At 70.2% G+C, this 54,074-nt stretch carries 58 protein-coding genes and 3 pseudogenes (1 of these 61 cut by a window edge); 34 read left to right on the top strand and 27 right to left on the bottom strand.

Annotation, left to right across the window (positions count from 1 at the left end):
* Positions 1–1,182: 1,182 nt before the first annotated feature.
* From AB0B45_RS38040 to AB0B45_RS38050, 3 genes and pseudogenes are all read left to right on the top strand, one after another.
* Positions 1,183–1,776: pseudogene (locus AB0B45_RS38040) on the top strand (tyrosine-type recombinase/integrase); the annotation flags it as partial.
* Positions 1,777–1,840: 64 nt separating this feature from the next.
* On the top strand, positions 1,841–2,143 hold the full coding sequence (locus AB0B45_RS38045) for an FCD domain-containing protein (RefSeq protein WP_358141080.1): 303 nt from the start codon (positions 1,841–1,843) through the stop codon (positions 2,141–2,143).
* Positions 2,136–2,759, top strand: coding sequence for a pentapeptide repeat-containing protein (locus AB0B45_RS38050; RefSeq protein WP_358141083.1), 624 nt, complete (start codon positions 2,136–2,138; stop codon positions 2,757–2,759). Before AB0B45_RS38045 ends, AB0B45_RS38050 begins: the two co-directional genes overlap by 8 nt.
* 134 nt (positions 2,760–2,893) lie before the next feature.
* Here AB0B45_RS38050 and AB0B45_RS38055 read toward each other — a convergent pair whose 3' ends face one another.
* Together AB0B45_RS38055 and AB0B45_RS38060 are read right to left on the bottom strand one after the other, a co-directional pair.
* Entirely contained in the window at positions 2,894–3,340 is a 447-nt protein-coding gene (locus tag AB0B45_RS38055) for a PaaI family thioesterase (protein ID WP_358141086.1), read from the bottom strand.
* A 189-nt stretch (positions 3,341–3,529) separates the two neighbouring features.
* The gene (locus AB0B45_RS38060) at positions 3,530–4,507 is read right to left on the bottom strand and encodes an AsnC family transcriptional regulator (RefSeq protein ID WP_358141089.1); all 978 of its coding nucleotides are present in this window, start codon (positions 4,505–4,507) and stop codon (positions 3,530–3,532) included.
* A 121-nt stretch (positions 4,508–4,628) separates the two neighbouring features.
* On the opposite strand from AB0B45_RS38060, the gene AB0B45_RS38065 reads away from it, so the two are divergent.
* Positions 4,629–6,122 carry an MFS transporter gene (locus AB0B45_RS38065; RefSeq protein ID WP_358141092.1) on the top strand — a complete coding sequence of 498 codons (1,494 nt, stop codon included), beginning with the start codon at positions 4,629–4,631 and terminating at the stop codon, positions 6,120–6,122.
* A 64-nt stretch (positions 6,123–6,186) separates the two neighbouring features.
* Positions 6,187–6,339 (top strand): hypothetical protein, encoded by a 153-nt coding sequence (locus AB0B45_RS38070; RefSeq protein WP_358141095.1) that lies wholly within the window; start codon positions 6,187–6,189, stop codon positions 6,337–6,339.
* 60 nt (positions 6,340–6,399) lie between these two features.
* On the opposite strand, the gene AB0B45_RS38075 is transcribed toward AB0B45_RS38070, so the two are convergent.
* On the bottom strand, positions 6,400–6,717 hold the full coding sequence (locus tag AB0B45_RS38075; protein WP_358141098.1) for a helix-turn-helix transcriptional regulator: 318 nt from the start codon (positions 6,715–6,717) through the stop codon (positions 6,400–6,402).
* A gap of 92 nt (positions 6,718–6,809) precedes the next feature.
* Between AB0B45_RS38075 and AB0B45_RS38080 the strand changes: the two genes are divergently transcribed.
* Positions 6,810–7,808: a zinc-dependent alcohol dehydrogenase family protein gene (locus AB0B45_RS38080; RefSeq protein ID WP_358141101.1), complete on the top strand. Its 999-nt coding sequence runs from the start codon at positions 6,810–6,812 to the stop codon at positions 7,806–7,808.
* A 250-nt stretch (positions 7,809–8,058) separates the two neighbouring features.
* On the opposite strand, the gene AB0B45_RS38085 is transcribed toward AB0B45_RS38080, so the two are convergent.
* Both AB0B45_RS38085 and AB0B45_RS38090 read right to left on the bottom strand, forming a co-directional pair.
* A complete protein-coding gene (locus AB0B45_RS38085; protein WP_358141104.1) occupies positions 8,059–9,111 on the bottom strand; it encodes an SWIM zinc finger family protein in 1,053 nt (350 codons plus the stop codon).
* Entirely contained in the window at positions 9,108–11,693 is a 2,586-nt protein-coding gene (locus tag AB0B45_RS38090; RefSeq protein ID WP_358141107.1) for a DEAD/DEAH box helicase, read from the bottom strand. The genes AB0B45_RS38085 and AB0B45_RS38090 overlap by 4 nt, the downstream gene beginning before the upstream one ends.
* Before the next feature lie 102 nt (positions 11,694–11,795).
* Here AB0B45_RS38090 and AB0B45_RS38095 point away from each other — a divergent pair, with 102 nt between their 5' ends.
* The 4 genes from AB0B45_RS38095 to AB0B45_RS38110 all read left to right on the top strand — a co-directional run bounded on the left by AB0B45_RS38095 (position 11,796) and on the right by AB0B45_RS38110 (position 15,254).
* Positions 11,796–12,431 (top strand): DedA family protein, encoded by a 636-nt coding sequence (locus AB0B45_RS38095; protein WP_358141110.1) that lies wholly within the window; start codon positions 11,796–11,798, stop codon positions 12,429–12,431.
* Positions 12,415–13,467, top strand: a complete 1,053-nt coding sequence (locus tag AB0B45_RS38100; RefSeq protein WP_358141112.1) for a histidine kinase — start codon at positions 12,415–12,417, stop codon at positions 13,465–13,467. Before AB0B45_RS38095 ends, AB0B45_RS38100 begins: the two co-directional genes overlap by 17 nt.
* Positions 13,458–14,099 (top strand): response regulator transcription factor, encoded by a 642-nt coding sequence (locus AB0B45_RS38105; RefSeq protein WP_358141115.1) that lies wholly within the window; start codon positions 13,458–13,460, stop codon positions 14,097–14,099. Before AB0B45_RS38100 ends, AB0B45_RS38105 begins: the two co-directional genes overlap by 10 nt.
* A 111-nt stretch (positions 14,100–14,210) precedes the next feature.
* Positions 14,211–15,254, top strand: a complete 1,044-nt coding sequence (locus tag AB0B45_RS38110) for a winged helix DNA-binding domain-containing protein (protein WP_358141118.1) — start codon at positions 14,211–14,213, stop codon at positions 15,252–15,254.
* Here the strand turns inward: AB0B45_RS38110 and AB0B45_RS38115 are convergent.
* Entirely contained in the window at positions 15,241–16,314 is a 1,074-nt protein-coding gene (locus tag AB0B45_RS38115; RefSeq protein ID WP_358141121.1) for an epoxide hydrolase family protein, read from the bottom strand. The genes AB0B45_RS38110 and AB0B45_RS38115 overlap by 14 nt on opposite strands.
* A gap of 52 nt (positions 16,315–16,366) precedes the next feature.
* Between AB0B45_RS38115 and AB0B45_RS38120 the strand changes: the two genes are divergently transcribed.
* Positions 16,367–17,329 carry a YafY family protein gene (locus AB0B45_RS38120; RefSeq protein ID WP_358141124.1) on the top strand — a complete coding sequence of 321 codons (963 nt, stop codon included), beginning with the start codon at positions 16,367–16,369 and terminating at the stop codon, positions 17,327–17,329.
* 5 nt (positions 17,330–17,334) lie between these two features.
* Positions 17,335–17,745, top strand: a complete 411-nt coding sequence (locus AB0B45_RS38125) for an SRPBCC family protein (protein ID WP_358141127.1) — start codon at positions 17,335–17,337, stop codon at positions 17,743–17,745.
* On the opposite strand, the gene AB0B45_RS38130 is transcribed toward AB0B45_RS38125, so the two are convergent.
* Positions 17,734–18,360, bottom strand: a complete 627-nt coding sequence (locus tag AB0B45_RS38130) for a DsbA family oxidoreductase (protein ID WP_358141130.1) — start codon at positions 18,358–18,360, stop codon at positions 17,734–17,736. The two genes, AB0B45_RS38125 and AB0B45_RS38130, sit on opposite strands and share 12 nt — an antisense overlap.
* A gap of 265 nt (positions 18,361–18,625) precedes the next feature.
* On the opposite strand from AB0B45_RS38130, the gene AB0B45_RS38135 reads away from it, so the two are divergent.
* From AB0B45_RS38135 to AB0B45_RS38145, 3 genes are all read left to right on the top strand, one after another.
* A complete protein-coding gene (locus AB0B45_RS38135) occupies positions 18,626–19,585 on the top strand; it encodes an alpha/beta hydrolase (protein WP_358141133.1) in 960 nt (319 codons plus the stop codon).
* Between the two features lie 206 nt (positions 19,586–19,791).
* Complete coding sequence (locus tag AB0B45_RS38140) at positions 19,792–22,260, top strand: hypothetical protein (RefSeq protein ID WP_358141137.1); 2,469 nt, start codon at positions 19,792–19,794, stop codon at positions 22,258–22,260.
* A gap of 22 nt (positions 22,261–22,282) precedes the next feature.
* Positions 22,283–24,238: a hypothetical protein gene (locus AB0B45_RS38145; RefSeq protein WP_358141140.1), complete on the top strand. Its 1,956-nt coding sequence runs from the start codon at positions 22,283–22,285 to the stop codon at positions 24,236–24,238.
* Positions 24,239–25,267: 1,029 nt separating this feature from the next.
* Here the strand turns inward: AB0B45_RS38145 and AB0B45_RS38150 are convergent.
* Complete coding sequence (locus AB0B45_RS38150) at positions 25,268–25,636, bottom strand: hypothetical protein (RefSeq protein ID WP_358141143.1); 369 nt, start codon at positions 25,634–25,636, stop codon at positions 25,268–25,270.
* Between the two features lie 342 nt (positions 25,637–25,978).
* Between AB0B45_RS38150 and AB0B45_RS38155 the strand changes: the two genes are divergently transcribed.
* The 4 genes from AB0B45_RS38155 to AB0B45_RS38170 all read left to right on the top strand — a co-directional run bounded on the left by AB0B45_RS38155 (position 25,979) and on the right by AB0B45_RS38170 (position 28,965).
* The gene (locus tag AB0B45_RS38155; protein WP_358141146.1) at positions 25,979–26,443 is read left to right on the top strand and encodes a hypothetical protein; all 465 of its coding nucleotides are present in this window, start codon (positions 25,979–25,981) and stop codon (positions 26,441–26,443) included.
* A gap of 514 nt (positions 26,444–26,957) precedes the next feature.
* A complete protein-coding gene (locus AB0B45_RS38160) occupies positions 26,958–27,527 on the top strand; it encodes a TetR family transcriptional regulator (protein WP_358141149.1) in 570 nt (189 codons plus the stop codon).
* 78 nt (positions 27,528–27,605) lie between these two features.
* The gene (locus tag AB0B45_RS38165; RefSeq protein WP_358141152.1) at positions 27,606–28,793 is read left to right on the top strand and encodes a ring-hydroxylating oxygenase subunit alpha; all 1,188 of its coding nucleotides are present in this window, start codon (positions 27,606–27,608) and stop codon (positions 28,791–28,793) included.
* 10 nt (positions 28,794–28,803) lie between these two features.
* Positions 28,804–28,965, top strand: a complete 162-nt coding sequence (locus AB0B45_RS38170) for a 3-keto-5-aminohexanoate cleavage protein (protein ID WP_358141155.1) — start codon at positions 28,804–28,806, stop codon at positions 28,963–28,965.
* A 217-nt stretch (positions 28,966–29,182) separates the two neighbouring features.
* On the opposite strand, the gene AB0B45_RS38175 is transcribed toward AB0B45_RS38170, so the two are convergent.
* Both AB0B45_RS38175 and AB0B45_RS38180 read right to left on the bottom strand, forming a co-directional pair.
* The gene (locus AB0B45_RS38175) at positions 29,183–30,448 is read right to left on the bottom strand and encodes an MFS transporter (protein ID WP_358141159.1); all 1,266 of its coding nucleotides are present in this window, start codon (positions 30,446–30,448) and stop codon (positions 29,183–29,185) included.
* Between the two features lie 167 nt (positions 30,449–30,615).
* The gene (locus tag AB0B45_RS38180) at positions 30,616–31,404 is read right to left on the bottom strand and encodes an MBL fold metallo-hydrolase (RefSeq protein ID WP_358141162.1); all 789 of its coding nucleotides are present in this window, start codon (positions 31,402–31,404) and stop codon (positions 30,616–30,618) included.
* An 85-nt stretch (positions 31,405–31,489) separates the two neighbouring features.
* Here AB0B45_RS38180 and AB0B45_RS38185 point away from each other — a divergent pair, with 85 nt between their 5' ends.
* From AB0B45_RS38185 to AB0B45_RS38195, 3 genes are all read left to right on the top strand, one after another.
* Positions 31,490–32,089: an ABATE domain-containing protein gene (locus tag AB0B45_RS38185; RefSeq protein ID WP_358141165.1), complete on the top strand. Its 600-nt coding sequence runs from the start codon at positions 31,490–31,492 to the stop codon at positions 32,087–32,089.
* 419 nt (positions 32,090–32,508) lie between these two features.
* Positions 32,509–32,976 (top strand): GNAT family N-acetyltransferase, encoded by a 468-nt coding sequence (locus AB0B45_RS38190; RefSeq protein WP_358141168.1) that lies wholly within the window; start codon positions 32,509–32,511, stop codon positions 32,974–32,976.
* A gap of 95 nt (positions 32,977–33,071) precedes the next feature.
* Entirely contained in the window at positions 33,072–33,938 is an 867-nt protein-coding gene (locus AB0B45_RS38195) for a LysR family transcriptional regulator (RefSeq protein WP_358141171.1), read from the top strand.
* Between the two features lie 25 nt (positions 33,939–33,963).
* Here AB0B45_RS38195 and AB0B45_RS38200 read toward each other — a convergent pair whose 3' ends face one another.
* Positions 33,964–34,440 (bottom strand): helix-turn-helix domain-containing protein, encoded by a 477-nt coding sequence (locus AB0B45_RS38200; RefSeq protein WP_358141174.1) that lies wholly within the window; start codon positions 34,438–34,440, stop codon positions 33,964–33,966.
* A gap of 48 nt (positions 34,441–34,488) precedes the next feature.
* Here AB0B45_RS38200 and pip point away from each other — a divergent pair, with 48 nt between their 5' ends.
* The gene (pip, locus tag AB0B45_RS38205; protein WP_358141177.1) at positions 34,489–35,436 is read left to right on the top strand and encodes a prolyl aminopeptidase; all 948 of its coding nucleotides are present in this window, start codon (positions 34,489–34,491) and stop codon (positions 35,434–35,436) included.
* Between the two features lie 197 nt (positions 35,437–35,633).
* Here pip and AB0B45_RS38210 read toward each other — a convergent pair whose 3' ends face one another.
* The 4 genes from AB0B45_RS38210 to AB0B45_RS38225 form a co-directional block, all read right to left on the bottom strand.
* Positions 35,634–35,807, bottom strand: a complete 174-nt coding sequence (locus tag AB0B45_RS38210) for a hypothetical protein (protein ID WP_358141180.1) — start codon at positions 35,805–35,807, stop codon at positions 35,634–35,636.
* Between the two features lie 104 nt (positions 35,808–35,911).
* Entirely contained in the window at positions 35,912–36,073 is a 162-nt protein-coding gene (locus tag AB0B45_RS38215) for a hypothetical protein (protein WP_358141183.1), read from the bottom strand.
* A 313-nt stretch (positions 36,074–36,386) separates the two neighbouring features.
* Positions 36,387–37,160: a TetR/AcrR family transcriptional regulator gene (locus AB0B45_RS38220; protein WP_358141186.1), complete on the bottom strand. Its 774-nt coding sequence runs from the start codon at positions 37,158–37,160 to the stop codon at positions 36,387–36,389.
* A 68-nt stretch (positions 37,161–37,228) separates the two neighbouring features.
* On the bottom strand, positions 37,229–37,549 hold the full coding sequence (locus AB0B45_RS38225) for a hypothetical protein (RefSeq protein ID WP_358141189.1): 321 nt from the start codon (positions 37,547–37,549) through the stop codon (positions 37,229–37,231).
* Positions 37,550–37,613: 64 nt separating this feature from the next.
* Here AB0B45_RS38225 and AB0B45_RS38230 point away from each other — a divergent pair, with 64 nt between their 5' ends.
* Both AB0B45_RS38230 and AB0B45_RS38235 read left to right on the top strand, forming a co-directional pair.
* Positions 37,614–38,489 carry an MBL fold metallo-hydrolase gene (locus tag AB0B45_RS38230; RefSeq protein ID WP_358141192.1) on the top strand — a complete coding sequence of 292 codons (876 nt, stop codon included), beginning with the start codon at positions 37,614–37,616 and terminating at the stop codon, positions 38,487–38,489.
* Entirely contained in the window at positions 38,486–38,920 is a 435-nt protein-coding gene (locus tag AB0B45_RS38235) for a helix-turn-helix domain-containing protein (RefSeq protein WP_358141195.1), read from the top strand. The genes AB0B45_RS38230 and AB0B45_RS38235 overlap by 4 nt, the downstream gene beginning before the upstream one ends.
* A gap of 205 nt (positions 38,921–39,125) precedes the next feature.
* On the opposite strand, the gene katG is transcribed toward AB0B45_RS38235, so the two are convergent.
* Together katG and AB0B45_RS38245 are read right to left on the bottom strand one after the other, a co-directional pair.
* Complete coding sequence (katG, locus tag AB0B45_RS38240; protein WP_358141198.1) at positions 39,126–41,402, bottom strand: catalase/peroxidase HPI; 2,277 nt, start codon at positions 41,400–41,402, stop codon at positions 39,126–39,128.
* A gap of 22 nt (positions 41,403–41,424) precedes the next feature.
* Complete coding sequence (locus AB0B45_RS38245; RefSeq protein WP_358141201.1) at positions 41,425–41,853, bottom strand: Fur family transcriptional regulator; 429 nt, start codon at positions 41,851–41,853, stop codon at positions 41,425–41,427.
* A 137-nt stretch (positions 41,854–41,990) separates the two neighbouring features.
* Here AB0B45_RS38245 and AB0B45_RS38250 point away from each other — a divergent pair, with 137 nt between their 5' ends.
* Positions 41,991–42,197, top strand: a complete 207-nt coding sequence (locus AB0B45_RS38250; RefSeq protein WP_358141204.1) for a hypothetical protein — start codon at positions 41,991–41,993, stop codon at positions 42,195–42,197.
* Here AB0B45_RS38250 and AB0B45_RS38255 read toward each other — a convergent pair whose 3' ends face one another.
* Together AB0B45_RS38255 and AB0B45_RS38260 are read right to left on the bottom strand one after the other, a co-directional pair.
* Positions 42,198–42,515 (bottom strand): hypothetical protein, encoded by a 318-nt coding sequence (locus AB0B45_RS38255; RefSeq protein ID WP_358141207.1) that lies wholly within the window; start codon positions 42,513–42,515, stop codon positions 42,198–42,200.
* A gap of 2 nt (positions 42,516–42,517) precedes the next feature.
* Positions 42,518–42,710 (bottom strand): annotated as a pseudogene (locus tag AB0B45_RS38260) (argininosuccinate synthase); the annotation flags it as partial.
* On the opposite strand from AB0B45_RS38260, the gene AB0B45_RS38265 reads away from it, so the two are divergent.
* The 3 genes and pseudogenes from AB0B45_RS38265 to AB0B45_RS38275 form a co-directional block, all read left to right on the top strand.
* Positions 42,676–42,867, top strand: a complete 192-nt coding sequence (locus AB0B45_RS38265; RefSeq protein WP_358141356.1) for a hypothetical protein — start codon at positions 42,676–42,678, stop codon at positions 42,865–42,867. The pseudogene AB0B45_RS38260 and the gene AB0B45_RS38265 sit on opposite strands and share 35 nt — an antisense overlap.
* A gap of 157 nt (positions 42,868–43,024) precedes the next feature.
* The gene (locus AB0B45_RS38270) at positions 43,025–43,615 is read left to right on the top strand and encodes an HAD family phosphatase (RefSeq protein WP_358141210.1); all 591 of its coding nucleotides are present in this window, start codon (positions 43,025–43,027) and stop codon (positions 43,613–43,615) included.
* 95 nt (positions 43,616–43,710) lie between these two features.
* Positions 43,711–44,901 (top strand): annotated as a pseudogene (locus tag AB0B45_RS38275) (FAD-dependent monooxygenase); the annotation flags it as partial.
* A gap of 115 nt (positions 44,902–45,016) precedes the next feature.
* Here the strand turns inward: AB0B45_RS38275 and AB0B45_RS38280 are convergent.
* Positions 45,017–45,169, bottom strand: a complete 153-nt coding sequence (locus tag AB0B45_RS38280) for a hypothetical protein (protein WP_358141213.1) — start codon at positions 45,167–45,169, stop codon at positions 45,017–45,019.
* A gap of 204 nt (positions 45,170–45,373) precedes the next feature.
* On the opposite strand from AB0B45_RS38280, the gene AB0B45_RS38285 reads away from it, so the two are divergent.
* A complete protein-coding gene (locus tag AB0B45_RS38285; protein WP_358141216.1) occupies positions 45,374–46,285 on the top strand; it encodes a hypothetical protein in 912 nt (303 codons plus the stop codon).
* Positions 46,286–46,290: 5 nt separating this feature from the next.
* Here AB0B45_RS38285 and AB0B45_RS38290 read toward each other — a convergent pair whose 3' ends face one another.
* A complete protein-coding gene (locus AB0B45_RS38290; RefSeq protein WP_358141219.1) occupies positions 46,291–46,542 on the bottom strand; it encodes a DUF6401 family natural product biosynthesis protein in 252 nt (83 codons plus the stop codon).
* Positions 46,543–46,696: 154 nt separating this feature from the next.
* On the opposite strand from AB0B45_RS38290, the gene AB0B45_RS38295 reads away from it, so the two are divergent.
* Genes AB0B45_RS38295 through AB0B45_RS38305 form a run of 3 tightly spaced genes read left to right on the top strand, consistent with a single transcriptional unit; the run spans position 46,697 to position 49,168 of the window.
* Positions 46,697–47,599 carry an ATP-binding cassette domain-containing protein gene (locus AB0B45_RS38295; protein ID WP_358141222.1) on the top strand — a complete coding sequence of 301 codons (903 nt, stop codon included), beginning with the start codon at positions 46,697–46,699 and terminating at the stop codon, positions 47,597–47,599.
* Positions 47,596–48,378 (top strand): ABC-2 family transporter protein, encoded by a 783-nt coding sequence (locus AB0B45_RS38300; RefSeq protein ID WP_358141224.1) that lies wholly within the window; start codon positions 47,596–47,598, stop codon positions 48,376–48,378. Before AB0B45_RS38295 ends, AB0B45_RS38300 begins: the two co-directional genes overlap by 4 nt.
* A complete protein-coding gene (locus AB0B45_RS38305) occupies positions 48,371–49,168 on the top strand; it encodes an ABC-2 family transporter protein (RefSeq protein ID WP_358141227.1) in 798 nt (265 codons plus the stop codon). Before AB0B45_RS38300 ends, AB0B45_RS38305 begins: the two co-directional genes overlap by 8 nt.
* On the opposite strand, the gene AB0B45_RS38310 is transcribed toward AB0B45_RS38305, so the two are convergent.
* Positions 49,165–50,118, bottom strand: a complete 954-nt coding sequence (locus tag AB0B45_RS38310; RefSeq protein ID WP_358141230.1) for an alpha/beta hydrolase — start codon at positions 50,116–50,118, stop codon at positions 49,165–49,167. The two genes, AB0B45_RS38305 and AB0B45_RS38310, sit on opposite strands and share 4 nt — an antisense overlap.
* A gap of 50 nt (positions 50,119–50,168) precedes the next feature.
* Between AB0B45_RS38310 and AB0B45_RS38315 the strand changes: the two genes are divergently transcribed.
* The gene (locus AB0B45_RS38315; protein ID WP_358141233.1) at positions 50,169–50,993 is read left to right on the top strand and encodes a PaaX family transcriptional regulator C-terminal domain-containing protein; all 825 of its coding nucleotides are present in this window, start codon (positions 50,169–50,171) and stop codon (positions 50,991–50,993) included.
* Between the two features lie 20 nt (positions 50,994–51,013).
* Here AB0B45_RS38315 and AB0B45_RS38320 read toward each other — a convergent pair whose 3' ends face one another.
* From AB0B45_RS38320 to modA, 5 genes are all read right to left on the bottom strand, one after another.
* Positions 51,014–51,874, bottom strand: a complete 861-nt coding sequence (locus AB0B45_RS38320; RefSeq protein WP_358141236.1) for a hypothetical protein — start codon at positions 51,872–51,874, stop codon at positions 51,014–51,016.
* Positions 51,875–51,939: 65 nt separating this feature from the next.
* Positions 51,940–52,164, bottom strand: coding sequence for a hypothetical protein (locus AB0B45_RS38325; protein ID WP_358141239.1), 225 nt, complete (start codon positions 52,162–52,164; stop codon positions 51,940–51,942).
* A complete protein-coding gene (locus AB0B45_RS38330) occupies positions 52,161–53,195 on the bottom strand; it encodes an ABC transporter ATP-binding protein (RefSeq protein ID WP_358141242.1) in 1,035 nt (344 codons plus the stop codon). Before AB0B45_RS38330 ends, AB0B45_RS38325 begins: the two co-directional genes overlap by 4 nt.
* Positions 53,192–54,022 carry an ABC transporter permease gene (locus AB0B45_RS38335; RefSeq protein WP_358141245.1) on the bottom strand — a complete coding sequence of 277 codons (831 nt, stop codon included), beginning with the start codon at positions 54,020–54,022 and terminating at the stop codon, positions 53,192–53,194. Before AB0B45_RS38335 ends, AB0B45_RS38330 begins: the two co-directional genes overlap by 4 nt.
* A gap of 5 nt (positions 54,023–54,027) precedes the next feature.
* A protein-coding gene (modA, locus tag AB0B45_RS38340) for a molybdate ABC transporter substrate-binding protein (RefSeq protein WP_358141248.1) crosses the window boundary here: on the bottom strand, positions 54,028–54,074 show its final stretch. 763 nt of this gene lie beyond the right edge of the window; 47 of the gene's 810 nt are visible here — the last part of the coding sequence; the start codon falls outside the window, past its right edge; its stop codon occupies positions 54,028–54,030.

A 54,074-nucleotide genomic window follows, 5' to 3' on the forward strand; every position in this document is an offset into this window, starting at 1 on the left:
CGGTCCCAGCAGACCCCCACCGCGTGCAGCAAGCGCCACGGCCCTCGGAGTGTGGAGGAACGGAAACGTACGCTAAGCCGATCCGCCCAGCTCACCGAGGTGTGTGGTCGTCTTCGCGCAGAGGGGGTTGACGTACGTTTTCGTTCCAGCGCATGTGGGGGTCCACTGGAATACGGGGGGAAGGGGCGCTGGAGCTTGGCGAGGGGCACCGCCCCGCTGATCGTAGGCAAATGGCTGGCGGTCTCTCGGCAGAACACCCTGGCCGCAGCGCTGAAGAGGGGCATGCTGCGGAGCCACCTCCTGGACTCCGTCGTCCAGCGGCCGGGGCGGCCCGCCCATTGCGGCCGGGTCCACTGCGACCCGCCGGAACGGCTCCGCCAAGCCCTTCACGGTGAAGTCCCACGTAGGCACCCGCACGTCGCCTCGGCTGCTGGGCATCGTGGCCTCGCCCCGCGCAACCGCGATCACGCGAAGCGGCCGACAACCCTTGGCCGGGCACTCCTCATCGACGAAGGACTTGGGCTTGCTGAGCCCGGCGTAGGCAGCTGTAGCCGCCAAAACCGGCACGCCCAGCGTGCTCCCATCGGCCCAGCGCAGCTCGGCCGGGGCAGGCGCCTGGGCCGGGAGTTCGGTTTCCAGCTTCCAGGCGCTGTTGATCGTGCTCCGTCCGACCCACCGGGGTATGCGCCTCCAATCGGGCTCTACGGTCAGGTTCCGCAGCGGGACGAACCCTCGATCCAGGGCTCGCGCTCCGCCGAGCTCTGCCAGCGTTCGGCGACCTCGCGGGCGCGGTCGGTGAACTCGTCAGCAGTGACCGGCGCTCGGGCGGAACCGCAGGCCGGCGCGAGCACGAGGAGCACCGCAGCTGGAACTATTCGCATATCCGGTAGACGTGCAGGCGGGTGGCGCGGTTCGCTCAGCCGCGCGTCAGCGGGTGATGGAGACCTCGGTACGGGTTGTAGTTGCGCACAACGGACGATCAGATCGCCGGCCGCCGCAGCCGCCAACGGGCCAGGCTCGTAGTCCGACCGCTTCGCCAGCCTGACTGGTGACCCTACTCGCCGCCCTCGAGCAATGTGACACAGAATTACCTGGCGGGCCGGACGAACGCCCAGCTCGCCGGCCGCCGAGGCGGACCCGACTCGGCAACGTTATGTGTCACATCGGCTAAGGGGGGCCCGAGTGTCGATCCTCGAGTTCCCCGCCCCGCCCGCCGAACCGGGACGCAGTGCCGTCGGCGGCGAGAGCGTCGCAGCCGCCGTCGACCGCTATCTCGACTCCATCCAGACCAAGACCACCCGTGACAGCTACGCCGAGACCCTCGCACGCCTCACGGCGCTCGCCGGGAACGAGCCCGCCGCCGTGCTGACGGCCGAGGACTACGCCGCGGTGATGGACCGGTGGGACGGTGCGGCGGCCGCGACCTGGAACCGGCACCTGTCGGCATTGACGTCGTTCACCGCCTGGGCAGGGCGACAGGAGATCCTCGCCACCAACCCCGCCCGCCGCCTGGAGCGCCGTAAGCCCGTCCGCCGCGGTGACCGCTCGATCCCGCGCGGCCGGCTGGACAAGCTGTTCACCGACGACCGGCACGGCCTGCGCGAGCGGGTGCTGTGGCGGATGCTGTATGAGACCGCCGCCCGCGCTGAGGAACTCCTGTCGCTCAACATCGAGGACCTGGACCTGGAGTTCCGGCGCGGCCGCGTCCGCTCCAAGGGCGGCGCGATCGAGTACGTCCACTGGGCCACCGGCACCGCCCGTCTCCTGCCCCGGCTGCTGCGAGGCCGCACCCGCTCTGGCGGCCAGGCGGGCGGCGGCCTCGGGAGACGACGCGGGCTTCGTGGACGCCGACATCGCGCTGCACGCCGCGGTGGTGGCGGCGGCGCGCAACCCCGTGCTCACCGACCTGTTCGGCGAGTTCGTGCCCGCGCTGCGCCAGGGCCTGGTGGACCTGGTCGACCTGCTCGGGCTCCGGTCACACGACCCCAACACAGGTGACGCCTCGCACGCCGGCCTCGTGGGAGCGATCGAGAAGGGGGACGGCGAGGCGGCCGGCCGCATCCTGCAGGAGGAACTGACCGCGACGCTGAGAGCGCTCAAGGAAATGTCGGCACCCCCGTCTAGGCTCTCCTCCCATGGCTGACCGCAAGCACGGCGTCCCCGCGCCGCCGACCGACTCCACCGTCAACTCGGCCGACTGGGACAGCGGAGACCTGTCGGGCGAGCAGCATCGGCGGGTGGCGTTCGTCGACGTCGACCTGACGGAGGCGGTCAGCAGGGGAGCGGAGTTCGTCGAGTGCACCTTCCGCGACTGCCGCTTCAACGCCTCCACCCACGAGGAGACCGGCTTCATCAACTGCACCTTCACCAGGACGTCGTTCTTCGACACGACCTTCACCAGGTGCAAGTTCGTGGGCAGCATGTTCGACGGTTCGACCTACGACCTGATGAAGGTCGTGGGCGGCGACTGGTCGTTCGTGGGGATGCCGGGGGCCGACCTGCGCAATGCCTCCTTCACCGACGTGCGGATGCGGGAGGCCGACCTGACCGGCGCCCGTTTCGCGGGATCCAAGGTGCGGGGCGTCGACCTGTCGGGCGCCTGGCTGAGCAAGGCCGATTTCACCCGCTGCGACCTGCGCGGTAGCGACCTGTCCTCGCTCGACCCCTTCGGCAGCGAGGTGGCGGGCGCGATCATCGACCCCGTCCAGGCCATCACCGTCGCCACCAACATCGGCATGAGCGTCAGCGACGCGGGCTGACCAACCAGGTCTACTGCGTCTCCGGCAGGCCGGTGCCGGCCCACGGCCGCGGGCAGGCTTGGTGCCCATTGCGGGGGCACGTTCGTCGGCCGGTGGTGGACACGAACATGCCCGGTCTTGGCGTGACGGTGACGTCAGGGCGCGTCTGCCGCCGCGTCGAGGGCGATGATCCGCGCCGTGGCAGTGGCGGTGGCGATGATCGCCTCGTTGGAGTCGATGAGCGAGGCTTCCAGGTAGGCCACATCTCCTCGGCGGTGAACCACGCGGCCCCTGCCGATGAGCCGGCCAGGGCGAGCCGGCCGGAGGAAGCTCGCCTTGAGCTCGAGGGTGGACTGGAACTGGTCGGGCTGGAGCGTGGCGAGGAGTGCGGGCCCCACGGTGTCGTAGAGCATCGCCGCGACGAAGGCTCCCAGGACGTTGCCCGTGGGATTGGTGAAGTCGTCGGTTGCCGTGAACGATAGCTCGATCGTGCCGTTCTCAACGTCCGCGCTGAGGAACTGCAGTCCCAAGGTGGCCGCCGCGCGAGGCAACGGCGCTCGGCCCTCCACCGCATCCCAGAACGGTCCGGATCGCCCGCTCATTTCGTCTCCCTGGTGCCAGCCATCCCGTCTTCTGTCTAACGCTGGTCATCCCACTTCCTCCCTCGCGCCAGTCATCTCGGCAGGACGATGCACGGCGAGCCCACCTATACACCGTGGTTTGCGGCTGGTGGTTCGAGCCTTACCCGCACCCCGAGATTCGCCGCCTTCGGATACGGGCCGAGCGTGGAGTCAGCCGCGGAACGGCTGATACGTCAGCTGCTTGACCCTCCGCACGAACGGCATGGTCTCCACGTGCTCGACCCCGTCGAGCATCCCGATCGTGCCGCTCAGATAGTTGTAAAGGTGAGCGGTGTCCTTGGTGACCACGACGGCCATCAGGTTGGAGGAGCCCGTCGTCGCGGCGGCGTAAGTGACCTCCGGATGACCGGCCAGGGCCTCGCCCACCGCGTGCAGGGACCGCGGCGCGGCGGTGACGTACAGAATCGCCGCGTTATGGAAGCCGAAATGCTCGGTATTGAACTCGACGTCGATGTATATCGCCCTGGAGCCAACGAGCTGGGCCAGCCTGCGCCTGATCGCGGATTCGGAGCGGCCCGTCGCGTTCTGGAGCTCCGCATAGGTGGCGCGTCCATCACGCTCGAGGGCGGTGACCAGCGGCTCGTCCTCCTCGGCGATCCGGGCTGGCCCTGGGTCCGGGTGCGGCTCCGGGGTGAGCGCGGCGATCTCGGCGGGGGTGAGCGTCCCGGCCTTGGAGAACCAGCCGGTCAGGCCTCCGAAGAAACGGTGCAGCAGCTGGTGGGCGCGGATCTCGACGATGTGCGGGGTGCGCGGCAGTTTGCCGAGCAGCAGGTCGTCGCTGTCGCGGCGGGTGCGGGTCCTGGCCGTGCAGGCCACTTCCGTGCCGCCCGACGTGAGGCTGATCCACGTCGTGTCGGGGCGCCTGGCCAGCGCGTCCGCGATCGTCGCTGCCCCCTCGGGCGTGCAGCGCAGCCGTAGCATCCAGTGCTCCAAGCCCTGCTGGACGGAGGCGCAGCGGACGGCGACGACCCGCAGCCCGGCCTCGGATCGCAGTCTGCGGAAGCGGCGCGCCACGGTCTGGTCGGAGACGCCGAGAACGGTGGCGATCCGGCTGAAGGAGGCGCGGGGATCGAGCTCCAGGGCGTGCAGCAGCTTCCAATCGATGTCGTCGGTTCCGTGGGATTCCACGCTTACAGCCACTCCCCATGTCGGATTCCGGCGCGCAGCCCGCTCTGGCTGGAGGCATCGACCTCGCCTGCCCGATCGTACGGGAAGCCCGCGCCGTGCGGGCCGTACGGGGAGGGAACACATGCGCAAGTGGGGGCCGCTCATCGCGGTCAGTCTGGGAACGTTCATGCTGCTGCTCGACGTCTCGATCGTGGTGGTGGCGCTGCCCGACATGGCGCGGGCGCTGCGGGCGTCGCTCTCGGATCTGCAATGGGTCATCGACGGCTACGCGCTGGCGCTCGCCGCGCTGCTGCTCGGCATAGGCGCCGCCGCCGACCTGCTGGGCAGGCGCCGGGTCCATGTGGCGGGTGTCGCGCTCTTCGCGGTGGCCTCGCTGGCCTGCGGACTGGCGTCGTCGCCCATGGCCTTGGTGGCCGCGCGCGGGGTCCAAGGGGTGGGCGCGGCCGCGATGTTCGCGACCACACTACCGCTGCTCGGTACGGTGTACCAGGGCAGGCAGCGCTCGGTCGCGCTCGGTCTGTGGGGCGCGGTCAGCGGTGCCGCGGCGGCGATCGGCCCGCTGGCCGGCGGACTGCTGACCGAAGGGCCGGGCTGGCGGTGGATCTTCTTCATCAATCTGCCCGTGAGCGTGGCGGCGATCTGGCTGACCCGGCGCACCGTGCCCGAGTCGCGTACCGCCCGGGGCCGGCGGATCGACTGGGCGGGCACGACGGCGTTCGCGTGCTTCGCAGGTGCGTCGACGTACGGGGTCGTGCGGGCGGACGATACCGGGTGGACGTCGGCGCACACGCTGACCATGTTCGGTCTCGCGGCGCTCGCGCTGGTCTGCTTCGTGCTCGTCGAGCGCAGGGTGGCCGATCCGCTGCTGGACCTGTCGCTGTTCAGGAACCCCGCGTTCACAGGTGTGATGGCGGGGGCGCTCGCCTACAACGCGGCGGCCTTCGCCGTCCTGCCGTACACCGCGATCTGGCTGCAGACGGTGCTGGGGCTGAGCCCGCTGCTCGGCGGTCTCGCCACGCTGCCGCTGGCCGCGACGGGGTTCGTGGTGGCGGCGATCGGCGGCCGGCTGCTGCACAGGGTGCGGCATCACGTGACTCTCGGCGCCGGCCTGGCACTGATCGGCGCAGGCACCCTCGCGCAGGCCGTACTCGACGCGGGCTCCTCGTGGGCCGTGCTGCTGCCGGGGCTGGTGCTGGCGGGTGTCGGCGTGGGACTGGTGTCTCCGGCGCTCGCGGGTGCCGCGCTCGCCACGGTGCCGCCCGAGCACGCGGGCATGGCGGGCGGTGCGGTCAACACGTTCCGGCAGCTCGGATACGCCTTCGGCGTCGCCGTCTTCGGCACGGTGCTGACTTCCCGCATGGCGGACACGCTCACCCGTGGCCAGGCCCATGCGCTCGCGGGCGGCGGCGCTTCCGGGCTGCGTATGGCGGGGGCACCCGAGCATGTGCTGCGGACGGCGTTCGCCTCGGGCCTGAACGCGGCGGCGCTCTTCGCGGGGGTCGTGGGGCTGCTCGCCGGGGTCGCGGTACTGGTGCTGGCGCGGGAGCCGCGCCGCGTCGAGTGGAAGGAGCCGGAGGCCGTTCAGGAACCGCCGGCCAGCGCGGCGGCCCATTGATCAGACCAGCGGACGTGGGGGCGTAGAGCCAGGCAGGGCCCGCGCCCAGGCGAAGATCGCCGAGGTGGACGCCAAGATCGCCGACCTGGGCAGCATCCGGGCGGCTCTCACCCAGGTGGTGGCCGCCCGCTACGACAGCCTCACCCACTGCACCTGCCCTGACTGCCCCCTGCCGTTCGCCGACCTGGCCGACTCGGCCGATGGCGACCCTCGATGACGCTGCACCGCACCGCGGTCCCGCTCCTGCCGCTGACTCCTGCTCCGGCGGAACCAGGAGTCAGCGGCCCGTCGCCTGGCGCGTGGTGAGGGCGTCGAGCAGGCCGGGGAACGCCTCGTCCATCTCGGCGCGGCGCAGGGCGTTCATCCGCGAGGTCCCGACGTAGTACTGCCGGATCAGGCCCGCCTCGCGCAGCACCTTGAAGTGGTGCGTGGCGGTGGACTTGCTGACCGCCATGTCGAAGCCGCCGCACTTGACGTCCTCGTCGGCGGCGTCGAGCTGCGTGACGATGCTCCGGCGTACCGGATCGACGAGGGCCTCCAGCACCTGCTGGAGGTCGAACTGCGACACCTCTGGGTGTGGCGGCGTACGTCCCATGGCTCCAATAGTACGACACTCATCAAAGTTTGACAGCGGTCGTACTTCTGCGCGACAGTGACTCGCGTTGACAGCGAGCTGAGGAGGGTGGCATGGCGAGGACTGTGCGGTTCCACGAGATCGGTGGGCCCGAGGTGATGCGGCTGGAGGACCTGGAGACAGGCGAGCCGGGACCGGGCGAGGTGCGGATCAGGGTGGACGCGATCGGGATCAACAGGGCCGAGGCGTTGTTCCGGAGTGCCCAGTACATCGAGCCGGTCAAGCGACTGCCCGCCAGGCTCGGCGCCGAGGCCGCCGGTGTGATCGAGGCGGTCGGCCCTGACGTGATCGGGTTCGAGGAGGGGCAGGCGGTCAGCAGCGTGCCGGCCTTCTCGCAGAACGACTACGGCGTCTACGCCGAGCGGGCGATCGTCCCCGCCGCCGCGCTCCTGCACCGGCCCGACGGTGTGGACGCGGTGTCCGGTGCCTCGGTGTGGATGCCCTACCTCACCGCATATGGCGCGTTGGTGGAAGTGGGCGGAATGCGAGCGGGTGATGTGGTGGCGCTGACCGCCGCCTCCAGCAGCGTCGGCCTGGCCGCGATCCACACGGCGAACCGGATGGGTGCCACGCCGATCGCCGTCACCCGCACCAGCGCCAAGAAGGAACGCCTGCTCAAAGAGGGTGCGGCCGATGTGATCGTCTCCGACGAGGAGGACGTGCCGGCCCGGCTGCTGGCCCTGACCGGCGGCAAGGGGGTCGAGTACGTCTTCGACGCCGTCGCCGGGCCGGGCGTGACCGACCTGGCGCGGGTGGTGGCCCCGGGCGGCACGCTCTTCCTGTACGGCGCGCTGAGCGGGCAGCCGACGCCGTACCCGGGGTTCGATCTGGGCATGCCCGCCCTCAACGTGCGCACCTACACGGTGCTGGAGACCACCAAGGACCCCCTGCGGCTACGCCGCGCCGAGGCGTTCGTCGCCTCGGGCCTGCGTACCGGAGCCTTCCGGCCGGTGGTGGATCGCCTGTTTCCGCTGGAGGAGATCGTGCAGGCCCACCGCCACATGGAGTCCGGCGACCAGTTCGGCAAGATCGTGGCCACCGTGGCCCACTGACCCCTCTCACGCACAGCAGCGGCTGGGGCTGACCGAGGTCGGCTACGGCCTCCTGCTCACCGTGTTCGGCGCCGGCGGGCTGGCAGGCAGCAGCAGCCGCCACGGCCGCCATCACCGCGCTCGCCTGGCGGCCGCTGCGCGCCGCCTGAGCCAGGGGACGGCCACCAGCGGATCTCAGCCGCTCTCCCACGTGCTCGGAGAGCGGCGACCGGCCCTCCTGCCCCCTTGTGGCGGGTCCCCCGTGGGGTCGTCAGTCGGCGGGTTGGGTGGCGGCGAGGGCGGTGGCGGGGTCGGGCTCCGGCGGGCCCGCGGGGAACCAGTCGCCGTCCGAGTCGACGAACGGGTACCAGCGGCCGTCCCTGCCGTAGCGGACCTGGACGTCGCCGAGAGTCCAGTGGTTGCGGCTGACCTCGAAGCCGGGCAGCTGCCATCCTGCGCGGGCGACGGCCTGCTTGGGCGGGTTCCACGAGGTGGTGAGCGTGTCGAGGGCGTCAGAGCCGCCGTACCGCCACGACTGGACGGCGGCGGGCAGGCCGATGTCGAGGTCGTGGGTGGCGGCCAGCCGTACCCTGTCGTGGAACTCGGTGAGTACGGCCGTGGCGCCCGACACCAGCAGCTCGCGGGCCCGCAGGGCCGCGTCGGCGGCCAGCACCCGCAGGGCGGCGGGGTCGATGCCCGGCGCGGGCTCCACCTCGAGTGGCTCGCAGAAGGGGGGATCGGTGAGAGCCAAGGACGGCAGCGGAGGGGTGCCGTGGGCGTAGGCCTCGGCGACGGGGGTGCCGGTGGGCGCGGTGGCGCGCTGGAGCGAGGCGATCAGGTCGTCCTTGTCCAGCCCGCGCATGAGCATCAGCAGGAACGGGTCGCGGTCGAGCAGCCACGAGGCCTGGTAGCACAGGGCGGCGGCGTGCTTGCACGGGTGACCCCAGTCGGGGCAGTCGCACTCGGGCTCCAGGTCGCCGACGCCTGGCAGGAGCTCCACCAGGTCGTACGGCAGATCGCCGTCCAGCAGCGCGGCCAGATGGCCCGCCTTGGCGGCGATCTGCTCGACGAAGGCCGGCGCCACGGGTGCGACGTGCACGGCGGCGGTGTACTCGCCCTCGGCCACCGCCGCGATGCGGCCCGCGCTGACCGTGATGGGGCCGAGCTGCCCCGTCTTGGCGTACGCGCGCCCCTTGGCGAGGAGGGTGTGGTCGAGCGAGGTGTCCTCCAGCGCCTTGAGCCACGCCCTGCCCCACCACGAGGTGGCGAAGCGGGCGCCGGCGCGCTGCGGGGCGAAGGCGGGAAATCCCTTGGCGGCGGTCATCGCAGCTCCACGAGGTTGAGCAGGTCCGCGTCGGTGAGTTCGGTGAAGTCGTTGGACAGGACGGCCTCGGCCAGCGATCGCTTGGTTTCGAGCATCGTCGCGATGCGGTCCTCGACCGTTCCCTCGGCGATGAGCCTGTGTACCTGGACGGGACGGGTCTGGCCGATGCGGTAGGCGCGGTCGGTGGCCTGGTCCTCGACGGCCGGGTTCCACCAGCGGTCGAAGTGGATGACGTGGTCGGCTCGGGTGAGGTTGAGCCCGGTGCCCGCGGCCTTGAGCGAGAGCAGGAAGACGGGGGCCGCGCCGTCCTGGAACCGCTTGACCATCTCCTCCCGCCTGGCCACGGGGGTGCCTCCGTGGAGGAACTGGGTGGCGACGCCCCTGCCGGCGAGGAAGCGCTCCAGCAGGCGGGCCATCGTGACGTACTGGGTGAAGATCAGCACCGCTCCGTCCTCGGCGAGGATGGTCTCCAGCAGCTCTTCGAGAAGCTCGAGCTTGCCCGAGCGGCCTTCCAGCACGGGATCCTTCTCGTGCAGGAACTGCGCGGGGTGGTTGCAGATCTGTTTGAGTCCTGTCAGCAGCTTGACGATCAGGCCACGCCTGGCCATGCCGTCGACCGCCGAGATGGACGACATCAGCTCGCGCACGGTCGCCTCGTAGAGCGCGGCCTGCTCCCTGGTGAGCGAGACGGGCCTGTCGGTCTCGGTCTTGGGCGGCAGTTCGGGCGCGATGCCGGGGTCGGACTTCCTGCGGCGCAGCAGGAAGGGCGCGATCAGGCGGCCGAGCCGTTCGGGTCGCGGCTCCCAGCGCGTACGGAAGCGGGTGAGCGAGCCGAGCAGTCCAGGCGTGGTCCAGTCGAGGATCGCCCACAGCTCCGACAGCGTGTTCTCCACCGGCGTGCCGGTCAGCGCGACGCGCGCGGCCGAGGGGATCTCGCGCAGCGCCTTGGCGGTGCCGGAGCGGTGGTTCTTGACGTGCTGGGCCTCGTCGGCCACCACGAGGTCCCACGTGTGCTCGGCGAGGACCTCCGCGTCGACGCGCATGGTGCCGTAGGTGGTGAGGACGAAGCCGGTGTCGGCCAGCGTGCGCTGGGCGCCGTGGTAGCGGCGCACCGGAACCCCTGGGGCGAATCTGGCGATCTCCCTCTCCCAGTTGCCCAGGAGCGAGGCGGGGCAGACGACCAGCGTCGGGCCGCTGTTCCTGTGCAGGTGGAGCGCGATCAGCGTGATCGTCTTGCCCAGGCCCATGTCGTCGGCCAGGCAGCCGCCGAGCCCCAGCGAGGTCATCTGGGCCAGCCACCGCAAACCCGCCAGCTGGTAGTCGCGCAGCGTCGCGGCCAACCCGCTGGGCGGCTCCACGGGCTCGGCGACCAGCCTGCCGCGCAGCTCATCCAGCGCGGGGCCGGGGGAGACCTCGATCTCCTCCTCTTCCACGAGCGCCGTGCCGGTGAGCGCTGCCCCGAGGGCCTCGATGCCGGTCAGCGGCTTCATCTCGCGGTTCCTGGCCTTACGGGCCAGCTCGGGGTCGATGAGCACCCACTGGTCGCGCAGCCGTACGACGGGGCGGTGGGCTTCGGCCAGGCGGTCCATCTCGGCGGCGGTCAGCTCGTCGTCGCCGAGCGTCAGATGCCAGTCGAAGCGGAACAGCCCGCTGGACTCGCCGCCGAGCACGGCCCTGGCGCCGACCCCGCGTACGAGCTCGCGCGGCCAGTGCACGTCGATGCCCTTGGCCGCGCCGGACAGCAGGTCGGACACCTCCTCGTCGGACAGGTCGAGCTCGTCGGGCACCTCGGCGTCGAGCAGCCGCTCGAGCGGCGGCCACCGCCGGGCCGCCCTGCGCAGCTCGACGACCGCGTCGACCTTCGCCCTCGGGCCGAGTCCCTGGTCGCGGCCCGCCCACAGCTCGGCGGCGTCCACGACGAGCGAGGGGTCGGCCATGCTGTGCAGCTGCACGACCGCGCGGAAGCTCGAGTGCTCGGCGCCGCCGGTCTCGATCCGCAGCGACAGCCGTACGCCGGGGTCGGCGGCCCACTCCCGCAGCTGTGGCGTCTTGACCGGCTTGGCGGCCGAGTAGGCGGGCACGCCTACGGCGCGCACGGCGCCGGGGGAGCGCGGCATGCCGTCGGCGACCGCGTCGAGGAAGGCGCGGACCAGGCCCTCCGCGTCCGGCAACAGGCCGGGCGCCGACGGCACGGGAACGGCCCGCGCCGTGGCGGGCATCGCGTCGGCCAGCTCCCTGACCTTGGCCATGTCGGCGGCGTCCAGCGGACCCGCGCGCCACGCGGCGTAGTCGCCGGCGCTCACACCTGGCCTGATGCGTCCCTTGGCGACGATCTGCAGCGCCAGCAGCGCCACCGCGCCCCAGAACCTGCTGGCCGGGTCGGCGCTCTGGTCGGCGCGGGCCCTGCTGAGGAGCGCGACCGCGTCGGTGACGGGGACGCGGGTGACGGAGGTCTCACGAGGGCCTTCGGGCTCCGCGATCGTGACCGTCTCGTCGCCTGCTGGGTCGAGGAAGGCCACGGTGCCTGCCCTGGGCGGGTCGCCCGGTTCGAAGATGGCCGCGTGCCGAAGGAGTTCCCGCATAGCCGTACAGCGTACCGTACGCTGTAGCTGAGGTTTACCACAGGATCAATTCGGAAGTTGGCCTCATTCTGGGCATATTCGATCACTCATAGGCTCTGGGGCATGACTTCTAACGACGGGATCGCCGGTTGGGCGACGGGGCTGATGGAAACCATGGGCGCGCCGGGCGCTGGGCTCGCCATCGCGCTGGAGAACCTCTTCCCGCCACTGCCGAGCGAGGTGATCCTCCCTCTGGCCGGATTCACCGCGGGCAGGGGCGGCATGGGATTGATCGAGGCGCTGGTGTGGACCACGGCGGGCTCGGTCGTCGGCGCGCTCGCCCTCTACCTGATCGGGGCGTTGCTGGGCAGGGACAGGGTGGTGGCGATCGCCGAGCGGCTGCCGCTGGTGAAGGTCTCCGACATCGAGAAGACCGAGCAGTGGTTCGCCAAGCACGGCGTGAAGACGGTGTTCTTCGGCCGGATGATCCCGATCTTCCGCAGCATGATCTCCATTCCCGCGGGGGTGGAGCGCATGCCGCTCGGGGTATTCCTGCTGTTCACCACCCTCGGCAGCGCGATCTGGAACACGATCTTCGTGATGGCGGGTTACTTCCTCGGCGACAACTGGGCGCTGGTGGAGGGCTACGTCGGCATCGGCACCAACCTCGTCATCGGCGCGGTGGTGCTGGCCGTCCTCGTCTTCGTCGGCGTACGGCTGGCCGAACGCCGAAAGGGCCGTCATGCGGATCGTCGCTAGGGTCACGCTGGGAGCGCTGACCGCCCTCGCCGAGCTGATCGCGCTCCCCGTGCTCACCCACCCGCGCATGGCCGCCGTCGCCACCCGCGTCGCGGACATGGAGGCGCGCAGGCTCCGAGTGCGGGTGGGCGGCTTCTCCCGCGGCCAGGCCCTGCGCTACCTGGCCCTGCGGGCGCCCGTCGGCATCCTGGGCGGCATCGTCGTCACCCTGCTGGTCATCGGCCTGGTCACCGGGGTGCGCGCGCTGTGGACGTGGGGCCACGGCGAGGCGATCGACGGAATGCTCATGACCCCGGGGCTGCTCGCCTACTTCCTGGTCGCGGGCGTCGTGCTGCTCTTCCTCGACCTGTCGGGCATCGTGGGCGTGCACGCCCTCGAACGGCGGCTCGCCCTCCACACGCTCGGCCCACACTCCACCGAGGCGCTCGAACGCAGGATCGCCGAGCTGGCCGAGACCAGGGCAGGCGTCCTGGCCGCCGTCGACGCCGAGCGCCGCCGCATCGAACGCGACCTGCACGATGGCCTGCAACAGCGGCTCGTCGCGCTCGCCATGGTGATCGGCAGAGCCAAGCGGGGCCGCGCCGAGCTGCTGGAGCAGGCGCACGAGGAGGCCCAGCTGGCGCTCGCGGAGCTGCGCGAGGTGGCATGGCGGGCCTACCCGAGCGGCCTCGACACCCTCGGCCTCGGCGACGCGCTGGCAGCGGTGGCCGAACGCTCGGCCGTATCGGTGAAGCTGGTGTGCGAACTGCCGCGGCGGCCTCCGCGCGAGGTGGAGACGGCCGCCTATTTCGTGGTGTGCGAGGCGGTGACCAACGCGGCCAAGCACGCGGAGGCGGCCCTGATCACCGTGAACGTCTCGGCCGATGCGAGGATCGTCACCGTGAACATCGAAGACGACGGCAAGGGCGGGGCCGACCTCTCGGGTGGCGGGCTGTCGGGCCTGGCGCGCAGGGTGGCCGCGCTCGACGGCTCCTTCTCCGTCTCCAGCCCGCTCGGCGGGCCGACCGTGGTGAGGGCGGAGCTGCCGTGCGGGTGACGCTCGCCGAGGACTCGACGCTGCTGCGGGAGGGACTGGCCAGGCTGCTGGCCGAAGAGGGCCATGACGTCGTGGCCGCCGTCGGCGACGGCGACGCGCTGATCGAGGCGGTCGCGGCCGACCGGCCCGACATCGTGGTGGTGGACGTGCGTATGCCGCCCACCCACACCGACGAGGGGCTGCGCGCCGCGCTGGAGATCAGGCGCCGCTGGCCCGCGGTCAAAGTGCTGGTGCTGTCGCAGTACGTCGAGAAGAAGTACGCCACCGAGCTGATGACGGGCGACGTGGCGGGCGTCGGCTACCTGCTGAAGGACAGGGTGGCCCAGGTGGCCGACTTCCTCGACGCGCTGGAGCGCGTCGGCGGGGGCGGCGCCGCCTTCGACCCCGAGGTCGTACGGCAACTGCTGGCCCGAACGGCGCAGGCCGACCCGCTGACCAGGCTCACCCCGCGCGAGCGCGAGGTGCTCGAGCACATGGCGCAGGGCTACACGAACGCCTCAATCGCCGAGGCGCTGTTCGTGTCGCAGAGCGCGGTCGAAAAGCACGTCAACGCCGTCTTCGACAAGCTCGGCCTGTCCCACACCACCGGATACAGCCGCCGCGTCCTGGCCGTGCTGCGCTTCCTGTCCTAGGGATCCCACTGTGAGGGTGAGGACCAGGCGGCGGTCGAAGCCGGCGGCGAGCGCGGCGGCCAGACCGTCCCGCGCCGCCGACTGTCGGTGGCGCGCCCTAGGGTGGGTGCCGTGATCAGCCAGCGGGCGCTCAACCGCGCCACTCTCGCCAGGCAATTGCTGCTTCGCCGGCACGCGATGAGCCCGACGCAGGTCATCGAGCACCTCGTCGGCCTGCAGGCCCAGGCGCCGTTCCCGCCCTACTTCGGGCTCTGGTCGCGCATGGCGGCCTTCCAGCCGAAGGAGTTGGCCGAGCTGCTGGTCGACCGCCAGGTCGTGCGCATCACGCTGATGCGCGGCACCGTCCACCTGGTCAGCGCTCGCGATTGCCTGGCGATCAGGCCGCTCATCCAGCCCATGCTCACGCGGGCTCTGACGACCAGGCGGGTCAAGGGCATCGACCACGACGCCGTGGTCGCCGCGGGCAGGGCGCTGCTGACCGAGCGGCCGCTGTCGGTGAAGGCCATGACCCCGCTGCTGGCGGAGAGCTTCCCCGACGCCGCCCCCGGCGACCTGCCGGTGATCCTTCGCTGGCTGCTGCCCATGGTCCAGGTGCCGCCACGGGCGGTGTGGGGCAAGGCGGGCGACGCCGTCCTCACGCCCGTGGAGGCGTGGCTGGGTCGCGACCTCGACCCGGAGCCCGCCATCGAGCACCTGCTGCGGCGCTACCTCGCCGCCTTCGGCCCCGCCACGGTCGCCGACATGCAGGCCTGGTCGGGGATGACCGGGCTGCGCGCGGCGGCGGCCGGACTCGACCTGGTCGACCTCGGCGGCGGCCTGCTCGACCTGCCGGACGCGCCGCGCCCCGACGAGGACACACCCGCGCCCGTGCGCCTGGTCGCGCCCTTCGACAACCTGCTGCTCAGCCACGCCAACCGCACCAGGGTCATCTCCGACGAGCACCGCAAGAGCGTCATCACGATCAACGGCCAGGTCCACGGCACCGTCCTGGTCGACGGTTACGTCCACGGCATCTGGAAGCGCGACAAGACCGAGGTGACCGTCTCGCCGTTCGGCCCGCTGACCGCGGCCCAGCGCGAGGAGATCGAGGCCGAGGCCGTCGGCCTCCTCGCCTTCGCGGAGCCCGGCAAGCGGCCGTCCGTCAGATTCGGCTGAAGAACGCCTTGATGTCGGCGGCCAGGAGGTCGGGCTCCTCCATCGCGGCGAAGTGGCCGCCCCTGTCGAACTCGCTCCAGTGCACGATGGCGTTGGTCATCTCGGCCAGCGCTCGCACCGGCTTGGCGTTCTCCCTGGGGAAGACGGCGACGCCGGTCGGCACCTCCAGGCGCTCGGGCATGCCCCATGACTGGGCGAACTCGTAGTAGAGCTGCGCCGACGAGCCTGCGGTGCCGGTCAGCCAGTAGATCATCACGTTGGTGAGCATCCGGTCGCGGTCCACCGCGTCCTCCGGCACGTCCTTGGAGTCGGTCCACTCCTTGAACTTCTCCACGATCCACGCCAGCTGACCGACCGGCGAGTCGTGCAGGCCGTACGCCAGGGTCTGCGGCCTGGTGGCCTGGATCTTCAGGTATCCCGACCGGTCCTCGAAGGAGTCGTACTCGGCGCTCAGCTCGGACAGGTCGCCGAAGGGGAAGGTGAGCAGGAAGTTGACGTGTACGCCGATCACCCGATCGGGCTCGGCGATGCCCAGCTCGCGCGAGATGCCCGAACCCCAGTCGCCGCCCTGCGCGCCGTAGCGCTCGTAGCCGAGCCGGTTCATCAGCTCCGCCCACGCCCGAGCCACCCGCTTGAGGTCCCAGCCCGCCTCGCCGGTCGGCCCCGAGAAGCCGTAGCCGGGGATGGAGGGGATCACCAGATGGAAGTCCTGGGACAGGGGCTCGATGACGTCGAGGAACTCCACGATCGACCCCGGCCAGCCGTGCGTGAGGATCAGCGGCGTGGCGTCCTCGCGCGGCGAGCGGACGTGGACGAAATGGACGTTCGTGCCGTCGATTTCGGTGGTGAACTGCGGCAGGGAGTTCAGCCGCGCCTCCTGCGCGCGCCAGTCGTAGCGCTCCGCCCAGTAGGTCACCAGCTCTCGGAGGTAGCCGGTGGGGACGCCGCGGCTCCAGCCCTGGCCCGGGATCTCCGAGGGCCACCGGGTACGGCCCAGGCGCTCGCGAAGGTCGTCGAGGTCGGCCTGCGGGACATCGATGCGGAACTCCTTGATTTCCATGCTTCGACAGTAGAACCAATAAAGGACAGTTCCCGCCCTTAATATGAAGACCGTGACACCAACCCGGCTGCTGCGCCTGCTGTCGCTCTTCCAGTCCCGCCGCGACTGGACCGGCGCCGAGCTGGCCGAACGCCTCGAGATCGACGTGCGCACGCTCCGGCGCGACATCGAGCGGCTGCGCGAGCTCGGCTACCCGGTCCACGCGGCCAGGGGAGTGGCGGGCGGCTACCGCCTCGGCGCGGGAGCGGCGCTGCCGCCGCTGCTGCTCGACGACGAGGAGGCGGTCGCGGTCGCCGTCGGCCTGCGCACCGCCGCAGGGGGCACGGTCGCCGGCATCGAGGAGAGTTCGGTGCGGGCGCTGGCCAAGTTGGAGCAGGTGCTGCCTTCTCGACTGCGCCACCGCGTCAGCGTGCTGCAGGACGCCACGGTCACGATGGAGGGCGGCCTCCCGCAGGTCGACCACACCACGCTCACCACGATCGCCGGCGCCTGCCGCGACCGGCAGCGTCTGCGCTTCGACTACCTCGACTTCCGGGGCCAGGCGGCCCGGCGGCAGGTCGAGCCGCTGCGCCTGGCCCACCTCGGGCGCCGCTGGTACCTGCTGGCGTGGGACGTCGACAGGTCCGACTGGCGTACCTTCCGCGTCGACCGCGTCGCCGCCCCCACGCTCGGCGCCCGCTTCCCCGCGCGGCGGCCGCCCGCCGACGACCTGGCCGACTACATCTCCCGCAGGGTCAGCAGCTCCGTCTACCGCTACCGTGCCCGTGTCACCGTGCACGCCCCCATCGAGCGGGTACGGCAGAGCGTCAGCCCCACCAAGGGCACGCTCACCCCCATCGACGAGAACTCGTGCCTGCTCGACCTCGGCGCCGACTCGCTGCAAGGCATCGCCTACCTCATCGGGATGCTCGGCGTGGAGTTCGAGGTGCACGAACCGCCCGAGTTGCCCACCGCGCTGGCCGAGCTGGCGGGGCGGCTGCTGCGCGGGGCGGGCATGGGGCCGGCCGTACAGTAGGGATCATGCCGACCCGCATGGCCGTCGCCGTCCCGGCAGAGGTGCCCGCCGAGCGGCTGTTCCAGGTTCTGACCGACTGGCCGAGGCACCCCGAGTGGATGTTCCTGACCACCGCCCACGTGGTCGCGGGCGACGGGCGAGGCGTGGGCAGCGAACTGGCCGCCTTCACCGGGCTCTGGCGGCTCGGCTTCGTCGACACGATGGTCATCACCAGGTGGGAGCCGCCCACGAGGGTCGCGGTCACGCACACGGGGCTGCTGGTGCGCGGCACGGGTGTGTTCAGGATCGCGGGCGGCCGCCTCATCTGGGCCGAGGAGCTGACGCTTCCGCTCGGCCCGCTGATCCGACCCGTGGCCAGGGCGTTCATGCGCTGGTCGCTGCGGCGGCTGGTCAGGCTGGCCGCGTCACACCCGTGATCGGCCGGCCTGCTCGAACAGGGCGCGCAGCGCGGCGGGAGGCTGTACGCCGGAGAAGGGCGGACCCCCGTCGATCACGACCGACGGGACGCCGCTGACGCCCAGCTCGGCGGCGCGGCGCTCGTCGGCCCTGACGTCGGCGGCGTAGGCGTCGCCGGCCAGCATGTCGCGCACCTCGGCGGCCTCCAGTCCCACCTCGACGCCCAGACGTTCCAGCACCCGGAGGTCGGCCACGTCGAGCCCTTCTGTGTGGTAGCCGCGGAACAGGCGCTCCATCATCTGGTCGGCCAGGCCGTGGTCGGCTGCCAGGTGGGACAGCCGGTGGGCGTCGAAGCTGCTGACGGGACGGGCGGCGTGCAGGTCGAGTTCCAGGCCGTCCGCGGCGCCGATGGCCTGGATCTTCGCTACTCTGGCGGGCGCCTGGTCACCCCACCAGGCGACCATCGCCTCTGCGGCCGTCTCGCCCGGCGTCCGGCTCGCGCCAGGGTCCAGCTCGAAGCTCCTCCAGACGAGCTCCGGCCGGTCGCGGCCCTGAAGGTCCGCCAGCGCCGCCCCGACGCGGCGCTTGCCGATGTAGCACCACGGGCACAGCACATCGGTGAAGATCTCGATCACGTGCGTGTTCCTTCGTCTCCATGGGTGGGGTTCGATCCTGCAACCTCAACCACGCTTGAGATCAAATCCGACCTGGTCGCGGCATCGGGGTGCTCGCCGCCCGTTCAGCTCACGGTGTCTACGCGAGGCCGGCGGCAGGGGTCATTCGTCGGTCGAGGCCGATAATGGAATCACTCCATGATGCGCTGACAAACGATCGCGACGGAGGGACATGAGTCAATCCCATCTGGTTCACCGGCGCGGTCCGCGCAGGGGATCCTTTGGGTTGGTCGGTCTCCTGCTCATCACGGCATGCGGCACGGCCACCACGAATTCCACGCCATCGGCAAGCACCGGTACGAAAGCCGCGGCGGCCTTCTCGCGGCTGGTCGACATCGGCGGTGGCCGCAAGATGTATATGGAATGTCGCGGAAGCGGGTCTCCCACAGTCATTCTCGTGCCGGGCCTCGTCGCCGCCGCCGATACCTGGAGTCATGTGACCGACTCCGCCGGTACCAGGAAACCCAGCCCCTCCGCCGTCTACCCCGGAGTCGGAGAGTTCACCAGAGTCTGTTCCTACGATCGCCCGGGAACGGCACGGGAGAACGGGGAGTTCACCACCTCGACGCCGGTGTCGCAGCCCACCACGCCGGAGGGTGACGTCGCCGACCTGCGTGCGCTGTTGAAGGCGGCACACGTGCGTGGCCCCTACGTGCTTGTCGGATGGTCGGCAGGCGGTCCGATCGTCAGGATCTATGCAGGCGAGTACCCGCACGAGGTGTCCGGTCTTGTGCTCGTCGACGCGGAGGCGGAGTTTCTGCAGTCGGAGCTCACGCCCGAGCAATTCGAAATCTTCCTTGCGCTGATCCGTAAGGACGACGAGAAGCGCGTCGCCCAGTGGAAGGATGTCGAAAGACAAGATCCTGCGACCGTCTTCGACCAGGTCCGCGCCGCGCCTCCGCCGCCGAAGATTCCCGTGGTCGTGCTGTCAGGAGACCGATTCGACGTCGACGCATTCCGTGCGCGCCTGCCGGCCGGTGCCCCAGCGGACTATCCTCACGTCTTCTGGCGGGCGCAAATGGCCGCGCAAAAAAGTCTCGCGCGGGAGTTTCCCGGCGCGAGGCACATCACGAAGACGAACAGCGACCACAATATCCAGAACAACCGGCCGCGGCTCGTCATCGATGCGATTCGCGATGTCGTCGAGCAGGCCCGACGGCAGAGCGGCAGGCCTTCACCGTCGTGACAAGGCGCCGGGTCTGAGCTTGGACGATGAGAGGCGGGCCAGGGCGGCGGCGCTACCGGCTCGACGGCATGCCGCACTGTCGTTGCGCGAATGTGCGCAAGATGGGTCTTGCTCGATCGTTTCCGCGCATGGTACGAATGGCGCAATATCGGTCCGGCCCGTAATGGGTCGGGCCTCGCTGTGCTCGTTCCAGAGAGGAACGCGTCATGCATCTGCGCTCCGGCTTAGCCCGTGTCCTCTGCCTCGTCGTCCTGCTCGCGACCGCCCTCGTCATCCCCTCCGCCGCCCGAGCGGCCGACGTCAGGATCGCCAACCACGGTTTCGAGGAAGGCTCCTCAGCCCTGACCGGCTGGACCCAGTCACACGGCACCACGGGCGTCTCGCCCAGCACCGAGCGGGCCTGGCGCGGAGCGCGCAGCGCCCGCCTCGCCGACACCTCCGCCGACGCCGCGGTCGGCCTGCAGAGCGGGCAGGTGCCCGTCACCGCAGGGAAGACCTACGTCGCCTTCGCCAAGGTCTACCTGGCCGGCGGGCGCGCCGACCTCTACCTGCGGTTCTGGAACGGTGCGACGCTCGTCGACTCCGAGTACACCCAGGTCGCCGCGCCCCTGAACGAGTGGAGCGACGTACGGGTCGTCGCCACCGCTCCTGCGGGAGCCACCCGCGCGAGCATCCTGCTCTACTCGGGAGTCGGCGGCACCGGCACCAGCTTCTGGGACGAGATCCTTTTCACCGCGCAGGTCACCAACCTCGGGGTCCAGGTGGAGAACTCCGCGCCCAACGGTACGACGTTCGGCATCGGCCCCAACCAGGACAAGATCTACGCCATCTACACCGGCACCCAGAACGACACCCCGCAGCTCGCCGTGATCGACGCCGACACCGAGACCGCCGTGCAGCGTGTGCCGATCCCCGGCGCGACCGGCGGCTGGGCCGCGACGACGGCCACCGACGGCACCGTCTACCTGGGCACCTACAGCAACGCGGGCGTCTACCGGCACACCCCGGGCTCCGGCTCGGTGAGCCTGGTCGGCGAGGCGGCGGGCACCGCCTCGTTCGTGTGGTGCCTGACGCCCGGACGCAACGGCAAGGTGTACGGCGGCACCTACGACACCGGCGCCTTCTTCAAGTACGAGCCGGCCGACAGCGCGCTGACCCCCATCGGCTCCACCCCCATCCAGGCGGGCAAGAAGTATGTGCGCAGCATCGCCTACGACACCGCCGCCAACGTGACCTACCTCGGCACCGGGACGAACGCGGCGCTCGTGCGCTTCGACAACACCTCGGGAGCCAAGGCCGACCTGCTGCAGTCGCTGCCCGCGCGGCTGCGCGCCGGCTCCATGGTCACCACACTCAAGCTCACCGGCGGCAAGCTGTTCGCCAGGATCGACACCACGCTGATCGTGCTGTCGATGTCCGGCGCCACCCCGACCCTCGAGGCGGAGATCACCGGCACCTCGGCCGACCTGTCCGACGAGCGCGACGGCAAGGTCTACTACGCCAAGGGCACCGCCCTGTACGCCTACGACATCGCCTCGAAGACCGAGCGCGCGGTCGGCGTCGACCTCGGCATGGACCCGACCTCCTTCGGTTGGGTCAGGCTCGCGGGCGATGCCGACCACACGCTGGTCGCGCTGGGCGCCGCCGCCAACAGGACCCGCCTGTTCAAGTACCACCCGGTCAGCGGCGTCACCCGCTCCGTCGAGGTCTCGGGCGCGCCCGTCCTGCCCGCCGCGATCAACGCGATCGCCGGGGGACCCGACGGGAAGATCTACAGCGGGGCCTTCTTCACCGGCGGCATGGGCGTCCACGACCCGATGCGCGGCGACGAGGACGACCTGCGCGCCGACCTCATGCGCCGGGCGGGCTTCTCGCAGACAGACTCGATGCTGAGCCACAAGGGGCGGCTCTACGTCGCCACCTATCCGGGCGCCAAGGTCTACGAGTACGACCCCGCCGGCCCATGGGACTTCGGTACGAACCCGAGGCTGCTGTTCGCGCTGGCCGGCGACCACCAGTCGCGGCCCTACGCGCTCGCGGGCGCGCCGGACGGCAAGCTGTTCGTCGGCACCGTGCCCGACTACGGACGCTACGACGGCGCGCTGTCGATCTACGATCCGGCGACCGGCGCCGTCACCGTGCGCAGGAACATCGTCCCCGACCAGTCCGTGGTCTCGCTCGCCTACCACGACGGGCTCGTCTACGGCGGCACCTCCACCCGCGGCGCGCTCGGCACCTCCGATCCCCTGGCCGAGGCCGCGGTGTTCTTCAGCTACGACCCGGCCACCGGCGACCTGGTCCCGAGGCGGCTGCCGGGCGCCGCGGCCGACGCCACCACCATCACCGACCTCACCGTGGTCGACGGCAGGATCTGGGGCTTCGCCGAGGGCTACCTGTTCGTCTTCGACCCCGCCGTCGGCGACTTCGTGTACCACGCGAAGAAGTTCTCCGACGTCGGCACCGAGAAGTGGCGCGACGCCGACCTGCGCACGGCGGCCAAGGACACCGCCCACGTGTACGGCACGGCGGGCGACCACCTGTTCAAGATCGCGAAGTCGACCTACGCGGTCACCGAGCTCATCCCCGAGACGCCAGGCCTCGACGGTCTGGCCACCGACGACCTCGGCAACCTCTATTACAAGATCGTCGGAAGGCTGTACCGCTATGCCTTCTGAGCACCACACGAGAGGCACATCGATGAGGAAGACACGGTTCGCCGCCGTGCTGGCGACGGCATTGGCCGTCGGCCTGACCTGCCTGCCCGCCCCGGCCACCGCCGCCCCGGCGATCGAGGACAGCGCCCCCGCCGCGCCGGTGGTCGAGGACCTCGGCCCCGCTTCGGAGGTGACCTCGATCAGCGCGGCCGAGTTCGTGGGCGACCGGCTCTACCTGGGCACCGGCGGCATCAAGCCGACGCGGCTCGGCGCCTACGACCCCGCACAGCGCAAGGTCACCTCGGTCACCGAGCTGCCCACGGGTGACGGCACGTGGGCGGCGGCCGCCGTCGGCACCGACCTGTACGTCGGCACCTACACCCCCGGCGACATCCACAAGGTCGACACCCGCACCGGCACGGCCACGAAGGTCGCCGACGTGAAGCCGGACAACTTCATCTGGTGCCTCGACGCCGCCCCCGACGGCAAGATCTACGCGGGCACCTACCCGCGCGGGCGCGTGGTCGAGTACGACCCTGCCACCGGCCAGACCCGCGACTTCGGCCAGGCCGTCGCCGGCGAGCAGTACGTGCGCAGCATCGCCGTGGACGACACCACCATCTACGCGGGCGTGGGTGCGAAGGCGCATCTGATCGCCATCGACAGGGTCACCGGCGCCAAGCGGGAGATCCTGCCGGCCGAACTGGCCGACCGCACCTTCGTCGGGACCCTGGCCCTGGAGGGCGGCCTGCTGGCGGCGGGGCTGTCGGCGACCGGTGACCTGATGCTGATGGAGACCGCCGATCCGTCGCGCCACGTGCTGGTGGACGCGCCCGGCGACTCCTACGTCACGGCCATCGGCATCGCCGCGCCCAACAACGACGTCTACTTCGGCACCAGGCCGTCGGGCACGCTCTACCGCTACGACCGCGACACCGCCAAACTCGACAAGCTGGCGGTGCCGTACGACGGGGCGTCGTTCACCCGCATCTTCATCGGCGGCGGGAAGGTGACGGGGGTGCTCACCAGCTCGATCGTGGAGTACGACCTGGCCACGGGCGAGCTGACCGGCGTCGACCTCACGCAGGCGGGCATGCCGCCCGCGCCCGAGCTGGCGATGGCCGTCACCGCGACGCGTGACCAGGTGCTGGTCAGTGGCAAGGCGGGCGTCCAGGTGCACGACGTGGCCACCGGGGCGAGCACGCGCACGTTCGTGCCGGGCGAGGCCAAGGCGATGACCGTCGTCGGAAAGCAGGTCTACCTGTCGATCTACACGCTCGCCTACGTGTTCGGGATGCGCCAGGACGGCAGCGACCTGAAGCGCCTCACCAGGGTCGGCGAGGAGCAGAACCGCCCGCTCGACGCCCACTACGACCGTCTGCTCGGGCGGCTGCTGATCGGCACCCAGCCGGAGTACGGCCTGCACGGCGGCGCCCTCGCCCTCTACGACCCGCGCCGCGACAAGATGGAGGCGTTCAGGAACGTCGTCCAGAACCAGTCGATCCGCTCGGTCACCAGCATGCTCGGCACCGCCTACGTCGCCAGCGAGATCGCCGGCGGCCTCGGCACCACGCCTGTCGAGAAGGAGGCCAAGCTCGCGGCCTTCGACCTGCTGACCAAGCGGGTTCGCTGGTCGGTCGTGCCCGTGCCCGGCGCGACGTCGATCTCCGACCTGGTCGCGCACCGGGGCAAGCTGTACGGCATCGCCGACACCGGCGTGCTGTTCGAGTTCGACCCGTGGCGCAAGCAGGTCACCCGTACGCTCCAGGTGCCGCTCAGCGCGGCGCGCAGCGGCACGCTCGTGGAGACGCACGGCCGCGTCTACGGCACCGACGGCAAGACGATCTACCGGCTCGACCCGTCCGCCATGACGATCTCCCCGGTGGTCGAAGGGCTCAACGCGGAGGCCTACGGCACCCAGCCGCTGCTGGCCGCCGCTCCCGACGGCCGCGCCCTCTACGCCCTGCGCGCCAGAAACCTGGTACGCGTCACCCTCTGAGGACGATGAGCGGCCTCGGCCATCGTGGAGGCCCCGACCCGGTGCTCCGCGGTGGCCAGGGCGCTCGAAGCGATCAGAGCGAGCCTCCCCCGTGAGCCGGGCGAGCAGGCCCTGCGGGACCTGGTGCACGAGTGCAAGACCAAGGGCCCGGCGTATCGAACCACGGTGCAGACCACGCTGCGCGCCTCCTACACCAACCACTACCGCCGGGGCCTGATCGCGCTGCTGGAGACCCTGGAGTTCAAGAGCACCAACACCGCCTACCAGCCCATGATCAAGGCGCAGGAACTCGTGCGCCGCTACGCCAAAGCGGGAGCGCCTGCCTCTCGGCGGAAGCACCGGCCTGGTCCAGACAGGCAATCAGGCGTAGATCACGACTTGGGCCGGGGCACCCGATGGGCGCGGACCCGGCAGGCGTGTGAGCACCGTCGTTGCGGCGATGAGTTCGGCCAGGCCCGGCGCTTCGAAGACCGATCCGTTGGTTGCCGTCCGGGTGACGCCGGGAGCAACCGCGTTCACCGTGATTCCTCGGCATGTCGGTTGGTCGTGTGGATGTCGATGTCTCAAGGCTCTATCGGGCCCTTCGCGGAGCACGCCTCGCATCTGGTCCAGCGACACTGTTTCCGGCGGGAGGTCCGCCAGCCACCAGGTGGCGCCCGCCTTGGCGGAGAGCGTCGGATCGGCGCCAAGCGAGAGGGCGACGCGATGTCATACGGGCTCGTCTTTTGCTGGCGGAGATCGGTGATGGCCGGTCGTCGGAGTTCCTTCGACAGCTCGAGGAGGGTGTCCAGGGAGCGGCCGAGCATCGATTCCGAACAAGATCAACAAACAGCGCTCTTACCGGCACCCCTTGCTGGGTCATGGGAGGGTCACGAGGTGACCACAACGCCGCTCATCGAGAATGTCTGGGTCTTTCACCGAACGGGTCAGTGGTGCCCCGGCCGCCGGATCGGAGAGGTTGTCGCCTACGACGCACGGCTCTTACCCGAGTATCAAGTGGCCGGACGGCCGACCATCGATCGCAGCTTCCTATTGCTCGACCAAGGCATCCAGTTGACCAGGCCCGTTGTGTTCGCGGGCCCGGTAGAGGGTTGGTGGTACATCGACCTGGTCGAGGTTGAACTGACCGAGACTGGACTTGTCGTCCATGACCTCTACGTTGACTTCCTGGTGCCACCCGGTGCTGATCGTTACCACGTCCTGGACCTCGACGAGCTTGCTGAAGCCCTCCACCAGGGCCAGATCACGGCCGCTCAGTGCGCCACGGTCCTTACCCGAACGCAACGCTTCATCGACCGACACCTGCGTGCAAACGAGGAAGGTTCCGTTGATCCTCCGCACCAGTTTCCGCCGGCCAGCATCGCAGTACTTGAGTCGCTTCCTTGCTTCTTCGAACAATCACCAAGGACCGACGTGCAGCCAGGGCCAGGGACATGACTCCGTCCCAGGTCCTCCGGGGATGCCACCTGGCTCCCTCGACGGCAACTCATCGGAGTCGAATAGCGCGGGTTACCAGTTGCGGCCGCGGAAACACGGTCGCCGTCGTTATCACGATGTCCGGCGCCCGACTCATTCTTGACTGTCCGGACCGAAACCTAGGAGCGGCGCGGGCAACCGTCACTGCCGGTCAGCTGCGGAAACGCTCTATTTTGCCCCACTGGTCTGGGTGTGGCCCGTTCCGATCCTGGATAGCTACTCTATGAGTATGTACGAATACACAAGGTATCCAGTGAGGGATCTATGGGACTTCCAAAAGGACGATTCTCCATCTACCGGGGCACGGAGCTACACACCCAGAGCCGGCTGGACTTCGCGTACGGCACACAGTCCACCGTCGGCCACCCTTCGCATCTGGTGGACACCAAGTGGCTGTGCTGGGGCGCCGTCGAGTCCGCCCAGGCGCGCTTCCGCGCGGTAGACGGCGAGGAAGAGGACGGCGGCTGGAGCTGCCGAATGAAAATCGACGACGGCCCCTACGCCGGCCACTGGCTGGACTCCAGCGACGGCTACGTCTGCGCCGTAGGCTCCTCAAGCCAGCGGTGGAGGTTCCTTGGCAGCGGCGACCACTACGAATGGTGGCAAGACGGACGGCCGGTAGTGATCAGCGACCACAAGCCCGCCTCCAACGTGGGCAGCGGCCAGCAACTTCGCGCCCAGCTCGGCGCCACCCCGCAGATGTACACCGTCAGCCGGATCGACGGCTAAGTCTTGTCGTTAACCTCTGATCTTCGCGAATGCCGCATCCGCCAGCTCGGGTGATGTATCACCGCATGGTGGATTGGGCGAGTTCCTGGACGAGGTGCTGCTCGGGCTCCTCGTCCCGGACTGGAAGTCGGCCTCGAAGGCCTAACTCTGATCTTCGCGTTCGGGACTTCGTGAACATGTCGGGCCGTGGCTAGCAGTAGCTGGTCAGGTGGCGCGGCGGGGTTTTGGTGCCTTTGCGGCGATGAGTCTAAGCGCCGGTCGCTAAACCCTGCCCATCGCGATCACAGGAACTTCTGCGATCGCGATGGGTACCCGGCCACACCGAACTCCCCTGGACGGCCGCGTCTGAGGGAGTTCGGCCCCGATCCGGCATAGGCCTCCGCCGTCTGGCCCACGCCAACGACCCCGAGAGGGGCCGTATCCGAGAGATCTCGGATACGGCCCTCGGGGAAGAATGGAACCCGAGTGGGGGCCTACTAAGGTTGTGGATGTGAGTCCGAGATCCGTGCGCGCGATGGACGCCGATGAGAAAGTCGACCGGCAGGCGCGGATCCTCGAGGCGGTGCTTCGGCTCTTGTCCCTGCAGGGCATATCCGGGGTCAGTATGCGTGCCGTCGCGCGTGAGGCTGGGGTCTCGTTGGGGCTGGTGAACTACTACTACGAGGACAAGACGAGCCTGATCCGTGCGGCCCTGCACCGCATCGAGGAACAGGACATCGCGCTGGTCGAGCCGGACCTCACCCTGGAACCGGAAGAGCGGCTGCGTGCCGCGCTGAAGCGAGTGGCGGACCCGGAGTTCCTGACGACGGAGTACCTCTCCCTGCGACTTCAGCTCTGGGCGCTGGCCCAGGCCCACGAGGACTTCGAGCGCATCAACACGGTGGCCCAGAAACGCTACCGCGCTGGGCTCGCCGCCCTTGTCCGTGCGGCCCGCCCCGAGTTGTCGCGCGGCGAGTGCGAAAGGCGGGCCGCCGACATCGACGTCATCCAGAACGGCTTGTGGCTCACGGCCCTGCTGGGGCTCGACCGCGACTCGATCAGCAGGAACGTCACTCGCTGCGAGGAAATCGCACTCGCCGACTGACCTGTTGCGCGACGGCAAATCTGAACGAACGTCCAGGAGTGCATTGAACGATCGTTCAAACACTCGTATGCTCCCACCATGGCACCAGTCACGCTGGACGACGTACGCCGCGTCGGCACCGGGTTCCACGAGGCCCCCGAACGATCGATGTCGCTGCGGTCGGAGGCGTACACGGACCCACGGTGGCTCGAGGCCGACGTCCGGGCGATCTTCGCCCGCACCTGGCAGTGGATCTGCCACGGGGAGAAGCTCAAGTCGCCGGGCAGCTACGTGTCGGCCACCGTGGCCGGCATGCCGATCGCGATCGTCCGTGATCGTGACGGAGCGCTGCGCGCGTTCTACAACGTCTGCAAGCACCGCGCCCATGAGCTGCTCGCGGGCTCCGGCACCACGCGCAACATCGTCTGCCCCTACCACGCATGGACCTACGGCCTCGACGGGCAGCTGAAGGCGGCTCGTCGCGCCGACAGGATGGAGACCTTCGACAAGAGCGAGATCTGCCTCGACCAGGTGTTGGTGGAGGAGTTCGGTGGATTCGTCTACGCGAACCTGGACCGGGGCGCCGCTCCCTTGGGCGAGCAGGCCGGGGATCTGGCGGCCGACATCGCCAGGTGGGCCCCCGACGTGGCCAGACTGACGCACGCGAAGCGGTTGACCTACGACGTCGCGTCCAACTGGAAGAACGTCATCGACAACTTCCTGGAGTGCTACCACTGTCACATCGCCCACAAGGAGTTCGTCGACCTCGTCGACATGGACACCTACGAGGTGAAGACCCACGGCATCTGGTCGAGCCACTTCGCCGAGGCCGGCAAGCACGAGAACGCAGCGTACGACGTCTCGGGTGCGTCAGTCACGCAGCACGCGGTGTGGTGGCTGTGGCCCAACACCTGTCTGCTGCGATACCCCGGTCGCGGCAACTTCATGGTCTTCCAGGTCGTTCCGGCCGGTCCCGGCCGGACCCTGGAGACCTGGGACTTCTACTTCGAGACGGCCGAGCTCGAGGACGCCGAGGTGCAGTCGGTGCGGTACATCGACGAGGTGCTGCAGCAGCAGGACATCGCGCTGGTCGAGAGCGTCCAGCGGGGCATGAGCACCCCGGCCTTCGACCAGGGCCGCATCGTTTACGACCCCTCCGGCTCAGGGCTGTCCGAGCACGGCGTGCATCACTTCCACGGCCTCGTCCTCGACGCCTACCGGTCGTGGGTGGAAGGGGCCGCCGCCGAGCGCGATCGCGGGGACGCCGTCCCCACTCTCACCGCCTAGAGGAACGGCCATGTCGAGGCCCGTCATCATCACCTACGCGCCCACCGGCGGCATTCACACGCCGACGACGTCACCGCACCTGCCGGTGACACCGGACGAGATGAGGTCGCCACCCCGGCGCAGGCCCGGGAGCGGCTCGGTCTCAAGGGAGCCGACCATGTCACCCTTCTGAGCTGTCACCTTCTGAGCGCGCCTCGTCGCCCATCGAGGTCGCCCGTGTCGCCTCGCCCGGCGGCGGAGTGATCGGCCAGAGCTGGACCGCCCTGTTCCTGGCCGCCGGAAAGTCGGTCACGCTGTTCGATCCCGACCCGGCCGCGGAGGGGCGGGTCCGCCGCGCGGTGGAGACAGCGTGGCCGCGGTTCTCAAAGGAAATGGCCAGGGGCCTGCGCTCAACGGCTGCGCGCTGCGACGACGACCGGCACGATGGCCAGCGCGAGGATACCGCCGCCGACGGCCAGGAGAGGATAGCCGGCGGCGGCGACGACCAGGCCCGAGGCCATGCCGCCCACGGCGCCCGCGATGGCGATGGAGACATCGACCAAGCCCTGGGTCCTGGCACGGGTGGCCAACGGGACAGCGTCGGTGACGATCGCGGTGCCGCTGACGAGACCGAGATTCCAGCCCACACCCAGCAACGTGAGAGCCACCGCGAACACGGCGACGGAACCGTCAGGGGCGTTGGCCGCGACGATCCCGGCGGCCAGCATGACCAGCGCGGAGACGGCGGCGACCGTGCGCCGGCCGTACCGGTCGACGAGCCAGCCGGACAGGGGCGCGGGCAGATACATCGCCCCGATGTGGATGGCGATGACGAGGCCGGAGGCGGCGGCGCCGTGGCCGTGGTCGTGCATGTGGACCGGCGTCATCGTCATGATCGCGACCATGACCAACTGGGTGATCGCCATGACCAGCGCACCCACCAGTACGCCGGAGCGGCGCCATCCGACCGGCGGCCGCACCCGGTCGCCGGCACCGCCTGGACGCGCGAACGCCGCGGCGGCACGTTCGGCCTCCATCGTGCGGGCCAGCAGCAGCGGGTCGGGACGCAGCCAGATGGCCAGGACCAGGGCGGCTGTTGCATAGGCGGCACCCGAGAGCAGGAACAGCCCGGCCAGACGGGGGATGCCGAGGGCATGAGCGAGGTCGCCGGCGGGCGCGGCGAGATTGGGGCCGACCACGCCGCCCAGGGTGGTGGCGACCAGCACCGTGGACACGGCGCGGGCTCGGTGCTCGGGAGCCGCCAGGTCGCTGCCGGCGTACCGGGCCAGCAGGTTGGTGGCCGTGCCGGCGCCGTAGACGAACATCGCGACGAACAGCAGGACGGAGTCGCCGGCGACGGCGGCAGCGATGACGCCCGCGCTGCCGACGGCACCGGCCAGGTACCCGGCGGCAAGGCCGGGGCGACGGCCGCGCGCCTGAGAGATACGCCCGACCACGATGGCCGCCAGCGCGGAACCGGCGGTGGCCAGGGCGCTGAGCAGACCGGCAAGGCCGGTGGAGCCGAGCATGTCCTGCGCAAGCAGGGCCCCTACGGTCACACCGGCCGCCAGGCCGGCGCCGCTGAGGACCTGAGCGGCGATCAAGACGATCAGGACGCGGCGCTGCGCCTGAGACTGCGGGAGATCCTGGATCCGAGCGGGCACGGTAGTCGTCACAAAAGAGTTCTTTCGCTAGGCGTGACCCTGCCGGACGGTGCCACCGGCGGGTCTGGCAGGTCTGGAGAAGGCGCGGGCACCGCCGTGGCAAGCCGATCCGGGGGAGGCCGCGAGCCGACCGGCCCTGCCGAGGCATCGGTCGTCACCCGGCCGGCCCAGCCGCGCGGTCAGCGTCGGTCGCCCAGGTCCAGGCGGTCACGCAACCCGGCGCCGGTGAATGCGGCTACCAGTTCGTCATGGCCCTCGGTGAAGTGTGCCCAGCTGTCGTAGTGGACGGGAACCACCCGGCGGGCACCGAGGATCTCGGCGGCGTCGGCCGCCTGTGCGCTGTCAAGAACGATCAGCGCGCCGTCGAAGAGGACGTCGAAGCGGGGAGCCCCGGCGAACAGGATGGCGGTGTCCACCGGGCCGAACCGCTCGGCGATCTCCTTGACCAGGTCGAGCGAGGCGTTGTCGCCGCTGACGTAGATCGTGGGCAGGTCCTCCCCGGTCAGGACGAATCCGACGACCTGGCCGGTGATCGGTTCGACCTCCTCGCGCGCGCCGGGCCCGTGGACGGCAGGCACGCCCGTGACAGTGATCGTGCCGCCGCCGGGGCGGTCCAGCTCGATCGACTCCCAGTCGGCCAGCCCCCTGGCCCCCGCCCCCAGGCGTTGGCCGCCTCCAGGCGTGGTCAAGGTCAGCGGGACGTCGGCGAGCAGCGCCCGGCCGGAGTCATCGAGGTTGTCGGGGTGCTCGTCGTGGGAGAGCAGGACCACGTCGATACGGCCGAGGCCGGCCGGTGCGGCGGAGGAGGGCGCCGTCTTGGTCAACCGGCCGCCCGGCACGTGGTAGTCGCGGGGCGCGTCGAAGGTCGGGTCGGTCAGGAATCGCAGGCCACCGTATTCGAAAAGGGCGGTCGGGCCGCCGAAGACACGGACGGGGATCTGCTCAGTGGTCGTGCTCGTACCAGCCATCAAAACCTCACGGATGGGAAGCGGTTTATCCGTGAACGACGGTAGCGGTGTCTCACGGATGAATGCAAGCCGTACCATGACAGCTATGAGTGAGGCCCTGACCGCCGAATCCGTGCCACCGCCCGCGCCGGGGGCGGTGGACTACCTCGCCCTCGACTTCGTCAACACCGCCATCGCGCTGCCCGGAGGGCACTTCATCGATCTCCTCGGCACCCCCGAGGGCACGAATCGGTGGCTCGCCGAACGCGGCCTTGCGCCGGCCGACGCCGGGGTGCAGGAGATGTGCGCGACGCAGCTGCGCTCCCTGCGCGAACATCTCAGGGCACTGTTCGCCGCCCGCGTCGCCGGGCTGCCCGCCCTGCCTGCGGCACTGTCCGCCGTCAACGACGCGCTGAGCAGGGCTCCCACGGCCGCCCTGCTGTACTGGGACGAGAAGAACGGCCCCTACCGCGCGGCGCCGTGCCCCACCAACGAGATCCTCGACCGTGCTCTCGCGACCCTCGCGGCCAACACGGCCGACCTCCTCACCGGCCCCGACGCCGAGCGCCTCACCGGCTGCGGTTCCACCCCCTGTAACCGCTACCTGCTGCGCCACGGCCGCCGCCACTGGTGCTCCACCCGCTGCGGCGACCGCGCCCGCGCCGCCCGCGCCTACGCCCGACGCACCCAGCCGAAAGCAGACTGACGAACCCCGTGCCGCCCGGGAGAGTGGCGCCGGCGCCGCCTGGGGGGTTCGGGACGCAACCGTCATCCTCCTCTGGTCGAGAGGTAGTGCGCGCGGAGCTGATCGAGCAGGGCACGGGGGATCGCGGCGGAGTGCCCGACTCGTCGCAGGTCGACCGCCGCGATGATGAGTGCCGCCTCCCGCGGGCGGCTCCTGGGTCGGTGCTGGCACTCCGGGACCACCGCACACCTCCGCTCGGTCATCGACAGATAGAACAGGGCGCCCCCGGTTTCGGCTACCGGGGTCGAGCAGCGACCGACAGGCCAGTACCGCCCTATTGCAGCAACTGCAAATGAGTTGCAACAATGGTCTGCATGTCGAAACCTGCACCGCCCTACGGCTACGCCACCCGGAGCGCACGATCACCGGGGAGTCATGACGTGCGGCGTGTACGGCAGGCAGTGGAGGACGACGTCGCGGAGCTCGTACGCCTGCGAGCGCTGCTGTTCGAGACCCTCGGCGGCAGCTTCTTCAACCCCTCATCAGCCGGCGACTGGCGGGACGCCCTCGCCGCGGTGCTGAAGGAACAGCTGACGGCGGACAGTGTGCGGATCCTCGCCGTGGACGGTGACAACGGCCTCGCCGCCTGCGGCATCGGCACCATCGAGCAACGGCTGCCCGGCCCGCACCTGCTCAACGGCCGGATCGGACACGTGATCGGCGTGGTCACCGACCCGGCGTACCGACGGCGCGGTCACAGCCGCGCGATCATGCAGGGCCTGCTCGACTGGTTCCGGGAGCGTGAGGTCGCCCGAGTGGACCTGTACGCCTCCCACGACGGCGAACCGCTCTACCGTGAACTCGGCTTCGTCGACCACCCCGACCCCTCGCTGTACTGGCGTCCGTGACAGGGGACCGCCGCGCCGACGGGCTCGCGCACGTTGCCAAGATCAACCAGCCACCATCAGGCCCGGTCCATTCCCAGGGGCTCTAAGTTGGGCGGATGGATCCGCACCTGCTCAGAACCCTGGTCGCCGTCGCCCGCTGCGGGTCGTTCTCGGCGGCGGCCGAGCAGCTCGGCTACACCCAGTCGGCGGTCTCCCAGCAGATCGCCGCGCTGGAGGCCGATCTCGGGCTGCCGCTGCTGCACCGCCGTCCCGTCGCCCCGACCGCGGCGGGCGCGCGGCTGCTGGAGCACGCGGGGCCGCTGCTGCTGCGCGTGGAGGCCGCCCGAGCCGACGTGCGCCGCGCGGCTGCCGCTCCCGTCCATCGCCTGACGGTGGCCGCCTCGCCCCTGGCCGTCACCGCTTCGATCGCGGCACGGCTGGCCCGCGTCCGCACCGCCCACCCCCGCCTCGACCTCACGCTCGTCACCTTCGACCGAGACAAGGTGGCGGGCGAGGTCGCGGCAGGACGCGCCGACCTCGGCATGACAGACGGCATCGCCGCCCCCAACGCCCCCCTGCGCCTGCCCGACGTCGGCCCTCTGGCGGCGGTCGGGATCGCGGAGGAGGGCCTGCTCGTCGCCCTCCCCGCCGACCACCCGCTCGCCGACCGGACGGGACTGCGCCTGGCCGACCTGGTCGACGCGGTGTGGCTGCAGACCACACTGTGCCCGCTCGAACGGCTGCGCGACCTGCTGGGTGACGGCTTCCGCCCCGGTCTGGCCTACACCGGCGACGACGTGCACACCGTGCTCAACCTCGTCGAGGCAGGACACGGCCTCACCCTGCTGCCCGCCTCGGTCGGCCGCGGCGTCCCCGTCCTCGCCCCCCGCCTCTCCCACCGCGTCGAACTCCTGCATGGCACCCTGCCCCCTGGCCCCGCCGCCGAGGTGGCCACCGCCCTCAGCCCCTCCCCGGCCGGATAGGTCGCCGGCCGAGCCCGCGCGACCCTCAGCTGGGCGACTGCGTTTTGGCGGCGGCGGTGGTCCGATCCGGCATCGGGCGGCGGCGCAGAGCCTCCAGGGTCTCATCCACCAGGCGGCTGAGCGGGTACGGAAGCTCGGCCTCCAGTTCGGCCACGGCGGCGTTGGTGGCCTCCCATTCCCGGGCCATGGCCGGCAGCAGGGCCTCGGCCTTCGGCGTGAGGTGCACGATGCGCCGGCGGGCGTCGGCGCCGGGGGAGAGGGTGACCAGGTCCTCCTTGGCCAGCTGCGCCACCGTCTGGCTCGCGGCCGAGTGCGTCACGCCGATCGCGCGGGCCAGGTCGCGGATGGAGCTCGGGCCTTCGGTGGCCACGTGGCGCAGGATCGGCGTGTAGCGGGGGCGGAAGCCGTCCAGGTCGAGCTCGGTGTAGAGGGCGGTCACGCCGTCGTCGAGCAGATCGAGCAGCAGGCGCAGACGCGTTCCGAGCACCTCGCGGGATTCCATGACGCTAATATAACAGCGCTGTTGTATTTTTGACGGAAAGGACCCGGCATGTATCCCCCTATCGAGCCCTACGACCACGGCCACCTCGACACAGGTGACGGCCACCTCGTCTACTGGGAGGTCTGCGGCAACCCGGAGGGCAAGCCCGCGCTCGTCGTCCACGGCGGCCCCGGCTCTGGCTGCACGCCGGGTCAGCGCAGGGCCTTCGATCCGGAGCGCTACAAGATCATCCTGTTCGACCAGCGGAACTGCGGCAGGAGTCTGCCGCATGCCAGCGACCCTGCCACGGACCTGAGCGCCAACACCACTCACCACCTCGTCGCCGACATGGAGCGGCTGCGCGAGCACCTCGGCGTCGACAAATGGCTGCTGTACGGCGGGTCGTGGGGCTCCACCCTGATGCTCGCCTACGCCGAGGCGCATCCTTCACGCGTGTCGGAGATGGTATTCACCGGCGTGACCATGACGCGGCGCTCCGAGACCGAATGGCTCTACAAGGGTGTGGGCAGGTTCTTCCCCGAGCAGTGGCAGCGGTTCAGGGAGGGCGTGCCCGAGGCCGACCGCGACGGCGACCTGCTGTCCGCCTACTCGCGGCTGCTGTCCGACCCCGATCCCGACGTGCGCGCCAAGGCCGCCGACGACTGGGCCACGTGGGAGGACGCGGTGATCTCCCTCGAGGTCAACGGCAAGCCGAACGCCTACAGCGACAGGCCGCCCGCCGCGCTGCTGGCCTTCGTCAGGATCTGCGCGCACTACTTCTCCAACCACGCGTGGCTGGAAGAGGGCATCCTGCTGCGCGACGCGCACAAGCTGGCCGGCATCCCCGGCGTGCTCATCCACGGCCGCTTCGACCTCGGCGGGCCGCTGGTGACCGCGTGGGAGCTGGCCCAGGCCTGGCCCGACGCCCGGCTCGTCGTGATCGACGACTCGGGACACACCGGCAGCGACACCATGCGCAAGGAGATCCTCGCCGCCCTGGACGGCTTCGCGCGCTGACGGCGCCCACCGGCGCCGACGTCGTTCGTCCCGACGCGGGCGGCTCGTCATTCCGCCGCTGCCCGCCGAGGACGTCCTCGCCGTGCTGATCGCCGGGGCCACTCCTGAAGCTCCTGAGCGGGACCCTCACCGACACCCCCGAGTGAACTGGCCGTGCTTTCCTTCCCCGAGGGGTGCTCTTGCAGGAACTGACGGGGTCAGCGCGCCTTGGGGAAAGCGGCCTGCAGTCCGGATCCGTTGACGATGAAAGCGGCTGCAGCGATGGCGAGCGCGCAGGTGGCCTGCATGATGATGAACCACGCCGGGAGGATGCCGGGGATCGTGTCGATGGCGATGATCGCGATCGGCATGATGGAGGAGATGATGCGCACGCGTAGATAGGCCCATCGTGCTCCCCGTGAGGCGCGAACGGTCAGCCAGTAGGTCACCGCGGCGCTCGCGAGCACTCCGGCTGATCGGCCCCACATGAACGAGGTCACCGTTTGCCCGGCGATCGCGAGGATGGCGACCGTGATGAGGACTGCGGCCTGAGCGCGCCGTAGGCCGCGACGAGGACCTTCACCTTGCCGAAGGCTCGTCGAGTGCGTCGATGGTCGAGCTGGGCGGCCTCGGCCGTGGTGTGAGTGGGGGTTTCCATGTCTCTTTCTTCTTTCTGTCGTGTCGACGTCAGGGAGCGCCGCATCTCAGAGCACGCGGCGGACGCCGGGGAGCCGGCGGATCTGGTCGGCGAGCGCGAAACGATCCGAACGCATAAGGCCTTCGGCCTGTTGCCCGTCAACCGCGGTGTCAGCGCCGTCCCGCCGTCATCGCCGACGACATGATCCACACCGTTGCGGCGCCGCGCGCCCGGCCAACCCGTCGAGAAGATCCGCAAGGATCTGATCATCCCCACCGGCCCTCGGACGTGGGGCTCGTTCCAACGGCCCCACGACCTCACACGGCCCGGTGACCTACGCCGCCCCTGCGGCCTTGATGCCGTCCAAGAGCAGGGTCAGCCCGGATCTGAACGCCTGCCGCGCCGCCCGCTCCAGGTACGGCTCGCCGCTTTCCAGGTCCCGTGACGGCTCGCCCGCGCTCTCCAGCCAGAGCGCCATCGGGAACCGGTCGGCGAAGTCGGGCGCGATCTCCTGAAGCAGCGCCGAGCGCGCCTGCCACCACTCCTCGTCCGACACCCCGGTCGCCGACGAGGCCTGTCGCGCCTCGGCGATCGTCCTGGCCGCGCCGCGCACCACGTCGAACAGGGCGGACACGATCCCGCGCAGCACCTGCGGTGGCAGCCCCGTCGCCGCGAGGATCCGCGCGAGCGTGTCCAGGACCGTGAACTCGTTGGGCCCGAGCACGGGGCGGGCCTGTGACACCTGCAGCACCCATGGGTGGCGCACGTAGAAGTCGCAGACGTCGTCCGCCCACCGCGTCAGCGCCGCCCGCCAGCCGTCCGACAGGTCGTAGCCGGTGGGCAGCCGCGCCAGCGCCCTGTCGTACATCAGGTCGACCAGCTCACCCTTGTTCGGCACGTAGGTGTAGAGGGCCATCGCCGTACGGCCGAGCCGCTCGCCCACGGTACGCATCGAGAGCGCCGCCATCCCCACCTCGTCGGCGACCGCGATCGCGGTCTCCACGATGAGGTCGACGCTCAGCCCCGGCTTCGGGCCCGGCTTGGCGCGGGGTTCACCCTGCGCGCGCCACAGCAGCGCCATCGAGCCCTGCCCTGCGTACACCGTCACGCCGCGACTCCCTGACCGGATGCCAACTCTTTATGGCATAAGGATATGGCCGGGGCGCCGACGGCCGGTCACGACTCGAGGATCTCGGTGTTCTGGCAGGCGACCAGGCGCACGCGAACGTGCGGTGACCCGCGCGGAGACCGCCGAGCAGGCGCTGACCAGGGCGGAGCGGGAGTCTCGGCCAGCGCCACGGCCCGTCTGGAGCAGTCGCAGGCGGCACGCGACAGGCCGAGCACGAGCTGGCGGCCGCACAGGCGGGAGGTGGCCGCGGTCGAGCAGCGCGCCGCGGGAAAGGCGACCAAGGTCGAGGAGTTGGTGGAGGAGCGGGCCCGGTTGCAGGCGGAGATGCGGGTGGACAGGGCCCGGAATGGAGGACCTGCGCGCACCATGCCCACGACCGCACTTGCAAGTGCGTACTTCACAATGGAGAGCAACTCTCCAAGAGTGGAGCCCATGATTCAGCCCGCATCGCGCGCCCAGATCAGCATCGGCGCGACCACGGTCACCTACCTTCCCGACGGCCACGGATGGATCAACCCGGCTGTCTTCTTCCCGGCCAGCGTCCCGGACGGCTGGGCGAGGCACGCCGAGTACCTCGACGAGCGCGGCTGGTTCCCGGTCAGCGTCGGCGCCTTCCTCATCCGTACGGCGGGCAGGTCGCTGCTGGTCGACCTCGGCCTGGGCGAGGTCGACTACGTCCTGGAGGGCGCGGCGGAGTTCAGGGGCGGCGCGCTGCCGGCGAGCCTGGCGGTGGAAGGCCTCTCCTCCGCCGACGTCGACACCGTCGTCTTCACGCACCTCCACCACGACCACGTGGGCTGGACCAGCGACGTGGCCCCCGCGCCGGCGTTCCCCGACGGCCGGCGGGTCTCCGGGCTCACCTTCGGCTCGGCCCGCCACCTGGTCAGCGAGCCCGAGTGGCGGTACTGGACCGGCGAGCCCGGCTTCCCCGGCCCCGACCCGGTGGCTGTGCTGGAGCCGCTGGCCGGCCGGGTGGAGTTCGCCGAGGACCGCCAGGAGATCGCCCCGGGCGTGCGGGTGCTGGCCACGTCCGGCCACACGCCGGGCCACCTCAGCCTGCTCGTCACCGATCCCGAGGACGATCGGCGGTTGATCATCCTGGGCGACGTCATGCACAGCCAGGTGCAGGTCGCCGAGAGCCACTGGACCTGCCGTTTCGACGTCGACCCCGACCACGGGCTGGCCACCCGGGAGAGGCTGCTCAAGGAACTGGAGACGCCCGGGACGATCCTGGCGGGCGGCCACTTCGCGGGTCAGGTCTTCGGAGAAGTACGGCAGCGCGCCTGGAAGGCACGGGACAGAGGATGAGCAGCCCTCGCACCAGGCGGCCCCGGCCCGGCACCCCCGGGCGGGTGCTGGCGTGGCTGCCGGACGGCAGGCCGGCCGACGTCTACAGCGCGCCCTGCCCGTCACGGGCGGCCCTGGACCGCATCGCCGACAAGTGGACCGCGCTGATCGTGGGCGTGCTGAGCACCGGCACCAAACGATACGCCGAGATCCGCCAGCCCATCGACGGCATCAGCGAGAAGATGCTCACCCAGACCCTGCGCAGCCTGGAGAGGGACGGCCTGGTGACCCGCACCGCCCACCCGACCGTCCCGCCCAAGGTCGAGTACGCGCTGACCGACCTCGGCCGCACGCTGGAGGCACCGCTGGCGGCCATCAGGGACTGGGCCGAGAAGCACGTCAACGAGCTCGACGCGGCCCGCAGGCGTTACGACGCCGGTGTGGCGGAGTGACCGTCATCACACACCGGAGACACGCAAAGCGTGACCGGCGGCTCCGACGTCCCGGGTGAGAGGCACCGATGAGGTGCCGGCCCGGAAGAGGGAAGGGTCATGAAGTACATGATCATGCTGTACGCGTCGCAGAAGGACCGGATCCAATGGCGGACGAGCCCGGTCGATCACGGTGGCTCCACCGGGCTCGTCGGGTGGAGACGGGTCAGGCGAGGTCGAACCGGTCGAGTTCCATGACCTTGGTCCAGGCTGCAACGAAGTCGGTCACCAACTTGTCGCGGGCGTCCTGGCTGGCGTAGACCTCCGCGAGGGCTCGTAGCTGGGAGTTCGAGCCGAAGATGAGGTCGACCACGGTGGCGGTCCACTTCACCTCATCGGTGGCCACGTCCCGGATCTCGTACACATGCTCCTCGGAGTCCGACGCCTTCCACCGGGCGCCCGGGGAGAGCAGGTTGGTGAAGAAGTCGTTGGTGAGCACGCCGGGCCGGTCGGTGAGGACGCCGTGCTGGGTACCGCCGAAGTTGGCTCCGAGGGAACGCAGGCCGCCGATAAGGACGGTCATTTCGGGCGGGGTCAGGTTGAGCATGTAGGCACGATCGACGAGCAGCACCTCCGGTGGGGTCTTCTCGCCGGAACGCAGGTAGTTGCGGAACCCGTCGGCCCGCGGCTCGAGGACCCGGAAGGACTCGACGTCGGTCTGCTCCTGAGTGGCGTCGGTGCGGCCCGGGCGGAACGGCACCGTCACTGCCACGCCAGCCTCGCGTGCTGCCTTCTCGACGGCGGCCGAGCCGGCCAGCACGATCAGGTCGGCGAGCGAGATCTTCGCGACGCCGGCCTCGTTGAACTCGCGCTGGATGCTCTCGAGGGTGTCCAGGACCGTCGCGAGTTGCTCGGGCTGGTTGACCTCCCAGCTGCGCTGCGGCTCGAGACGGAGCCGGGCGCCGTTGGCGCCGCCGCGCTTGTCGGTGGACCGGAAGCTCGCGGCGGCGGCCCAGGCGGTGGAGACCAGTTGAGCGGTCGTGAGGCCGGACTCCAGGACCTTCGCCTTGAGGGAAGCGACGTCGGCGTCACCCACGAGTTCGTGCTCGACGGCCGGCACTGGGTCCTGCCACAGCTGGGGCTCGGCGACCCACGGTCCGAGGAAGCGGCTGACCGGACCCATGTCGCGGTGCAGCAGCTTGTACCAGGCCTTGGCGAAGGCCAACGCGAGCTCGTCGGGGTTCTCCAGGAAGCGGAGGGAGATCTTCTGGTACGTCGGGTCGACGCGCAGCGCCAGGTCGGTCGTGAGCATCGTCGGCTTGTGCTTCTTCGACGGGTCGTAGGCGTCCGGGATGATCGCCTCGGCGTCCTTCGCGACCCACTGTTTCGCGCCGCCGGGGCTCGTGGTGAGCTCCCACTCGTAGCCGAAGAGGATCTCGAGGAAACGGTTGCTCCACTGCGTAGGCCGGTCGCTCCACGTCACCTCGAGACCGCTGGTGATCGTGTCACCGCCCTTGCCGGCGCCGTAGCTGCTCAGCCAGCCCAGGCCCTGCGCTTCCAGCTGCGCGCCCTCGGGCTCCGGCCCCACGTGGTCATCCGCGATGCCGGCGCCGTGGGTCTTGCCGAACGTGTGGCCGCCGGCGATGAGAGCGACAGTCTCCTCGTCGTTCATCGCCATCCGCCTGAAGGTCTCGCGGATGAAATGCGCCGCCGCAGCCGGGTCCGCGTTGCCGCGGGGACCCTCCGGGTTGACGTAGATGAGACCCATCTCGGTCGCGCCGAAGTTCGGCACCATCTCGGTGTCCGTGGCGTAGCGCTCGTCACCGAGCCAGGCGTCCTCCGGGCCCCAGAAGATCTCCTCTGGCTCCCAGACGTCCTCGCGGCCGAAGCCGAAGCCGAAGGTCTTGAAACCCATCGACTCCAGGGCGGCGTTGCCGGCGAGCACGAGCAGGTCGGCCCACGAGATCTTCTGGCCGTACTTTTGCTTGACCGGCCACAGCAGCCGGCGGGCCTTGTCGAGGTTGGCGTTGTCGGGCCAGCTGTTGAGCGGGGCGAAACGCTGAGCGCCGTCGCCGGCCCCGCCGCGACCGTCGTGGATGCGGTAGGTGCCCGCGGCGTGCCAGCTCATCCGGATCATGAGACCGCCGTAGTGGCCGAAGTCGGCCGGCCACCAGTCCTGCGAGGTGGTGAGCACCTCGATGATGTCCCGCTTGAGAGCCTCGACGTCGAGCTTCTCGAACTCCTTGGCGTAGCTGAAGCCCTCTGCCAATGGGTTGCCCTTGGACGAGTGCGCGCGCAACACCGAGAGGTCGAGCTGGTTGGGCCACCAGTCCCGGTTGGTGCGCGGACGACCGCCGGTCTTCGGGGTCGGCGAGTCGATTGCCGGGTTCTCGCTCTCGCTGCCATGCGCGGTCACGGAGTCATGCGCGACCGGGCAGCCGGCCGCCGCCTTCTGGTCCACGCCCTGCGCGCTGGAGGGGGCGTTGTCCTGGGTGTCGCTCATCTGCTTCCTCCGAACTGCCGTATCACTGGGCGATGCGTCTAGTCGCACAGTCGGGGTAGGTGCCCCAATAGGCGACCTCCGCCTCGTCGACCACGAAGCCCTGGTCATCCCAGGCGGTGAGACGTGAGGCGTGGCCGACGGCGCAGTCGACGTCCGCGATCGCACCGCAGGAGCGGCACACGACATGGTGGTGGTTGTCCCCCACCCGTGACTCGTGGCGGGCGGTCGTACCGGCCGGCTCGATGCGCCGCACCGAACCGGCGTTGGTCAGCGCACGCAGCACGTCGTACACCGCCTGGTGGGAGACCCTGGGGAGTTCGGCCCGTACCAGGGCGATCACCGTGTCAGTGTCGACGTGCGCGTGATCGCGTAGCGCGGCGAGCACTGCCAACCGCGGCCGGGTCACGCGCAACGAGACCGCTCGCAACTGCGCCTCGAAGTCAGACGCCATATGGACAACATAGCCGCCCCCTTCGAAGAGCAGATACGCGGCCGTGCCCTGCCGTCGGGCTCGCAGCTTCGGCCAGGGGTCGTGCACAGGGCGTTGATCTCGGTGTCCATGCGGCCGGCTCCCGCTCGCGAGCCGGGATGCGATCGCCTGCACCCGGCTGGGAGCCGACCCTCAGGTGCGGCCTGGACCGGGAGGAGGACATGGCCCGGCTGTCGCCGTTCGTCAACCGGCACCTCGGGGTGCACGGCGCCTACAGCTTCGTGCTGCCCGATCTGGCCCCCGGCGCGATCCTCGTCCTGCCCGACTCAGGCACCCACCGCCACACCGTCGACGTGGCTTACTGATCAGCGTGGGCGGCTGAGGGCGGCCTCGGCCAGATCCGTCCATTTCTCGACCGAGGAATGGGGTACTACCACCCAGTCCTTTATCGCCCTGCCCTGCCCCGAGGGGTCAAACAGGGACGCCCCGGCCAGCTCGAGCGCGGCTGTGTGTTCGGGGGTGTCCCTGACCAGCCGGAACACCATCGCGCCGTCGTGCTGCAGGCTCGCGAACACCTTCCCCGCCTGATCCTTGAGCGCGGGACTCCCCATCATCCTGGCGATCCGTACACCCAGGTCGGCCAGCTCGGCGCCGACCTGCTTGAAATCCTCTTCCGCGCTCATCGTCAGTCGGTCCCAAACTCCATGGCGGTGTGGTCGAGCAGCTCGTCGTGGTCGGGGCTCTTCCCGCGTGACGCGATCGCCTCGGCCCCGCCTTCGGCAGCACGGCGATCAGGCTAGTCGTCCTGGCGGCACCGATCAAGGCGGATGCGGGGTGCCGACCATGCCGAGCCCGGCGTACATCTCCAGCTTGGCGCGGGCGGTCGTGGACGCCGACGGGGTCATCGAGCGGGCCTCCTACGAGTTGTGCGTGATCGTGTCGCTGAAGGACGCGAAGGACTTTAAGGTCAGCCTCGCCGGAGCCGAACAGAAGCGCGCCCGGCTTGACGAGCGGGCGCGCCAAACAGCCTGGTGAGCACCCTGTCGGGAAACCTAATTCCGACGCCCCTGCGAAGGCGCCGCGCGCGATCAAGACCTACTTTGGGGCTGGAGACACCTTCGAGAGCGTAGGGCCCGAATAATAGGCCTGGGCTGCGCGGGTGCTGGTCAAGGTCTCCCTATAAAATGGCCCGGTGATCTTGGGTCTTCCCCCCGGTGAGTTCGGCGCCTATCTCTTCGACTGCGACGGGACCATAGCCGATTCCATGCCGCTGCGCTTTCTCGCTTGGCAGCAGGCGTTGAGCGAGTGGGGATGTGAGCTCTCCGAAGAACTGTTCTACGCGTGGGGCGGTCGGACGGTGGTCGACATCATCACCGACCTCAATGCAAGCCAGGGGCTGGCCATGCCGGTGCCGGCCGTCGCTCGCCGCGGTGAGGAGCTCTGCCAGGAGATGCTGCCCCAGCTGACCGCAGTGCCCGGCGTGCTCGAGCACATCGAAGCTGAATTCGGACGCATCCCGTTCGCTGTCGTATCTGGTAGCAGCCGTGAGTCGGTGACGGCTACGCTGACCGCCCTGGCACTGCTCGACAAGTTCGAGGTGATGGTCTGCGCCGGCGAGTATCCGCGGGCTAAACCCGCCCCGGACCCGTTTCTGCTAGCAGCCCAGCAGTTGGGCGTCGACCCGAAGCACTGCTTGGTCTTTGAGGACGCCGACAACGGGATCCAGGCTGCTCAGGCCGCTGGCATGGCTTGGGTCCTCGTTCCCCCGCCAGGGCGACGCTGACCCAGACCGAAGAGCCAGAGCCGATGACCGGCCTCATCTGCTGCGACGACGGACCCCGGTCGGGGTGCCGTTAACCAACGTGTCATGGGTCGCCAAAGCCGTGGCCCGACCGGCTGGACACCGCACATCCGTACGTCCTCGGCATCCCGCAGACCGTCACCGAGCGCCTGCTGGCCGAGCACGCCGCCGAGGTCGGGGCCGAGATCCGGCGCAGCTGCGAACTGATCGGGCTGAGCCAGGAGGAGGACGGGGTGACCGTCGAGCTGGCCGACGGCACGCAGTTGCGCTCGCGCTACCTCGTCGGTTGCGACGGCGGCCGCAGCACGGTGCGCAAGCTGCTCGGCGTCGGCTTCCCCGGTGAGCCCACCAGGGTCGAGACGCTGCTGGGCGAGATGGAGGTGACCGAGGATCCGGCGACGGTTGCCGCCGTCGTCGCGGAAGTCCGCAAGACCCAACTGCGGTTCGGCGCCATACCTTTCGGGGACGGGGTGTACCGCCTCGTCGTGCCCGCCGAGGGGGTGGTCGAGGACCGCACGGTTCCGCCGACCCTCGAGGAGTTCAAGCAGCAGTTGCGGGCCTTCGCGGGCACCGACTTCGGCGCGCACTCACCGCGCTGGCTGTCCCGCTTCGGCGACGCCACCCGGCAGGCCGAGCGTTACCGGACCGGCCGGGTGCTGCTGGCCGGCGACGCGGCGCACATCCACCCGCCGACCGGCGGGCAGGGGCTCAACCTCGGTGTCCAGGACGCGTTCAATCTCGGCTGGAAACTGGCCGCCGAGGTGAACGGCTGGGCACCGGAGGGGCTGCTGGACAGCTACCACACCGAACGGCACCCGGTGGCCGCCGACGTGCTGGACAACACCCGGGCGCAGATGGAGCTGCTGTCCATCGAACCGGGCCCCCGGTCGGTGCGCCGGCTGGTGTCGGAACTGATGGACTTCGAGGAGGTGAACCGGTACCTGATCGAGAAGATCACTGCGATCGGGGTGCGCTACGACTTCGGCGAGGGCCATGAACTGCTCGGTCGGCGGATGCGGGACGTGGAGCTGAAGCGGGGGCGCCTCTACGAGCTGATGCACGGCGGCCGCGGACTACTGCTCGACCAGACCGGCCGGCTCTCGGTGGCGGGCTGGGCAGATCGGGTCGACCACGTCGTCGACGTCAGCGAGGAACTGGACGTGCCGGCGGCGCTGCTGCGGCCGGACGGCCACGTGGCGTGGGTCGGTGAAGACCAGCAGGATCTACTCAGCCGGCTGCCCAGGTGGTTCGGCGCTGCCGTCGGCTGAGCGCGCAGTCGTGGCTCGAAAGGGTGGGGCCTATCTCCGGCCGAGTTCGGGTGCGCTTTGACGTCGGGGCGGATGAAGAGCACGTGAACCGCCTCGTAGGTCGCCGTGGAGTCCTTCATCGCGCCAGGGAGCAGGCGAACGGCGAGATCTCGTCGCGGCCGAACAGGCGTTTGCCGTGGCCCCTCGTCCAGATCGCGTCGGCCCGGAAGAGGCCGACGAACTCCGCGGGGAGCTCGTTCCGCCGGGAGTGCTCCAATGTGGAGATCATCTGCTTGGTCGCACCGATCTCGGCCTCGGTCGGCTGCTCGTCAACGATGCCTGAAGCAAAGGCGAGGTCAACTCACCTATCTTCTCGAAAGCCTATAAAGCCGACATACACAGCTTGTCGCCACATGTAGCGCATAGTCACCCAGTGAAAGGGCAGGTCTCCTCCTGTCAGGCGAAACACCAGGCTGGAGGGGGAACCTGAGCCATGAATCCTGACGACTGGAGAAGGGGACTGATCGACGCCTGGACGGCGCTCGTCACCTTCGTACCGAAGTTCATCGCGTTCCTGGTGATCCTGCTGGTCGGCTGGCTGATCGCCAAGGTGCTACAGAAGGCCGTCAGCAAGGGACTGGAACGCGTCGGATTCGATCGCTGGGTCGAGCGCGGCGGCGTTGGCCGGATGATGGAACGCAGCCGCTACGACGCGTCGGACCTCATCGCGAAACTCGTCTACTACGCGGTGCTGCTGATCACGCTGCAGATCTCGTTCTCGGTGTTCGGGCCCAACCCGATCAGCGCGCTCCTCGGCGGCGTGGTGGCCTGGCTGCCCAAGGCCGCGGTCGCGATCATCATCATCGTCGTGGCCGCCGCGATCGCCAGCGCGGTCAGGGACATCGTCGGCGCCGCGCTGGGCGGTCTGTCCTATGGCCGCGTGCTCGCCACGATCGCGCAGGTGTTCATCATCGCCCTCGGCGTGATCGCCGCGCTCAACCAGGTCGAGATCGCCACCACCGTCACCACGCCGGTGCTGGTCGCGTTCCTGGCCACGGTGGCAGGCATCCTCATCGTCGGCGTCGGGGGCGGCCTGGTCAGGCCGATGCAACAGCGCTGGGAAGGGTGGCTGACCAGGGCGGAGGCCGAGACCGGCACCATCCGCACCGAGGCGGCGGCCTACGACAAGGGACGCCAGGACGCTCTGGCAGGCACCGAGGCGCCCGCCCCTGCTCGGGCCACCGCGCGGACCGGTGCGCCCGAGTCGGCGCAGCCCACGGGGGGCGGCGGCTTCGAGCCGCGGCCGGGTGAAGGCGGCCGTTCTCAACCCCGTCCGGGCGAGGGCGGCCCGCGTCCAGGTGAGGGCGGCTACCAGTCGCGCCCCGGCGAGCCGCCGCCGTTGTAACCGTCTCAGGCGGTCTGCGCGGGGGCGAGCATCAGGCACACCGCGCTCATCCGCAACGTCGCGAAGTCGAGAGGGTGGCCGGGCTCGGGGACCCGCCACCCTTTCTCGTGCGCGCCGTCCCAGAAGCCGATCAGGTAGCTGAGCAGGGCGGTGTGGCCCGCCTGCTCGCCGATGGAGCGGAGGGCATGCCGTACGGCGGCCACGTGCTGGTCGAGGAGCGCGCCGACGCCGGGATGTTCGGCGGGCAGCTCAAGCACCCAATGCGCGAACTCCGTACGGATTCGCTCTACCCATGCAAGATCAGACACCAGACGCCCCGGATGGTTTGCCGCAAAGTTACCCCGTCAACCATAAACGCTGACGCGAGAAACTATTTGCCACCCTCGACAGAGATCTGAAAGATATGGACGGGTGATCCGCGTCGAGAGGTTGACCAAGGTCTTCCGCCGCCCCCGAACCTTCACCGGTCCGCTGGGCGCCGTCCGCACGCTTCTGACCCGCCAGTACGACGAGCGCACCGCCGTGGACGACGTCAGCTTCGACATCGCCGAGGGGGAGGTGGTCGGCTATCTCGGCCCGAACGGCGCGGGCAAGTCCACCACCGTCAAGATGCTGACCGGCATCCTCACCCCCACCGGCGGCCTCGTCGAAGTCGCCGGACGCGTGCCGTGGCGCGAGCGCAACGCCAACGCCCGCGCCGTCGGGGTGGTCTTCGGCCAGCGCAGCCAGCTGTGGTGGGACCTGCCGCTCATCGAGTCGCTGCGCCTGGTCGGCGACCTCTACGACGTTCCGGCCGCCCGCTTCACCTGGTCGCTGAAGAGGATGCGCGACCTGCTCGGGCTCGACGACTTCCTCGACACCCCTGTCAGGCAGCTCAGCCTCGGCCAGCGGATGCGTGGCGACCTGGCGGCCGCCATGCTGTACGAGCCGCCCATCCTCTACCTCGACGAGCCCACCGTGGGTCTCGACGTGCTGGCCAAGCAGGCGGTGCGCGAGTTCATCGTCGACACCAACAGGACAGGGCGCACCACCGTCCTGCTGACCACCCACGACCTGGCCGACGTCGAGGCGCTGTGCAAGCGGATCATCCTCATCGACAAGGGCAGGGTGCTCTACGACGGCGGCATCGACGCCCTGGTCAGCGCCTACGCGCCACCCCGCCGCCTGGTCGTGCACGCCGACGACGGCAGCCACGCCTACGAACTCACCGAGGGGCTGGAGGTCCCCGACCTGCTGGCCGCGCACACCATCCGTGACCTGTCGATCGAGGAGCCCGACCTGGAGAGCGTGATCAAGAGGATCTACGCGGCATGATCCGATCCTTACGCGGCATGGCCCGCATCGGCCTGCGTTTCCAGCTCGCCTACCGCAGCGAGGTCATCATGACGTCGCTGACGTTGATCGCGCAGGTGTTCCTCCTGCGCATGGTGTGGACCTCGGTGTACGGCCAGCGCCAGCACGCCATGGGCCTCACGCTGGAGGCGCTGCTGGCCTACCTCACGCTGGCCAACCTGCAGACGTTCGCCACCATGCCGATCATCACGCGGATCGCTCATTTCAGGATCCGCACGGGGACGGTGTTCTTCGACCTGGCCAGGCCCGTCGGCTATCTGCCGCAGATGGCCGCCTTCCAGGTAGGCCACACGGCGGGGGCGTTGCTGCTGCTCGCGCCGGTCGTACCGGTGGTGCTGCTGGTCGGCTCGATCACGCCGACCGCGCACGCGCTGCCGTACGTGGTGACGCTGGCGCTCGGGTACGTCGTCGGAATGCTGATGGCGCTGCTGATCTGCCTGATCGGCTTCTGGACGATGGAGACCGGCGCCATCTCGCTGCTGTATCGCCTGGTCAGCCAGTTCTTCGCGGGCACGATGGTCCCGCTGACGTTCTTCCCCGGGGCGCTGCGCACGCTGGCGGAGGCGCTGCCGTTCAAGTACATGGGCTACGTCCCGGCCGCGATCTACGTCGGGCGGCTGTCCGGCGCGGAGATCGCCCGCGCGCTCCTCGTCGAGATCGCGTGGATCGCGGCGCTCGGCGCGCTGCTGTGGGCGCTGTGGCGGGTCGCGCACCGCAGGGTGGTGATCAACGGTGGCTGAGCTCACCCGCGCGCTTCGCCTGTACTGGCGGCTGCAGCGCGCCACCATGCGCGGGGCCATGCAGTACCGGCTCAACGCGGTCATCGGCGTCCTCACCGGCGCGGTCTACCAGGGCAGCGGCTTCGCCTTCATCTGGGTGATCATGCACACCTTCCCCGCGATGGCAGGCTGGAGCCTGCCCCAGATCGCCTTCCTGTACGGCCTGCGCCTGACCGCCCACGCGCTCTGCATGCTGCCGCTGAGCAGCCTCATCGGCATCGACTGGCTGGTGCGCGAGGGCGAGTTCGACAGGATCCTGCTGCGCCCGCTCAACCCGCTCCTCCAGGTCATGACCAAACGGATGGGCGTCGGCCAGCTCGGCGACCTGCTCGTCGGCGTGGTCCTGCTGGGCATCGCGGGAGGCGCCGCGGGCGTGCCGTGGACGCCGGGTCTCGTGGTCTTCTGCGCGATCGCCGTCGTGGGCGGCGCGCTGGTGGAGGCCGCCTTCTTCCTCGCCCTGTCGTCGCTGTCGCTGCGGATGCTCGACACGTTCGCGCTGCGTGTCTTCGTCGACGACGTCTTCAGCAGGTTCGGCTCCTACCCGATGAGCGTCTTCGGCGGCGTCACCCAATGGCTGCTGACCTACGTGCTGCCGGTCGCGTTCGTCGCCTACGTACCGGCGAGCGTCATCCTGGGCAAGATGGTCATGCCACTCGCCTACGCCAGCCCCTTGCTGGGTGTGGCGCTGTTCGCGGTGGCCTACCGGATCTGGGCGCGGCAGCTGCGCCACTACCAGAGCGTCGGGACCTAGCGTGAGCCCAGGAAGCGTCGCTGGTCGGCGAGGTAGCCGTCGGCGAACAGCGAGCGCGGCGCGAAGAACGCGGTGAGCGTGAGCCGCGGTTCCGAACTCTCGATGGAGTGCTTGACCATCGAGTGGGCCGCGTCCGCGTAGCGACGGACGGTGAGCCGGGCCAGTTCCCTGCGGTAGACGGTCTCGGTGTCGGCCGTGTCCACGTTGAGGTCGTGGTCGCCGAGCGCCAGCAACACCGGTATCTCCCGCAGCGCGCGCAGATCCTCGGTGGCGTCGGAGGTGTGGTTCTTGGCGACGAAGCTCCAGCGCTCGGCGGTCATGGCGGTCGCCCGGCCCACGGTCTTCACGTAGTCGGCATAGCTCGCCTTCTCCCGCAGGAGCCGGCGGACGGTGTCGCTCTTGGCGATCTCCCGTTCGATCCTGTCGGGGGAGGCGCCCTCGGCGCGCAACTCGGCCAGCAGGTTGTAGCGGCCCTGCTGAAGCCAGTTGATCGCGGGGGAGACGGCGATGACGAACGCGACCGGCGTCTTCGCGGCGACCTTGGGCAGCACCCAGCCCGCCTGGCTGGAGCCCCACAGGCCGACGCGCCGCGGATCGACGTCCGGGCGGGCACGCGCCCACGCGATCGCGGACGTCACCTCGTCAGCCCTGTCGTCCATCGACTGGCCGAGCCAGTCCTCTGGCTTGTCCCACGACAGCGTGGCATAGCCGGCCTGGGCGAAGGCTTCCCAGATCGGCTGGTAACCGTCGTCGTGGGTGGCGTTGACCGGGCCGTCGCCGTGCACGACGACCACCAGGCCGTGCCGTTCGCGGCCGTCTCTCGGTGTGGTGAGCACGCCGTGGAGGCGCCCGATCGAGACGGTCTCCGCGTCCATGTCGTAGGAGTTCTGCCAGACGACCACACCGCCGAGGACGAGCACGACGGCCAGGAGAGCCACGAGTATCCGCACGGGAACCTCTCATCTACAGAACTATCGTTACTAACACGATAGTATGAGGTATGAACATCGAGGTTCCGACCAGAGTGCTCGTCGAGGCGCTGATCAGCGAGGACGGCACGGTCGACGCGGCCGAGCTCTACGACGTGGCCGCGCTGCTGGGCATGAGCGACCAGCAGGTACGGCTCTGCGTCAAGCGGCTCGTCGCCGAGGGCCGCTTCACCCACGAGGGCAGAGGACGCAAGGCAGTACTGCGCGCCACGGCGCGGACGGAACGATCGCTGGCGCCCGACGTGGCCTTCGTCCGCCACGCCTACCAGCAGGACGCGGGCCTGGCCCCATGGGACGGCACCTGGCACCTGGTCGCCTTCGCCGTACCGGAGAGATCACGCCAGGCCCGCGACGCGCTGCGAGAGACGCTCGGCAGGCTCGGCGGGGCCGCCCTGCAGGGCGGACTCTACGTCAGCGCCAACGCGTGGGAACCCTACGTGGAGGAGGCGGCGCGCGAACTGGGCGTCCTCGACCATCTGACCTTCGCCACCACCGCCATGCTCCGCAGGGGCGAGGAGGCCGACCCCGTCGCACTCGCCCGCGCGCTGTGGCCACAGGAGGAGCTCGCCGCGCGCTACCACCACCTGCTCGACGTCATCAGGCCCCGTCTCGACCGGCTCACGGCAGCAAACCCGCTCGCCCCCGAGCAGGTGGTCGTCATCGCGATCGAGTTGGCCACCGCGTTCACCCACGCCATGGAGCCCGACCCGCTGCTGCCGCCCGAGCTGCTGCCCCAACCGTGGCCCGGCGCGCAGGCCCGCGAGCTGTTCGCCCGCTGCTGGTCGCTCCTGCGCGCCCACCCGGGACACCTGCGGCTCTTCGCGCTCTACGACTGAGCGCGAAAAGATCTGCGCGACTAGCTCCTGCCGTTGCGGCGCAGCACGTCGACGGCGTGGACGGTGATGGCGCCCCGCCAGTCAAGGGCGCCCGCGGGGGAGATGGTCGCGTAGTCGACCGTCCACCCGCCGTCCTCCTGCTGCAGTGCGGCCAGCCTGTCCAGGTCGGCGTCCACCGCCTCCTTCGTGAACAGCCGCCGCGACGGCAGATCGGGGTTGGGAGAGAAGTCGAGCGGGCGCAGCTTCTCCTCCTCCGTGCCGCCCTCGACGTGCAGCTCACCGTCCGGCGGGATGAACGCGCCCAGCTTGTCGAGCAGCTCGGCGTGCTCGGGCTGGGCGTCGAGGAAGCGGACGGCGAACGCCAACACGTACGCGTGCGGCCGCCGGTCCAAGGACGCGATGGCCTCCAGGCAGTAGGCGGTCGCGCGGGCCAGCCACGGATGCCCGTTGATCACGCCGTCGCGGGCGGCCACCCGCCACGCGGCGGCCGCCGTCACCGCGGTGATCTGCAACGACGACGTCGTGGAGTCCGCGCCCCTCCACCACGGCGCGGTGGCGGCCGAGACGGTCAGCGGCAGCGCGAACGGCAGCCCGCCGTCGGGCAGCGTCACGGTCTCCAGCCAGTCGCACAGCTCGGCCGCCCGCGGGCTCGGCGCCTGCTCGAACACCTCGAAGGCGTGCAGCGCCGCGCCGGGCTGGCTCTCCGGCGAGCGCAGGTCCGGTTCGAGTCCCCAGCCGTAGCCGCCGTCGGCGTTGCGATATCCCTCCAGCGCGGCCAGGGCGGCCTCGGGCGAGCCCACGCCGGTCAGCAGCTCGAAACGGCGACGGTCGAGCAGCCGCGCGTGGCCGGCCATGAACGAGGTGAGCTTGTCGATGTCCATGCCTTCATCCTTCCCACGCACGCGACCTGCGGTCTTGTACGGATCGGCCATCCACTTCGCGCGGCTCACCGCTCGCACGCGCAGGCAGGAGGCGCGTCGGCCCAGTGCAGCGCGATGTACGGCTCGGCCTGCCCGGCGTAGCGCACCCGCTCCTTGGTGATGCGGTAGCGCGCGCAGCTGACGGGATCGGACGGCGACCCCCGGGGAACGGGGACCGACAGCGTGCCGACCTCCTGCTCGATCTGCGTCAGAAGGCCGTGACACGGCCCGCCCAGGCAGATGGCGTTCATGCCGGGTACGCGTGGGTCTCCGTGGCCTTGACCGATGCCCAGATCCCCTGGCCGGGCGTCAGGTCCAGGTCGGCCACGGCGGCCGGGGTGATGTCGGCGAACGCGGTGATCGGTCCGTCGAGGTGGACGCGGACGTTGTCGCCGTGCCGTTCGATGCCTTCGATGCGGGCCTGCCACAGGTTGCGGGGGCTGCCGTCGGGGCGTGAGCGGTAGAGGGCGACCGCGGCGGGCGGGAAGGCGACGAAGGCGGGCCCGTCGAGCTGGTCGGTGGTGTTGAACAGCAGGTCGCCGACCTTGACCTGGTGGCCGTCTGCCACGCCGCGGTAGAAGTTGAGGCCGACCAGGCGCGCGACGTAGTCGGTGCGCGGCCTGCGGGCCACCTCGGCGGGCGCGCCTTCCTGCACGATGGCGCCGTTCTCGATGACGACGAGCCGGTCGGCCAGCACCATCGCGTCCAGCGGGTCGTGGGTCACCAGGACGGTGGCGCCGTCGAAGTCGGCCAGGTGGTGGCGCAGCTGCGAGCGGATCTCCAGCCTGGTGTGCGCGTCGAGCGCCGCAAGCGGCTCGTCGAGCAGCAGCAGGCGGGGCCGTACGGCCAGCGCCCTGGCCAGGGCGACGCGCTGGGCCTGGCCGCCGGACAGCCGGCGGGGCCTGGCCGTGGCGTGCCCCGCAAGGCCGACGCGCTCCAGCCACGCGCGGGCCGTACGGCGGGACTCGGCCTTGCCCTCGCCACGGCAGCGCAGCCCGAAGGCGACGTTGTCCAGGGCGGACAGGTGGGGGAAGAGCAGGTAGTCCTGGAAGACCATGCCGATCGGGCGGTGCTCGACGGCCATGCCGTGCAGGGGCCGCTCGTCGAGCGTGATGTGCCCGCCGGCCGACAGGCCCGTGAGGCCCGCCAGGGCTCGCAGGGCGGTGGTCTTGCCTGCGCCGTTGGGCCCGAGCAGGGCGACGACCTCTCCCGCCGCGACGTCGAGCGAGATGTCGAGGCCGAAGGCGGCTCTGGTGACGACCAGGCGCGCGCGCAGGGTCATGGGCTGCTCACCCATCTGTCACGTAGGCTGGCCAGGATGATCACCGAGACGGCGAGCAGAACGAGGCTGAGCACGATGGCAGCCTCCGGCTCGGTCTCCATTGCGAGGTAGACCGCCAGCGGCATCGTCCTGGTGGTGCCGGGGAAGTTGCCGGCGAAGGTGATGGTCGCGCCGAACTCGCCCAGCGCCCTGGCCCAGCACAGCACCGCCCCCGCCACGACGCCCGGCATGATCAGCGGCAGCGTGACGCGGTGGAAGATGGTCCAGCGGGAGGCGCCGAGCGTGGCCGCGGCCTCCTCGAACCGCTGGTCGGCGGCGCGCAGCGCGCCTTCGACGCTGATGACGAGGAACGGCATCGCCACGAACGCCTCGGCGATGACCACGCCCGTCGTGGTGAAGGGCAGCGTGATGCCGAAGGTGACGTCCAGCCACTGCCCGATCAGGCCGCGCCGGCCCAGCACCAGCAGCAGGGCGACGCCGCCGACCACGGGCGGCAGCACCAGCGGCACGGTGACCAGGGCCCGCACCAGCCGCCGGCCGGGGAAGGTGACCCTGGCCAGCAGCCATGCCAGCGGCACGCCGAACAGCAGGCACCCGGCCGTCGCGATCGTCGAGGTCACCAGCGACAGCCGCAGCGCCTCGAGCACCTGCGGCTCGGACAGCCGATCCAGCAGCGTCGGCCACGGCGCGCGGATCAGCAGACCGGCCAGCGGCAGCACCAGGAAGGCGAGACCGAGCACCGCGGGGACCACCAGCAGCCACGGCAGGCGGCCGGTGGTTCCGCGTCGTTCGGCGCCCTGGACGGGTGCCGCGGTGGTGGGCGTCATCGCGGTCAGGGCGCCTCGAATCCGGCCTTCGTCAGCACACCCTTGCCCTCAG

It is taken from the genome of Nonomuraea sp. NPDC049152 (genome assembly GCF_040648355.1).
Taxonomy (GTDB): domain Bacteria; phylum Actinomycetota; class Actinomycetes; order Streptosporangiales; family Streptosporangiaceae; genus Nonomuraea.

Excerpts from the sequence above, each read along its gene's own strand:
- AB0B45_RS38050 (WP_358141083.1), top strand. The coding sequence starts at position 2,136 with ATGGCTGACCGCAAGCACGGCGTCCCCGCGCCGCCGACCGACTCCACC.
- AB0B45_RS38055 (WP_358141086.1), bottom strand. The coding sequence starts at position 3,340 with ATGAGCGGGCGATCCGGACCGTTCTGGGATGCGGTGGAGGGCCGAGCG.
- AB0B45_RS38065 (WP_358141092.1), top strand. The coding sequence starts at position 4,629 with ATGCGCAAGTGGGGGCCGCTCATCGCGGTCAGTCTGGGAACGTTCATG.
- AB0B45_RS38075 (WP_358141098.1), bottom strand. The coding sequence starts at position 6,717 with ATGGGACGTACGCCGCCACACCCAGAGGTGTCGCAGTTCGACCTCCAG.
- AB0B45_RS38080 (WP_358141101.1), top strand. The coding sequence starts at position 6,810 with ATGGCGAGGACTGTGCGGTTCCACGAGATCGGTGGGCCCGAGGTGATG.
- AB0B45_RS38085 (WP_358141104.1), bottom strand. The coding sequence starts at position 9,111 with ATGACCGCCGCCAAGGGATTTCCCGCCTTCGCCCCGCAGCGCGCCGGC.
- AB0B45_RS38090 (WP_358141107.1), bottom strand. The coding sequence starts at position 11,693 with ATGCGGGAACTCCTTCGGCACGCGGCCATCTTCGAACCGGGCGACCCG.
- AB0B45_RS38095 (WP_358141110.1), top strand. The coding sequence starts at position 11,796 with ATGACTTCTAACGACGGGATCGCCGGTTGGGCGACGGGGCTGATGGAA.
- AB0B45_RS38100 (WP_358141112.1), top strand. The coding sequence starts at position 12,415 with ATGCGGATCGTCGCTAGGGTCACGCTGGGAGCGCTGACCGCCCTCGCC.
- AB0B45_RS38115 (WP_358141121.1), bottom strand. The coding sequence starts at position 16,314 with ATGGAAATCAAGGAGTTCCGCATCGATGTCCCGCAGGCCGACCTCGAC.
- AB0B45_RS38125 (WP_358141127.1), top strand. The coding sequence starts at position 17,335 with ATGCCGACCCGCATGGCCGTCGCCGTCCCGGCAGAGGTGCCCGCCGAG.
- AB0B45_RS38140 (WP_358141137.1), top strand. The coding sequence starts at position 19,792 with ATGCATCTGCGCTCCGGCTTAGCCCGTGTCCTCTGCCTCGTCGTCCTG.
- AB0B45_RS38145 (WP_358141140.1), top strand. The coding sequence starts at position 22,283 with ATGAGGAAGACACGGTTCGCCGCCGTGCTGGCGACGGCATTGGCCGTC.
- AB0B45_RS38155 (WP_358141146.1), top strand. The coding sequence starts at position 25,979 with ATGGGACTTCCAAAAGGACGATTCTCCATCTACCGGGGCACGGAGCTA.
- AB0B45_RS38160 (WP_358141149.1), top strand. The coding sequence starts at position 26,958 with ATGGACGCCGATGAGAAAGTCGACCGGCAGGCGCGGATCCTCGAGGCG.
- AB0B45_RS38165 (WP_358141152.1), top strand. The coding sequence starts at position 27,606 with ATGGCACCAGTCACGCTGGACGACGTACGCCGCGTCGGCACCGGGTTC.
- AB0B45_RS38170 (WP_358141155.1), top strand. The coding sequence starts at position 28,804 with ATGTCGAGGCCCGTCATCATCACCTACGCGCCCACCGGCGGCATTCAC.
- AB0B45_RS38180 (WP_358141162.1), bottom strand. The coding sequence starts at position 31,404 with ATGGCTGGTACGAGCACGACCACTGAGCAGATCCCCGTCCGTGTCTTC.
- AB0B45_RS38185 (WP_358141165.1), top strand. The coding sequence starts at position 31,490 with ATGAGTGAGGCCCTGACCGCCGAATCCGTGCCACCGCCCGCGCCGGGG.
- AB0B45_RS38195 (WP_358141171.1), top strand. The coding sequence starts at position 33,072 with ATGGATCCGCACCTGCTCAGAACCCTGGTCGCCGTCGCCCGCTGCGGG.
- AB0B45_RS38200 (WP_358141174.1), bottom strand. The coding sequence starts at position 34,440 with ATGGAATCCCGCGAGGTGCTCGGAACGCGTCTGCGCCTGCTGCTCGAT.
- pip (WP_358141177.1), top strand. The coding sequence starts at position 34,489 with ATGTATCCCCCTATCGAGCCCTACGACCACGGCCACCTCGACACAGGT.
- AB0B45_RS38215 (WP_358141183.1), bottom strand. The coding sequence starts at position 36,073 with ATGGAAACCCCCACTCACACCACGGCCGAGGCCGCCCAGCTCGACCAT.
- AB0B45_RS38225 (WP_358141189.1), bottom strand. The coding sequence starts at position 37,549 with ATGGTGCGCGCAGGTCCTCCATTCCGGGCCCTGTCCACCCGCATCTCC.
- AB0B45_RS38230 (WP_358141192.1), top strand. The coding sequence starts at position 37,614 with ATGATTCAGCCCGCATCGCGCGCCCAGATCAGCATCGGCGCGACCACG.
- AB0B45_RS38235 (WP_358141195.1), top strand. The coding sequence starts at position 38,486 with ATGAGCAGCCCTCGCACCAGGCGGCCCCGGCCCGGCACCCCCGGGCGG.
- katG (WP_358141198.1), bottom strand. The coding sequence starts at position 41,402 with ATGAGCGACACCCAGGACAACGCCCCCTCCAGCGCGCAGGGCGTGGAC.
- AB0B45_RS38245 (WP_358141201.1), bottom strand. The coding sequence starts at position 41,853 with ATGGCGTCTGACTTCGAGGCGCAGTTGCGAGCGGTCTCGTTGCGCGTG.
- AB0B45_RS38250 (WP_358141204.1), top strand. The coding sequence starts at position 41,991 with ATGCGATCGCCTGCACCCGGCTGGGAGCCGACCCTCAGGTGCGGCCTG.
- AB0B45_RS38255 (WP_358141207.1), bottom strand. The coding sequence starts at position 42,515 with ATGAGCGCGGAAGAGGATTTCAAGCAGGTCGGCGCCGAGCTGGCCGAC.
- AB0B45_RS38265 (WP_358141356.1), top strand. The coding sequence starts at position 42,676 with ATGCCGAGCCCGGCGTACATCTCCAGCTTGGCGCGGGCGGTCGTGGAC.
- AB0B45_RS38280 (WP_358141213.1), bottom strand. The coding sequence starts at position 45,169 with ATGATCTCCACATTGGAGCACTCCCGGCGGAACGAGCTCCCCGCGGAG.
- AB0B45_RS38285 (WP_358141216.1), top strand. The coding sequence starts at position 45,374 with ATGAATCCTGACGACTGGAGAAGGGGACTGATCGACGCCTGGACGGCG.
- AB0B45_RS38300 (WP_358141224.1), top strand. The coding sequence starts at position 47,596 with ATGATCCGATCCTTACGCGGCATGGCCCGCATCGGCCTGCGTTTCCAG.
- AB0B45_RS38315 (WP_358141233.1), top strand. The coding sequence starts at position 50,169 with ATGAACATCGAGGTTCCGACCAGAGTGCTCGTCGAGGCGCTGATCAGC.
- AB0B45_RS38320 (WP_358141236.1), bottom strand. The coding sequence starts at position 51,874 with ATGGACATCGACAAGCTCACCTCGTTCATGGCCGGCCACGCGCGGCTG.
- AB0B45_RS38325 (WP_358141239.1), bottom strand. The coding sequence starts at position 52,164 with ATGAACGCCATCTGCCTGGGCGGGCCGTGTCACGGCCTTCTGACGCAG.
- AB0B45_RS38330 (WP_358141242.1), bottom strand. The coding sequence starts at position 53,195 with ATGACCCTGCGCGCGCGCCTGGTCGTCACCAGAGCCGCCTTCGGCCTC.
- AB0B45_RS38335 (WP_358141245.1), bottom strand. The coding sequence starts at position 54,022 with ATGACGCCCACCACCGCGGCACCCGTCCAGGGCGCCGAACGACGCGGA.